Source organism: Microbacterium sp. (genome assembly GCF_047602155.1).
Classification (GTDB): domain Bacteria; phylum Actinomycetota; class Actinomycetes; order Actinomycetales; family Microbacteriaceae; genus Microbacterium.
This window is the reverse complement of the sequence record NZ_JASGHZ010000001.1, coordinates 1,133,924-1,191,594: the sequence shown is the minus strand read 5'-3', so window position 1 is coordinate 1,191,594 and position 57,671 is coordinate 1,133,924. Positions and strand designations below refer to the sequence as shown.

Sequence of the window (57,671 nt, the reverse complement as noted above, 5' to 3'; positions counted from 1 at the left end):
CGATCTGATCTCCCTCTTCTTCAACGTCTTCTTGTCGTACTCCACGAAGGGCGGCTCGGATCTCGGAATCGTCCTCACCCCGTCGCACGTGACCCGCCTGTTCAACGACATCGCAAACGTTGACATATCGTCCAAGATCCTCGACCCTTGCGCAGGCACTGGTGGATTCCTAACGGCGGCGTGGAGGCGGATCGCGCTCTCCGACGACTACACCGCAAGCGAGAAGGACGCGTTCCGTAAGAACAACCTGTACGGAGTTGAAATCGAGGCCTCTGTTTACTCGGTCGTCGCCCTGAACATGTTCCTGAACAAGGATGGCCAGTCTCACCTCAAGAACGCTGACTGCTTCTCGGCGAGAAGGAACCTGGCGTCCTACGAGTGCAACGTCGGTTTCATCAACCCGCCGTACTCGAACGCGACGTACTCGGAGATCTCCTTCGTTGAGCTGATGCTGGACAGTCTGTTGCCTGGGAGCATCGGTGTTGCGATCGTACCGGTAAACGCCGTTTCATCGCGCACGAAGAAGCACTCAGACAATGATGTTTACAAGCAGCGGATCCTTGCAAAGCACCGATTGCTTGCCTCGATCGAGATGCCAAAGAACCTGTTCTTCCCGAAGGGAACCGAGACGATCGTTCTTGTCTTCCAGACGGGAAGCAAAAACTCCGGTTCGACCTGGATGGCCAAGTTTGATGACGGCTTCGCACTCATCAAGCATCAGAAAACTCGCACCCCCACCAACCTGAGTGAGGCTGCGTACGCCAACTTCCTGGCTGCCTACCGAGAGCGGGCCGACACGGACTTCTCGTTCCACGTCGAGGTTGACTATAGGGACCAATGGGTCTACACGCTGTTCAATGACGAAGACTACGAGGTCACGGACGCTGACCTTCAACAATCGGTCAACGAGTACATCGCGTACTTGTTCTCTAATCAGTACCTGTGAGGTGAAGGACATGGACAAGTACCCGCTGGTGAAGTTCTTCGATATCGCAGCTGCACTGCAGGACGACAAGATCAACTTTCAGGGCGCGGAACTCAACGATGTCGACGCGCTTCCGTTTGTCTCGAGGACGGCGCGGAACAACGGAGTCACGGGCTACTGCGAGCCCAGGGACGGCAAAGTAAACGACGGCGGAGTAATCACGCTCGCGCTGGACGGAAGCACTGGTTCAACGTTCTACCAGCACCATCGATTTCTGAGTGGACAGAACATCTGGCTGCTGAAGCCCAAGCCTGAGATGGTGGGCGTCATGACGCCCACCATCGCGCTCTACCTCGTTGCGACGATTCGGAAAGCCGTCGTCGCGTATACGTACAACCTGAGCCTCACCAAGACGAGGCTGCAGAAGGTTCAGATTGCTCTCCCGGTCACCGAGGAGGGCGTGCTCGACCACGCGTTCATCAAAGATGCGATGTCGCGTGTGAGGCACCTCGACCTGCTGGACGGGTTGCCGGACGAGCGTTACCAGATCCTCACGTGAAGGTGGCCGCAAGGCTGCCAGCCCTGACGTGAATCTGCACCACCGCCTGGCACGTGCGGCAGATCGGCCCCCGGCATCCTGCAATGGCCCAGCCCCACCGGCCGCCACTACCTCGATCGACCACCCTCGGCCGTCAGATTCACGGGCGCGACGGCAACTGGGCGACGAGGGTATCGGCGAGCCATCGTTCGAACCGGGCCGGGCTCCAGCCGGAGTCCCCGACGAGCTCGCCATAGACGCCGCCCGCAGCGCACGCGCGGAAGATCGCGCGGGGCATCGGTGTCCTCGTCCATCGCCGCGTCGTGGAGCACCATCTTCACCTCGCCGGGATCGGGGCCGAGGCGATCGCGAAGATCAGGGGCGGCATGACGCTCGTGCACACCGCCTTTCCTTCGTGTTCACGGTCGAAGACTGGGCGGCCAGCGGCGACACCGCGTGGGTTCGCGCGGCGGCGGTGGCCACGAACACCGGTGCGTTCTCGATCCGCCCACGGGGCTGCCGGTGAGCTTCACCGTGTGCGACGTGGTAGGCGTGGTGGACGGTCGCATCGTCGAGCACTGCAGTGTGCCCACCCGATTCGAAAACCTCCCGCGCCTCGGTCGGGTCGGCCCTCAGCAGTTGTCGTAGACGTAGTCCGCGTCGCCCGGGACGCCGAGATACCGGTCGCGCAGGATCGTCAGCGGAGCCCGGTCGGCGAGCGCGCAGACCCCGGCAAAGGCCTCGGCGTCGAGCTGATCGGTGTACTCGATCTGCAGCACCTGGTCGCCGTAGACCTCGGCGTAGGCGCCGCACTCCTCCCACACACCGCACTCCTCGGCGATCGCGAAGTCGAAGCCCAGTTCTGCGTGCGCGACCTGGGCGAGCTCGGCCGCGTTCTTCTGCCCGATCGCCAGGCCGTGCTCGTGGGCGAGCTGGGCGTACGCGGTGGCGAGGGCGAGGCTACCGTCCCGGTCGATCGCCGGGAACCGGTCGAAGGTGTCGAGGTTGTCGACCTCGAGTGCGTCGAATCCGCGGTCTGCGCACTGGGCGACGAGGGGCGCGACGATCGCGAGGATGCCCTCGCGCTGGGCGTTCGTCGACGGGTCGAGGACGTACTCGCCCGGCCATCCCGGGTCGGTCGCGAAGCCGTCAGCGCCGTCCGAGAGCAGGAGGTCGGGGTGCTCGAGCCACAACTCCGCATCCTCGGGCTGCGTCTGGAATCCGTTGACGTAGCAGACGTTGTACGCGCCCGCGAGCGGTTCAGCGTCCGCATCGCGCACGACGACATCGATGCCGACCGGCCCGGACCCGGCATCCACTTCGTCGTATGTGCCGTCGAGCTGGTAGTCGAAGACGCCGCTCGTGGGCGGCAGTGCGACCCCCTCGGACCCGGCGACAGACTGCGCCGTAGCGCTGGATGTCGCCGAGCAGCCGGCGAGCGTGAGTGCGACGAGCGTGAGCAGGGAGAGGGAGACCGTCGTCGCTCGTGTCACCGGCACGCTGCCCTCCGCACTTCGAGTGGAGCCTAGGAGATTCGAACTCCTGACATCTTGCTTGCAAAGCAAGCGCTCTACCAACTGAGCTAAGGCCCCGTACCTATGAAGGTGTATGAGAGGTTGTGGTGGGGGTACCAGGACTTGAACCTGGGACCTCTTCATTATCAGTGAAGCGCTCTAACCGCCTGAGCTATACCCCCGCAACCTCGAAGACTTTACCGGATTCTCGAGGTTTCCAGAAATCGGCGTCAGTTCGAGGTGAAGCCGACGAGCAGGCCGCCGGTGACCTTGACCATGAGGTTGTAGATGCCGGCGACGACGGCGCCGAGCACGGTGAGGACGATGAGGTTCAGGATCGCGACGATCGACCCGAACGCCATCACCTGCGGCAGATTGACGTACGTGCTCAGCGTGAAGTTGTCGTCGAACGCCTTGAACAGCTCGTCGAGCTTGCCGATCAGACCCGTCGTCTGCAGCACCATGTAGACGAGGAACACCGTCACGATCGTCACGATCGCCAGGGCCACCGCCGCCAGGAACGACAGCTTCACCGCCGACCAGAAGTCCACGTACACGAGGCGCAGGCGCACCTGCTTCGCGCTGGTCTTGCTCGAGGATTTCTTGGCGAGCTTGTCGGCTACCGTGCTCATGCGTCTGGGTCACTTCCTTCGGGGCTCGCAGGATCGGTCTCGTCTGCGGCGGCGTCTGTGGGTTCGGCCGGATCCTGTCGCAGCGACCTCTCGCTGTTGCGGGCTATCGCGAGGATGCGGTCGTCGTCGTCGGGACGGGCGAACACGACTCCCATGGTGTCGCGGCCCTTGGCGGGCACCTCGGCCACGGCAGAGCGTACCACCTTGCCGCTGGCAAGAACCACCAAGACCTCGTCGTCCTCGCCCACGATCAGACCACCCGCGAGGTCGCCGCGATCCTCGTTGAGCTTGGCCACCTTGATGCCCAGCCCGCCGCGTCCCTGCAGCCGGTACTGGCTGACCTCGGTGCGCTTCGCGTAGCCGCCCTCGGTCACGACGAACACGAACGCGTCGTCGTTCGCGACGGATGCCGACAGCAGCGTGTCGTCCTCGCGGAACGCCATGCCCTTCACGCCCTCGGTCGACCGGCCCATCGGACGCAGCGACTCGTCGGTCGCGGTGAAGCGCAGCGACATCCCGTGACGGGAGATGAGCAGGATGTCGTCGGTCTCGTCGACGAGCAGCGCCGAGACGACCTCGTCGCCCCCTTCTTCCTCCTCCTGGCCGCGCAGGCGGATCGCGATGATGCCGCCCTGCCGGTTCGTGTCGTACTCGCTGAGGAAGGTCTTCTTGATCTTGCCGTCGCGGGTCGCGAGCACGAGGTACTGCGCCACCTTGTAGTCGCGGATGTCGAGGATCTGCGCGATCTCCTCACCGGGCTGCAGTGCGAGGAGGTTCGCGACGTGCTGACCCTTCGCGTCGCGCCCGGCCTCGGGCACCTCGTACGCCTTCGACCGGTAGACCCGGCCCTTCGTCGTGAAAAACAGCAGCCAATGGTGCGTCGTCGTGACGAAGAAATGCTCGACCACGTCGTCGGCACGCAGCTGCGCGCCCTTCACGCCCTTGCCGCCGCGGTGCTGCGAACGGTAGTTGTCGCTGCGCGTGCGCTTGATGTAGCCGTCGCGCGTGACGGTGACGACCATCTCCTCTTCGGGGATGAGGTCTTCCATCGACATGTCGCCGTCGAACCCGTGCAGGATGTGGGTGCGCCGCTCGTCGCCGAACTTGTCGACGATCTCGGTGAGCTCCTCGGAGATGATCGTGCGCTGGCGCTCGGGCGAGGCGAGGATCGCGTTGAAGTCGGCGATCTTCACCTCCAGCTCGGCGGCCTCGTCGATGATCTTCTGGCGCTCCATCGCGGCCAGGCGACGCAGCTGCAGGTCAAGGATGGCCTGGGCCTGGTCGGCGTCGATGTCCAGCAGCGTCTGCAGGCCCTCGTTCGCCTCCTGCGCGGTCGGCGACCGGCGGATCAGCGCGATGACCTCGTCCAGCGCGTCGAGCGCCTTGAGGTAGCCGCGCAGGATGTGCATGCGCTTCTCGGCCTCGCGCAACCGGTACTGCGTGCGCCGGACGATGACCTCGACCTGGTGCGCGAGCCACAGCGAGATGAACCCGTCGAGCGGCAGCGTGCGGGGCACGCCGTCGACGATCGCCAGCATGTTGGCGCCGAAGTTCTCCTGCAGCTGCGTGTGCTTGTACAGGTTGTTCAGCACGACCTTCGCGACGGCATCGCGCTTGAGCACGATGACCAGCCGCATGCCGGTACGGTCGCTCGTCTCGTCGCGGATGTCGGCGATGCCGCTGAGCTTGCCGTCGCGCGCCAGGTCGCGGATCTTCGCCGCGACGTTGTCGGGGTTGACCTGGTAGGGCAGCTCGGTGACCACGAGGCACGTGCGCCCCTGGATCTCCTCGACGCCGATGACCGCCCGCTGCGTGATCGAGCCGCGGCCGGTGCGGTAGGCATCCTTGATGCCCTTCGTCCCGAGGATCTGCGCGCCGGTCGGGAAGTCGGGGCCGGGGATGCGCTCCATGAGCGCCTGCAGCAGCTCTTCGCGGTCGGCATCCGGGTGCTGCAGCGCCCACAGCGCACCGGCAGCGACCTCGCGCAGGTTGTGCGGCGGGATGTTGGTCGCCATGCCGACCGCGATGCCGACCGAGCCGTTCACCAGCAGGTTCGGGAACCGTGCCGGCAGAACCGTCGGCTCCTGGGTCTTGCCGTCGTAGTTCTCCTCGAAATCGACGGTGTCCTCGCCGATGTCGCGGACCATCTCCATGGCCAGCTGCGCCATCTTCGTCTCGGTGTACCGCGGGGCGGCGGCGCCCATGTTGCCCGGAGACCCGAAGTTGCCCTGCCCGTCGGCCAGCGGATAGCGCAGCGACCACGGCTGCACGAGGCGCACGAGCGCGTCGTAGATCGCGCTGTCGCCGTGCGGGTGGAACTGGCCCATCACATCGCCGACGATGCGCGCGCACTTGTTGAAGCTCTTGTCGGGACGGTACCCGCCGTCGTACATGCCGTAGATCACGCGGCGGTGCACCGGCTTCAGGCCGTCGCGCACGTCGGGCAGCGCGCGCCCGACGATGACGCTCATGGCGTAGTCGAGGTAGCTGCGCTGCATCTCGGTCTGCAGATCGACCTGCTCGATGCGGCCGTGGTTGGGTTCGTCGACCTGCTCGATGCCGCCGTCGGTGATGATGTCGTCGCTCATGTGTCAGTCTCTGTCGTGCGGGTCAGATGTCCAGGAACCGGACGTCTTTGGCGTTGCGCTGGATGAAGTTGCGCCGGGACTCGACGTCTTCGCCCATCAGCACGGAGAAGATCTCGTCGGCGGCCGCGGCATCCTCGATCGTCACCTGCTTGAGCGTGCGGGTCTCGACGTCCATCGTCGTCTCCCACAGCTCCTTGGCGTTCATCTCACCGAGGCCCTTGTAGCGCTGCACGCCGCTGTCTTTGGGGATGCGCTTGCCCTCCGCGAGCCCCGCCGTCAGCAGGGCGTCGCGCTCGCGGTCGCTGTAGACGTACTCGTGCGGCGAGTTCGACCACTTCAGCCGGTACAGCGGCGGCTGCGCGAGATAGACGTAGCCGGCCTCGATGAGTCCGCGCATGTAGCGGAACAGCAGCGTGAGCAGGAGCGTCGTGATGTGCTGGCCGTCGACGTCGGCATCGGCCATGAGCACGATCTTGTGGTACCTCGCCTTGGCGACGTCGAAATCCTCGCCGATGCCGGTGCCGAACGCCTGGATCATCGCCTGGATCTCGTTGTTGCCGAGAGCCCGGTCGAGCCGCGCCTTCTCGACGTTGAGGATCTTGCCGCGCAGCGACAGGATCGCCTGCCGCTCGGGGTCGCGTCCCGACACGGCCGAGCCTCCGGCCGAGTCACCCTCGACGAGGAAGATCTCGCTGATCGAGGGATCCTTGCTCGTGCAGTCCTTGAGCTTCTCGGGCATGGATGCCGACTCGAACACGCTCTTGCGGCGCGCGGTCTCGCGCGCCTTGCGCGCCGCCATGCGGGCGGTCGCCGCCTCGATCGCCTTCGTGATGACGCGCTTGGCCTGGGCGGGGTTGCGGTCGAGCCAGTCGGCGAGCTGGTCGCCGACGATCTTCTGCACGAACGCCTTCGCCTCGGTGTTGCCGAGCTTGGTCTTCGTCTGGCCCTCGAACTGCGGCTCCGACAGCTTCACCGAGATGACGGCGGTCAGGCCCTCGCGCACGTCGTCGCCGGAGAGGTTGTCGTCCTTCTCCTTGAGCAGGTTGTTCGCGCGCGCGTACTTGTTCACGAGTGTCGTCAGCGCGGCGCGGAACCCCTCTTCGTGCGTGCCGCCCTCGTGCGTGTTGATCGTGTTCGCGAAGGTGAAGACGTTCTCGGTGTATCCCGTCGTCCACTGCATCGCCAGCTCGAGCGAGATGTGGCGGTCGGTGTCCTCCGACTCGACCTCGATGATGTCCTCGTTGACGACGTCGGCCTTGCGCACCCTGTTGAGGTATTCGACGTAGTCGACGAGGCCGCGCTCGTAGAGGAAGTCGTCGTGCGGCTGCGTGTCGACCGCGGTCCCGTCGGGGCCGTCGGCGACGTAGGCCGAGTCCGGGCGCTGGTCGCTGAGCATGATGCGCAGCCCCTTGTTGAGGAAGGCCTGCTGCTGGAAGCGGGTGCGCAGCGTGTCGTAGTCGAAGTGGACGGTCTCGAAGATCGAGTCGTCGGGCCAGAACGTCACGATCGTGCCGGTCTCGTCGCTCGCCTCGCCCTGGACGAGCGGGCCCTGCGGCTTGCCGCCGTCGGCGAACGACTGCCGCCAGACGAACCCCTGCCGGCGGATCTCGACGTCGAAGCGGGTCGACAGGGCGTTGACGACCGACGAGCCGACGCCGTGCAGACCGCCCGAGACGGCGTACCCGCCGCCGCCGAACTTGCCGCCCGCGTGCAGCACCGTGAGCACGACCTCCACGGTCGACTTGCTCGGGTCGGAGGCGTGCGGATCGACCGGGATGCCGCGGCCGTTGTCGACGATGCGGATGGCGCCGTCGTCGAGGATCGTCACGTCGATCGTGTCGCAGTACCCGGCGAGAGCTTCGTCGACCGCGTTGTCGACGATCTCGTAGACGAGGTGATGCAGCCCCCGCTCACCGGTGGACCCGATGTACATGCCGGGGCGCTTGCGCACCGCCTCGAGGCCTTCGAGCACCTGGATGGCGTCGGCCCCGTACTCGTTCTCGACCTTGGGTGAGTGCTTCGCGGGAGCCTCTTCGGGAACGAGGTCTGAGGTATCGGACGTCATTGGTTTCGTGTGCTCCGGAGGTGTGGTGTGCGGGAGCCTGAGGCGACGCTCAGGGGCCGCTCCAGTCTATCGCCTGCGGACGGCATCCTGCGCGTTCTGCGGCCCTGTGGCGCCGTGAAACCGTTTCGGATGCCACGGGAGCTCGGTTATCCGTAGGTATCGCGAGGACCGCGCCCTGGAACGGCTCTGGGGCCCATTTCCAGGAGGGGACGTCCGGCCCGATGAATCGGACGTTCTGGACCCCGGCATCCGGGAACCGGCGCATCAGCTGCGTGACGATCTCGGCCCGCATGAGCTGCAGGTTCTTCGCCCACGCCGTCGAGTCGCACTGCACCGTCAGCAATCCGTCGGAGAGCGCGACCGGATGCGCGTGCCGCGCCGTCTCCGCGCCGGTGACATCGGTCCACTGCAGCACGAGGTCTTCGCGCGCGAGCAGCGAGTCCCAGCCCGACTGCCGGGTGAGGTCGGCGAGCACGTCGCCGACGCCTCTCGGGTCGCGGCCCGGGGCGAACGGCTGCTTGTCCTCGTCGTCGGCCGACTGCCTCCGGCGCTTGCGCGCCGCGCGCGCCGACGGCTGCAGCCCGCGCAGCCGCAGGTAGGTGGCGACGGTCTCGGGCACGTGGTCAGTCATCGCGGGCCTCCGAAACCTGCGAGGTCGGCGCAGCGCCGACGATCGTGCCGGCGACGACCCGGACGGTGCGGGCGCGCAGCGCCGGCGGCACGTCTTGTTCCACCGCGGCCGTCACGATGACCTGCTCGAAGCCTGCGACCATCCCAGCCAGCCGCGCACGACGGTCGGCGTCGAGCTCGGCGAAGACGTCGTCGAGGATGAGCACCGGGTCGCCGAGCTGCGACTGCGCCCGCAGCAGCTCGGCCGACGCGAGCCGCAGCGCGAGCGCCGTCGACCAGGATTCGCCGTGCGACGCGTAGCCCTTGACCGGAAGACCCCGCACGCGCAGCAGCAGATCGTCGCGGTGGGGACCGACGAGGGTGAGTCCGCGCTCGAGCTCGGCCGTGCGCCTGGCCGCCAGCGCCTGCCGGAACTGCGCCGCGATGTCGGCCGCGGGAGGAGTCGTCTCGGCGACCTCGCCCTCTTCGGGGTCGCCACCGCCGATCGAGAGCATCCACTGCAGTTCGGGGCGGTGATCCTCGCCGGCGATCGCGGCGTACGCCTGTGCCACGGGACCGGCCAGGTCGTCGGCGAGGGCAAGCCGTGCGCGGATCACCTGGGTGCCGAGCTCGACGAGCTTGTCGTCCCAGACGTCGAGGGTCGTGAGCTCTTCGCCGCGGATGCCGCGCTGCCGCGCCGACTTCAGCAGGGTCGTGCGCTGCTTGAGCACGCGCTCGTAGTCGGCGAGCACCCCCGCCATGCGCGGCGCGCGCTGGATGAGCAGCTGATCGGCGAATCGGCGGCGCGCCGACGGGTCGGAGCGGACGATCTGTAGATCCTCCGGGGCGAACAGCACCACCTGGGCATAGCGCACAAGCTCGGCCGGCTTCACGGCCGCGCCGTTGACCCGCGCCTTGTTGCTGCCGGAGCGGTTGAGCTGGGTCTCCAGCAGCACCCGTCGCTCGCCGTAGGCCAGTCGCATGCGGATGACGGCGGCATCCCTCCCGTCGCGCACCATCGGCGCATCCTGCGAGACGCGATGCGAGCCGAGGGTCGCGAAGTAGCCGATCGCCTCGGCGAGGTTCGTCTTGCCCTGACCGTTGCGGCCGACGAACACGTTCGCGCCGGCACCCAGAGCCACGTCGGCGGCCGCATAGTTGCGGAAGTCGACGAGACTGAGCTGCTCCACGATCACCAGATCACCCTATTCGGGCACGGTGACATTGTTCAGTACAGGGACATCGCTCAGCGCAGGAGCAGGTTGGGCTGCAGCAGGTACTTGAAGCTCTCCGGCCCGCCCGAGGTCTGCGCGGTGATGAGCACGGGGCTCAGCTTGTTCGCGTTGTCGCTCGAGGTGAAGGTGATGCGCGCGAACTCGCTCTTGACGGCGCCGAGCGCCTCGAGCAGGTACTGCGGGTTCAGCCCGAGGGTGACGTCCTCGCCGGCGAGGGTCGCATCCACCGATTCGGTGGCGCGGGCCTGCTCGGTGCCGGAGGCATCCATCGAGACGCCGTCTTCGGTGAACGTGAAGCGCAGCGGCGCGGAACGGTCGAGCACGAGCGCGACACGACGCACGGCCTCGGTGAGGTCGGCCGTGTTCACGACGGCGTAGTGGTCGGTCTGTTCGGGGAACAGGCGCCGCACCGGCGGGAAGTTGCCCTTGATGAGCAGCGACGTGACGGTCTTGTTGCCGGCCGTGAACGCGATGATCTCGCGGTCGCCCGATCCCGAGAACGAGATCTGGATGTCGCCGGAGTGCGCGAAGGTCTTGCCCACCTCGGTGAGGGTGCGCGCGGGAACCAGGGCCGTGGTCGATTCCGTGCCGCCGACGGTGCCGCCGTCGAAGGCGACCTCGCGCAGTGCGACGCGGTAGCGGTCGGTCGCGACGAGACTGAGCTCGGTACCGGCGACTTCCAGCTGCACGCCGGTGAGCACGGGGGTGACGTCGTCGCGCGACGCGGCGAAGGCGACCTGCGCGATCGCGGTGGCGAACTCCTCGGCCGGGACGAGCCCGGAGTCGCCGGTGACCTCGGGGATGGCGGGATATTCCTGAACCGGCATCGACGCGAGGGTGAAGCGCGCCGAACCGCAGCTGAGCACGATGCCGTCGTCCTCGCCGACCTCGATCTGGATCGGGGCGTTCGGCAGCCGGCTGGCGATCTCGGACAGGAGGCGGCCGTGCACGAGGATCGTGCCGGGCTCGTCGACGGTCGCCTCGATCGTCGTGCGTGCCGACGCCTCGTAGTCGAACGCGGCCAGCGACAGTCCCTCGTCGGATGCCTCAATCAGCACACCGGCGAGAATCGGCTGCGGATTGCGCTGCGGCAGGAGCTTGACGACGAACGACACCGCCTCGCTGAACACATCGCGGTTCACGTGGAACTTCACTGTCGCTCCCTTGACGTCTGGCTGGGCTTTCCCATGTTAGTGCCCTCGGCCTCGTAGAGGTGATCGAACGGGTTCTGCAATGGAGAGGTCTCTGTCATGGTGTTAACCGCTGTGGAAACTGTGGACAGTTTCGGCGATGCCAGTCGGCGAGCCGAAACCACACGCGTGTAAGTTGTGAGCGGGCTGCGGATGCCGCCCCGACAACTCCCGGATCGCCACCCCGGTCGACGTGTGCCGGTCCACAGCATCCCTCGATCTGTTCACAGCACTCCCCGCAGCGGCATGTAGTTATCCACAGGCTGTCCACACTGTGCAGAACGCGCATATTGTCGTCGCGTGTGAAAACTGTCAAGAGACGGTGACGGCATATATCGCCGCCGTCTCGACCCGGGAGGGCCGGGTCAGCGGCCGGCGCGGCCGAGCTGCGTTGTGATCTCGGAGACCTGGTTGTAGATCGAGCGGCGCTCTTTCATGAGGTCGCTGATCTTGCGGTAGGCGTACATCACGGTGGTGTGATCGCGATTTCCGAACAGCTGACCGATCTTCGGCAGTGACAGGCTCGTGCGCTCGCGGCACAGATACATCGCGATCTGGCGGGCCGTGGCGACCGACTGCGACCGGCTCGATCCGTAGAGGTCGTCGACCGACAGCCGGAAGTACTGCGCGGTCGCCGTGATGATGTCGGTGGGCGAGACGGCGTTCGCGGCATCCGTGTCGACGATGTCGCGCAGCACCGTCTGGGCGAGGGCGGTGTCGAGGTTCGACCGGTTCAGGCTCGCGAACGCCGAGACGCGGATGAGGGCGCCCTCGAGCTCACGGATGTTGCTGGAGACCTTCGTCGCGATGAACTCGAGCACATCGTCGGGCACGAGCAGGCGCTCGGACTGCGCCTTCTTGCGCAGGATCGCGATGCGGGTCTCGAGGTCGGGAGCCTGGACGTCGGTGATGAGGCCCCACTCGAAGCGGCTGCGCATCCGGTCTTCGAAGCCGGTGAGGTGTCGCGGCGGCACATCACTCGTGATCACGACCTGCTTGTCGTGATCGTGCAGCGTGTTGAAGGTGTGGAAGAACGCCTCCTGCGTCTCGGCCTTGCCCTGCAGGAACTGGATGTCGTCGATGAGGAGGATGTCGACGTCGCGGTAGCGCGCCTGGAACGCCGAGCCGCGGTTGTTCGCGATCGAGTTGATGAAGTCGTTCGTGAACTCTTCGCTGGAGACGTACCGCACCCGGATGCCGGGGAACAGGTCGATCGCGTAATTGCCGATCGCGTGCAGCAGGTGGGTCTTGCCGAGGCCGGAGTCGCCGTAGATGAACAGCGGGTTGTAGGCCTTCGCGGGTGCCTCGGCGACGGCGACGGCCGCGGCGTGGGCGAAGCGGTTGGACTGCCCGATGACGAAGCTGTCGAAGTTGTACTTCGGGTTCAGGCGGGTGTCGTTGCGCCGGGTGTCGCTGTGCGTCGGCTGGACCGGCGGCGTCTCGGGGTACTCGTTGCCGGTCGGCCGGTTCGCGGTGCCCAGGTTCGCGGTGCCCAGGGATGGCTGCTGCTCCGGGATCGGTGCCGTCAGCTGCGCGTCGGCGAGCTCGGGGTTGACGACGACGCGGAAGGCCGATGCCGCCGGCTCGGCGTCCACGCGCGCGAGCGCTTCCATGATCGGCGCGCGCAGCCGCTTGTTCAGCTGTGCCGCGGTGAGGTCGTTCGGGACGTCGAGATAGAGCGTTCCGCCCATGACGCCCTGGGCGACGGCGAGGTTGAGGAATCCGTGCAGTTGCGGGGTGACGCGATCGTCGACGGCGAGCTCGCCCAGCACGGCGGTCCAGACGGGGACATCCGGAACTTCGTGATCGGACATGCTCTCCCCTGCTCGTGGTGGGTGCCGCGGCGCGCGCCGCGGCGGGCTCGCACCTGTGGATAACTTCCCGGGTCACGCTATCCAGCGACCCCGGTGAGAGCAAAATCCACTGTAGAACCGCCCCGCGTGTCTTCACCAGACGCGATCTTCGGTCGGTGGATAATGTCCCGTCGAACTCGCCCGGTTTGAGTTCTCTCTCGCGACGACGTAGCCTTAGTCGGTTGACTTATGCCCGTACGGGCAGTCCCACGTCCCCTGTGTCTCCGGTCCAGAGCCTTCCGGTGACCGCCGATCCGGAGTGATCTTCATGAGCAAGCGCACGTTCCAGCCCAACAACCGCCGCCGCGCCAAGAAGCACGGCTTCCGCGCCCGCATGCGCACGCGCGCCGGCCGCGGCATCCTCTCGGCGCGCCGCGCCAAGGGCCGCACCACGCTGTCCGCCTGATCCCTCCGGTGCTGGCGCGGGCTCAACGCATCACCCGCGGGGCGGAGTACAAGGCCGTCGTCCGCGGGGGTGGCCGCTGTGCCGGTGCGCACACCGTGACGTACGTCGTCACTACCTCCGAAGACCGTCCCGCACGGTTCGGATTCATCGTCAGCAAGCAAGTGGGAACCGCCGTGACCCGCAACACCGTGCGCCGCAGGCTCAAGGCCGTGTGCGCCGCGGCGCTGCCGGACGTGCGTCGCGGCGCCGATGTCGTCATCCGGGCGCTGCCGTCGGCGGCATCCGCCGACTACGCACAGCTGCGCATCGAGGTCACGCGCTGCCTCGAACGGCGGGCCGCCGCGTGAGCGCCACCGCCCTGCCGTCGTACGCCTACGGCACCGGTCGGATGTCGGCATCCGCGGTTCTCGCGGCTCTCCCCCTCCTGCCGCGCAACGCGGGGCTCGCGGTGCTGCACGGCTACCGCGCGACGATCTCGCACACCTACGGCGATGTCTGCAAGTTCTATCCGTCGTGCTCCGCCTACGCCGTCGGCGCCGTGCAGCAGCACGGACTGCTGAAGGGGTCGGCGCTGACCGCAGCCCGGCTGGGGCGCTGCCACCCGTGGGCGCGGGGCGGCATCGACGACGTGCCCGCCCATCGGGACTTCCGCCATGAACTCACCCGGCACGGGTTCGTCGTGCCTCCGAACGACGGCGCGGTTCTCCCGCGTCGCCCAGAAAGGACTGATCCGTGCCGGATCTCTTCACCGCGACGCTGAACCATCTCGCCGCGACCTCCACGCCCGCTGCCGGCGGTGGCTTCGACTTCTTCAGCACCATCATGTGGCCGTTCAAGTGGCTCGTCGAGGCGATCCTCGTCTTCTGGCACTGGCTGTTCACCTCGGTGGGCCTCGAGGCCGACGCCGGTCTCACGTGGGTGCTGTCGATCATCGGCCTCGTGATCGTCGTGCGCAGCGCCCTGATCCCGCTGTTCGTGCGGCAGATCAAGAGCCAGCGGAAGATGATGGAAATTGCTCCTGAACTGCGAAAAGTGCAGGAGAAGTACCGCGGCAAGAAGGATCAGCTGTCGCGCGAGGCCATGAGCCGCGAGACGATGGCGCTGTACAAGAAGCACGGCACGACGCCCGTGTCGAGCTGTCTTCCGCTTCTCGTGCAGATGCCCATCCTCCTCGGCATGTTCTACACGCTCAGCGACGTCAAGAAGCACGCCGAGGCCGGCACCGGCGGCGTGGGCCCGCTGAACGCCGACCTCACGAAGCAGTTCTACGACGCCCAGCTCTTCGGCGTGGCGCCGCTGCACACCGACATGATCTCGGCGATCAACGCGGGCCAGACGGCGACGGTCGTCATCCTCGTCATCCTCGTGGTCCTCATGATCGCGTCGCAGTTCTTCACCCAGCTGCAGATCATCTCGAAGAACCTCTCCCCCGAGGCCAAGACCGGCCAGGCGTACCAAATGCAGAAGATCATGCTGTACGTGCTGCCCTTCGCGTTCGTCTTCTCCGGCGTCTTCTTCCCGTTGGGCGTCGTGCTCTACTGGTTCACGAGCAACATCTGGACGATGGTGCAGCAGTTCCTCGTCATCCGGAACCTGCCCACGCCGGGCTCCGATGCGGCGAAGGCCCGCGAAGAGCGGCTGGCCCGCAAGGGTAAGGCGCTCGACTCGCACGGCAAGATCGTGCCGCTGGAGAAGTACCAGGCCGAGCAGCAGCGCCTGTACGAAGAGGCGCAGAAGGTCAAGGCGGAAGCCCCCAAGCGCCAGCAGCCGATGGGCAAGCAGCGCTCGAAGAAGCAGGCGCAGCAGAACAAGCCCGACGGCAACAATGCCGATGGTTCGAAGCCGGATGCCGGCAGCACCAAGCCCGGAGGAACATCATGAGCACCACTGACGAGCACGCGAGCGCACACACCCCGGCGACGGTGGAGCAGTTGGAGCAGGAAGGCGATGTCGCGGCCGACTACCTCGAGGGTCTGCTCGACATCGCCGACATCGACGGCGACCTCGCCCTCGACGTGCGCAGCGGCCGGGCGTACGTGTCGGTGGAGAACGAGGATGACGAGTCCCTGCGTCTGCTGGCCGACCCCGAGACGGTGCAGGCGCTGCAGGAGCTCACACGCATCGCGGTGCAGACGAAGACCGGTCGGTTCTCGCGGCTGATCCTGGATGTCGGTGGATCGCGCGACGCGCGCCAGCGGCAGTTGGAGAAGCTGGTGGACCGGGCGATCGCACGGCTGGACGAGGGTGGTTCGCAGGCATCGCTGCCGGCGATGTCGAGCTACGAGCGCAAGCTGGTGCACGACATCGTGGCCGAACGTGGCCTGGTCTCGGAGTCGTACGGCGATGGCGTCGACCGGCACACCGTCATCCGTCGCGCGTGACGCGCACGTTTCACGTGAAACATCGATGATCGAGATCGAACCGGAACCCGCGTCGGCGGCCGCCGTGTTCGGCGGCCGTCTCGAACTGGCGCGCCGGTTCGCGACCGCTCTGGGTGCACACGGTGAGGAGCGCGGGCTCATCGGGCCGCTGGAGGCGGCTCGGCTGTGGAACCGGCACATCCTCAATTCCGCGATCGCCGCTCCCCTCTTTCCGACGGGACGTGTCGGCGACGTCGGCTCCGGTGCGGGGCTTCCCGGGCTGGTGCTGGCGATCGCGCGGCCGGACGTGCACTGGGTGCTCATCGAGCCGATGGAGCGGCGGGTGGCGTGGCTGCGCGAGCAGCAGGATGCACTGGGCCTCGACAACGTCGAGGTCGTACGCGCGCGCGGCGAGGAGTGGAAGCAGGGGCGCGTGCTGGATGCCGTGACCGCCCGCGCCGTCAGCGCGCTGCGGACGCTGATTCCGCTGACCGCTCCCCTTGTGCGTCCCGGGGGAGCTGATCCTCCTCAAGGGCGCCAACGTCGAGAACGAGATCGCCCCGGCGGAGAAGGTGATCCGCAGGCACCGGCTCACCGACGTGCGGGTCCAGGTCGTCGGCGAGGGCATCATCGACGAGCCCACCCGCGTCTTCCGCGCCACCGTCGGTGGGTGAGTGTCCGTTTCACGTGAAACGCACCGCGGGGTGAGGGTGGGGAACCACCTCCGTTTCACGTGAAACGGAGGCGATGACGGACGGGCCCGCCGCGTCGACTACAGTGAAGAGGCCCGCGAAGACAGGAGTTGACGGTGACGGAATCGGACAATGCGACCGCACCGTCCTCCCTCTACGACAGCCCGATCGCGCGCGAACTGGCCGATCTGACCTCGCGGCGCAGGGCGCTCGAGGCCGTCCGGCTGCAGTTCCACGGCGGCACCCGCGTCCTGACGGTCTCGAACCAGAAGGGCGGAGTCGGCAAGACCACGACGACCGTCAACCTCGCCGCGGCGCTGGCGTCGGTGGGCGCCCGCGTCCTCGTGATCGACCTCGATCCGCAAGGAAACGCCTCGACGGCCCTGGGCGTGCCGCACACGGCCGACATCCCGAGCGTCTACGACGTCCTGATCGACGAGTTCCCGCTCGCCGACATCGTCCAGACGAGCCCCGAGTCGCCGAACCTGCTCTGCGCGCCCAGCACGATCCATCTCGCGGGCGCGGAGATCGAGCTCGTCTCGCAGGTCGCCCGCGAGCATCGCCTCCGCACAGCGCTGGACGACTACCTCGCCACCGTCGACGAACGTCCCGATTTCGTCCTCATCGACTGCCCGCCGTCGCTCGGCCTGCTCACGATCAACGCGTTCACGGCGGCCAGTGAGCTGCTCATCCCCATCCAGTGCGAGTATTACGCGCTGGAGGGTCTCAGCCAGCTGCTCGGCAGCATCCGGATGATCCAGAAGCACCTGAATCCCTCGCTGCACCTGTCGACCATCCTCCTGACGATGTACGACGGTCGCACGCGCCTCGCGCAGCAGGTCGCCGACGAAGTGCGCACGCACTTCCCGAACGAGGTGCTGCAGACCGTCATACCGCGCTCGGTGCGCGTGTCGGAGGCGCCGAGCTTCGGCCAGACCGTGATCGCGTACGACGGGAACTCGGTCGGCGCGGTGTCGTACCGCGAGGCGGCGGTGGAGATCGTGCGGCGCGAGCAGCAGAAGGCACAGAACGAGGGGACATCCTGATGGCGAAGCGGACTGGACTGGGGCGCGGCATCGGCGCGCTCATCCCGACGACCGAGAGCGCGCAGGCGCGTCCCGTCGACGTGTTCTTCCCGGGTGCGTCCTCGACGGCGGTCGTTCCCGAGCTCGCGACGGATGCCGGCGGCTCCCCAGACGAGGCCTCCGGGCTGCTGGCCATCCCGGGCACGCGCCTCGTCCACCTCGACCCGAACGAGATCGTCCCGAACCCGCGTCAGCCCCGCACCAACTTCGACCCGGACGACCTCGCAGAGCTGGTGCACAGCGTGCGCGAGTTCGGCGTGCTGCAACCGGTCGTCGTGCGCACCAACGAGGATGGTGCCTATGAGCTCGTCATGGGGGAGCGCCGCACGCGCGCCTCGCGCGAAGCGGGCCTCACCTCGATCCCGGCGATCGTGCGCGACACCGCCGACGAGAACCTGCTGCGCGACGCGCTCCTGGAGAACCTGCACCGCTCCCAGCTGAACCCCCTGGAAGAGGCGTCGGCGTACCTGCAGCTGCTGGAGGACTTCGGCATCACCCAGGAAGAGCTCGCCGGCCGGCTCGGTCGCTCCCGGCCGCAGATCAGCAACACGATCCGGCTGCTGAAGCTGCCCGTGCCGGTGCAGCAGCGGGTCGCGGCGGGCGTGCTGAGCGCCGGTCACGCCCGTGCGATCCTGTCCCTCGACGATGAGGCGGCGATGCAGCGGCTCGCCGACAAGATCGTCAACGAAGATCTCTCGGTGCGCGCGGCGGAGGCCGCGGCCAAGGGCGTCGCGGCTCCGATCCGGGTGGCGCCGAAGGCGGGCGCGCGCCGGGCGCACCTCGATGACGTCGCCGAGCGGCTCGGCGACCGCCTCAACACCAAGGTCCGCATCTCTCTGACGGCAAGAAAAGGCCAGATCAATATAGATTTCGCCACCATCCAGGATCTGAACCGCATCCTCGCGGAGCTCGGCGAGACCGAGTACGGCGCGCGCTGACCCGCGCGGCCTCCCGGGTGTGGCCTTCGGCATCCGGATGGCGTGATCGAAAACAGGAGATTCGGCGAGAACAGGACGAAACCGGCGGCATCCTTCCTGTTTTGGAACGATCTCCTGTTTTCGGTGAAGGGGATGCCGGGAGGATGCAGGGGCGCCGCGTCGTAGGCTGGACGGGTGACCGACCGTTCGCTCCCGCGCCGCGCCAGCCTCGAACTGCTGCGCGCCGAGGCGACCGACGAGCTGTCGGTGCTCATCGAGGAGCGCGTGCGCGACGGTGAAGACCCGTGGGACTTCATGGAAGACCTGCCGTCGGTCGATGAACTCGTGGTTCTGACCCTCCGCGCCGAGAACATCGCCGCCGACGGTGGCATCCGGCCCACGGCGGCACGGAACTACCGGGTGCTGCGGCAGATCGCGTTCGACTATCCGCCGCTCACGCGGGCCGTGTGGCGGCTGCTGGGCAGCGAGCCGCACCGCCGCTGGGACGCGTCGATCCGTGCCGAGGCGTCATAGCGTCGCCGGGACCGGTTCGGTCGCGGCGATCTGCGGGTCTTCGTCGCGCGCACCCGCAGAATGCCGCGACCGAACGGGGTGGCCGAGCGCGGTGGCCGAAGGAGGTGGCCGAACGCGGTGCCCAAACGGGGTCGCCGAAGGGGGCCGCGACCGAACGAGGCGCGACCGAAGCGGGTCAGCGAAGGTAGGCGGCGAGATCCTGCTCGAGCGCGAACTTGGGCTTCGCGCCGACGATCGTCGTCTCGACCTTGCCGCCCTGGAACACCTTCATCGCCGGGATCGACGTGATCTGGTACTCCATCGCGAGGTGCGGGTTCTCGTCGACGTTGAGCTTCAGCACGGTGAGCTTGTCGCCGTGCTCGGACTGGATCTCGTCGAGGATCGGTCCAACCATGCGGCACGGACCGCACCAGGCGGCCCAGAAGTCCACCAGCACGGGGCCTTCGGCGTCGATGACGTCCTGCTGCCAGGTGGCTTCGCTCGTGGCCTTGGCGGTCATGTCCTTCTCCTTCGTTCGCACCTCGGTGCGTGGTCACTGGGCATCAACGCGACGGATGCCGCCGTTGTTCCCCACCAGGCTGCTCAGGCGGCGGTACGCCCGTCGATCTCCCCGGCATCCGCGGTGGGAGCGCCGGCGTCGCCCCGTGCGGCCAGGTAGTGCTCGACGTCGAGGGCGGCGACGGTCCCCGAGCCGGCGGCGGTGACCGCCTGACGGTAGGTCGGGTCGACGACGTCGCCCGCGGCGAACACGCCGGATGCCGACGTGCGCGACGACCGGCCGTCGACCCACACGGTGCCCTGCGGCGTGAGGTCGAGCTGACCGTGCACGAGATGCGTACGCGGGTCGTTGCCGATCGCGACAAAAACACCGGTCAGCGGCAGTTCCCGGGTCGAGCCGTCGACCGTCGAGGTCAGCACGATGCCGGTCACGGCGTCGTCGCCGAGAATGTCGGCGACCTCGCTGTTCCACACGAACTCGATCTTCTCGTTCGCGAACGCGCGATCTTGCATGATCTTCGACGCGCGCAACTCGTCGCGGCGGTGGATGACGTACACCTTCGACGCGAACTTCGTGAGGAAGGTCGCCTCCTCCAGCGCCGAGTCGCCGCCGCCGACCACCGCGATGACCTGCTCGCGGAAGAAGAACCCGTCGCACGTGGCGCAGTACGACACTCCGTGGCCCGACAGCCGCGACTCGCCGGGCAGGCCCAGCTTGCGCGGCGCCGACCCGGTCGCGAACACGACGGCCTCGGCCTCGTGCACCGCGCCGCTGCCCATCGTCACGGTCTTGACGTCGCCCGACAGGTCGAGCCCGACGACATCGTCGTACAGCACCTCGGTGCCGAACCTCTCGGCCTGCTCCTGCATCTTCGTCATGAGGTCGGGCCCCATGATGCCCTCGGGGAACCCGGGGAAGTTCTCCACCTCGGTGGTGTTCATCAGCTCGCCGCCGGTCTCCACCGAGCTGGCCATCAGCAGCGGCTTCAGGTTCGCCCGCGCCGCGTAGATCGCGGCGGTGAACCCCGCCGGCCCCGACCCGATGATGATGACCTGTCGCACGTGCAATCCTTTCCGGCGTGGACCCGTTCGCGGGCTCCAGCGCATTCAACCCATGGTAGCCGCGGCGCATTCCGCGCCGCGGGAGGCAGCACGGCCGCACGGGTCGCCGGCATCCCGCGGAGAAGGGCGAGCGTGCGGCGTCAGCGCCCCAGCAGCCGCCGCACGGCGCGGGTCGCGACGCCCAGCTCGGGCGCGCGCAGCAGCGCCAGCACGGCGACGTAGACGACGAGGGCGACCCCGCCGACGAGCGCCCCGCCGACGGCGCCCAGCAGCCGGTCGGAGGCCGTCCACCCGCTCGCCCCGCCGAGCAGCAGGAACAGCACCCATCCCGCCGCAAAGGCGGGCACCGCCGCGATCCCGAACCGGCCGAGCGCCCGCCAGGTCGGACGCAGCGCCCGCGTGTCGGTGTGCCGCCGCAGCAGCCGCAGCGCGACGGGCAGCTGCACGAACGTCGACAGCGACTGCGCCAGCGCGACGGCGGCGGCCAGGAACGCGAGGGGCAGCAGCCCGGCGGCGACGGCCCCCGCCGCCAGGCCCGCGCCCGCCGCGGCCAGCGCCGCCTGCACGAACGAGAACACGAACGGCAGCCGCGTGTCCTGGAAGGCGAAGAACCCGCGCCGCACGATCACGAGAACCCCGAACGGCACGAGCGCGAGCAGGTACGCGCACAGCACCCACGCCATCGCGACGGCGCCGTCGGCGCTGTTCGTGAACACGCGCGACACCGGGACGGATGCCGCCGCCAGCGCCGCCGTGAACCCGAACGCGAACACGCTCAGCGCCCGGATCGACTCGTCGAGGTTGGGGCCGACGGCATCCATCCGCCCCGCGGCGACCTCTTCGGCCAGGCGCGTGAAGTACGTCGTCGAGATCGACATCGCCACGATCGAGTGCGGCAGCATGAACACGAGCCACGCGTAGACCATGACCGCCATGCCCGCCTCGCCGGATGCCGCCGACACCACCTGCGACTGCACGATCCCGGCGACCTGGCCCACGACGACGGCGAGGAACGTCCACCACGCGAGCGTGCCGATGTGCCGCAGTCCCATGCCGCGCCAGCCGAAGTCGGGGCGCACGTGCAGCCCCGTGCGCTTCCAGAAGAACAGCAGCAGCACCGACTGCAGCGCGATGCCCGCCGTCGCGGTGCCGCCGAGGAGCGCCACCATGCCGGCATCCCACGCGCCGACCGCGGTGTGCGGGCCGCCGAACACCGCGAGGAACACCCCGAACCCGGCGATCGAGACGAGGTTGTTGATCGTCGGCGCCCAACTGTACGGGCCGAACACCTTGCGGGCGTTGAGCACTTCGCCCAGCAGCGCGAACACGCCGTAGAAGAGCAGTTGCGGCAGCACCCAGTACGCGAACGCCAGCGTGAGGGCGCGCTGATCGGCCGTGAAGTTCGGCGCGTACAGCCAGATCAGCAGGGGTGCGATCGCGATGACGACGGCGGTCGCCACGACCAGCAGCACCGTGCCGAGCGTCAGCAGCTTCGACACGTAGCGCGAGCCGCCGTCGCTGTGCGCGGCGGCCTTCACGATCTGCGGCACGATGATGCCCGTGATCACTCCCGCCGCGAGCAGTTCGTAGACGTTGGTGGGCAGCATCGCCGCGACGGCGAACGCGTCGGCGGCGCGGCTCATGTACGAGCCGAGCACGGCGACCAGCACGATCGAGCGCAGCAGCCCGGTCAGCCGCGAGAACAGCGTGCCGGCGCCGATGAGGGCGCTCGCCCGGCCGAGGCTAGCCATCGGAGTGCTCCTCGTCGGCCTGCCCGGCATCCCTCCGTCTGCGGCGCCGGCGCAGCACGGTGCGCACGGCGCCGAGCACGATCATGCCGGCCAGGAGCACGACCACCACGATGATCCCGACCGACTCCCACTCCGCCCGCACGGCGACGTGCACGGGCGTCGAGGGGCCGATCGCGACCATCGTGGGGCTGCGCAGCTGCAGGCGCAGAGCCGACTCGCCGCTGCCGACGCGGGCCTCGACGGGAACCTGCACTCGCGTGTTCTGTGCCGCCCCGGCCTCGACCGGCGTCGTGTTCTGGACGATCAGGCGCGGGTCGCCGGGCGTCGTGATGAGCACGAGCGACACCGGCCAGGGCAGGTCGTTGCGGATGCTGAAGGTCAGCGGCGCGCTCGATGCCAGCAGCGTGATGCCGCTGGGGGGGACGAGGCCGACGGCGTCGAGGGTCGTCACCGTCGCGGCGCGGTGGTCGGAGACCGCCGTCGTGAAGCCCGTCGCGTCGTCGAGCCACGCGGCGCCGATCAGCTGCAGCACCTCGGCGCGCTCACGGGCGGTGAGCACGGCGGGGTCGTCGAGGATCGTGGCGAAGGCGGTGAGGGTCGACTCGTCGTCGAGCAGCGTCGTCAGCGCGGCCGCGCGTGCGGGGTCGGTGCTCGCGGCATCCGTCACGGTGACGGTGCTCGCCGTCGCCGCCAGGAGGGGGCCGAGGCCGGGTTCGGGGTGGCTGGCGAGAGCCGTGGCGGCGTCGATGGCGGCACGGATCGCCGAGGCCGACCGCCCCGTCCCGCGGTCGATCGTCACGAGCAGCGTCGAGGCGTTCGCCGAGGCGAGGGAGGTGTAGGCGGATGCCGCGGCCAGCGCGGCATCCTGCGTCACGGCGTCGGTCGCGGTCGAGGCGCGGCGCAGGGCCGCGGAGACCTCCGCGTCGTAGACGAGCAGCTGGGCGTCGCCCGCGGCGGCGCGGGGCGTCGTCGGGGTCGCGGGCGTGACGGTGCTGGAGGCGACGAGCGTCACCGACGGGGCGTCGTCGGTCGTCAGTGCGCCGAGAGCTGCGACCGTGGCCGCGTCGGAGCTGCCCGTCGCGGGCCACAGGATGCCGCCGGCGGCGGGGAATCCGCCGATGTCGGTCAGCTCTTCGAGCGTCGGCAGGGCCGCGTCGTCGCCGTCGGGGGCGTTCGTCGCCGACGCGAAGCCGGTGTCGGACAGCAACGGCGACAGCGTCGGCACGGTCAGCGGCGTGGTGAGGCCGGCCGCGACCTGCGTCGCGAGGTCGGCGTCGCCGAACTGCAGTGCGAAGCGCGAGTTCGGCAGGGCGAGCAGGTCGGCCAGCCACTGCTGGGCCGACGCCGGAGCGGTCGTGCCCAGCACCCGGATCGCCGCGGGGATCGCGGGGTCCACCGCGAGGATCGCGGGGGTTCCGGTGACGGCGTCGAGCTGCTCGCGCAGGTCGCCGCCGGGAGCGGTGAGCGTCGCGAGCTGGTCGGCGGTGAGCAGCCCCGCGGTCAGCGCCGGAGCCGTGATCGGGACGACGACGGCGACCGCGGTGGTGGCGGCATCCGGGACCACGAGCACGCTGCCGGTCACGGCGCCGGTCGGCGCGGAGGTCGCACTGAGCGGGTACACGCCGGGTGTCAGGTCGGCGAGAGAGGTCGTGTCAATCGTGGTGGTGGTCGTGCTCGCGCCGTGAGCCGCGATTCCCGCCAGGTCGAGCTGGGCCAGCTCCTGCTCGCCGGCCGTCGGGTTCTCCAGCCACGCGGCGACGGCGGCGTCGGAGGTGAGCGCGGTGCGCGAGAGGGCGAGGTGCACGGTGCCGCCGGCGACCGTCCAGTCGTTCGGGTTCGCGACGGCGATCGTGACGGTCAGCGGGGTTCCGGCCGTGAGGATGCCGCCTCCGCCCGGGCTCATCGCGAAGCTCAACGGCTGCGTCACGGGGGCGCCGTCGGTCGTGGCCGCTGCGGCCGCGGCGCCCGCCATCGCTGGCGTCGTCGCCAGCAGCCCGACGAGCAGCGCGACCGCGACGGTCAGGGCGCGCGCGGTGCGGGCGGCGGACGAACTCAAGGTCATGGCGGGAATCGACTCCTGTGCGATGCGTGCCGCACGTCAGGTGCGATTCTAGGGTCACGGCGCTGAACGCCCGCCGAGACGGGCCGCGCGCGCGTCGATTGCGGGCGGTTGGGCGAGGATGGATGCCGTGAATGCTCCCACCGCCACCCCCGATCCGGCGCGGGCCCGCGCGCTGCGCGCCGACCTGTCGAGCGCCGGGTACACCGCGGAGGGCGTGCGCGGCGCGTGGGGCGCGGTGGCCGACGACGCCGTCGGGCGGGGGCTGACCGGCCCCGCCCTCACGGCGCTCGCCGGCCGCAGCGACGCCCTCGCCGTGCTCGCCCGCGCGCTGTTCCTCGGCGCCCGCACCCCGCGCGCCGACCTGGATCGTGCGCTGCCGAGCCTCGGCGCGGCGGGCCTGGCGGCGCTCGGCCTGGCGGCCGTCGACGACGGCACCGTCACCCCGCTCGCGCTGCTGCGTCCGCAGGGCTTCGCGGGCGAGAACGGCAGCGGCTGCTGGTGGATCGCGAGCGACCTCGACGAGACCGCCCTGCGCCTGGGTGACCGCTCCGGCGCGCTGCCCACCGATCACGTGCTGGGAGTCGGCGGGGCGTCGCTGACCCTCGCCGGCCTGCAGCTGCCGACGCCCGCCGGCCGCGTGCTGGACGTCGGCTGCGGCTGCGGCATCCAGGCACTGCGGGCGCTCGCGAGCGGGTCGGCATCCGTCGTCGCGACCGACGTGTCGCAGCGCGCCCTCGCCTTCACCCGGCTGAACGCCCTGTTGAACGACGTCACCGTCGAGACGCGGCGCGGAAGCCTGTTCGAGCCGGTCGCGGGCGAGGAGTTCGACCGGGTCGTGTCGAATCCGCCGTTCGTCATCACGCCGCGGGCGGCGGGAGTGCCGGAGTACGAGTACCGCGACGCCGGATTCGCCGGCGACGACCTCGTCGCCGCGTTCGTGTCGGGGGTCGCAGCGGCACTGGCGCCCGGCGGCGTGGCGCAGCTGCTCGGCAACTGGGAGTACCGCGACGGGGCCGACGGGCTGGCGCGGGTGCGGTCGTGGGTGGAAGCATCGCCCGTGCCGATGGATGCCTGGGTCGTCGAGCGGGAGAACCTCGACCCGCTCGCCTACGCCGAGCTGTGGGTGCGCGACGGCGGCACGACGCCCGGATCCCCCGAGTACGCGGCGCTCATCGACGCGTGGCTCGCTGATTTCGCCGCTCGCGGGGTGACCGCGATCGGGTTCGGGTATCTGCTGCTGCGGCGGGTGGCGGGCGTGCCGGTGCTGTCGCGGTACGAGCGGGTGACGCAGCCGCTGCCGGGCGGGCCGGGAGCGCCGGGGTTGGGGGCGCACCTCGCGCGGGCGCTCGCCGTCGCGGATCGGCTCGCCGCGGTGGATGACGATGCGCTCGCCGCCGAGAGGTTCGTGGTCGCCGACGACGTCACCGAGGCCCGGCATCATCTGCCCGGCGCCGAGGGGCCGAGCGTTATCGAACTGCGTCAGGGCGGCGGGTTCGCCCGCACGATCGAGGTCGACCCGGCTCTGGCGGCGCTCGTCGGTGCCTCGGACGGCGAACTGACCGTCGGCCAGCTCGTCGCGGCCATCGCCGACCTGCTCGACGTGGATGCCGACGCCCTGCGCGCCGACCTGCTCCCGCGCGTGCGTGAGCTCGCCTTCACCGGGTTCCTCGGGTTCGCGCGCGCGGCGCGCTGATCCGGCGTCGCTCGAAGGGGTGGCGGTTGTTGTGGCTTCCGCGCGGGGACCCTGCAATGACTGCCATGCGAAGGGGATGCGGGCGCGTGTGCGCTCGAAGGGGTGGCGGTTGTTGTGGTTTCCGTGCGGGGGATCCCGCTACGACTGCCATGTGAAGGGGATGCCGGCCCCGCCCGGCGTCGGCGGGCACTACCCGCCAAGTAGGCTCGACGCATGCTCAACATGGCCGAAGGTCTCGATCGGCTGGGGACTCTCGCGACCTCGCCGATCATGGCGACCCTGGGCGCGGCGTTCGCGCGGGAGGGCTTCGAGCTGGCCATCGTCGGCGGCCCGGTGCGCGACGCGCTGCTGGGCCGGCCCACCAACGATCTCGACCTGACGACGAACGCGCGGCCCGACGACATCCTGCGCATCGTGAAGCCGCTCGCGAAGGCGACGTGGGACATCGGCCGCGCCTTCGGCACGATCGGGGCGAAGATCGCGGGGCCTTCCGGAACCTCCGAGCAGGTCGAGATCACGACCTATCGCGCCGACAGCTACGACGGCCGCACACGCAAGCCGACCGTCGAGTTCGGCGACAGCCTCGACGGCGACCTCGTCCGCCGCGACTTCACGGTCGGCGCGATGGCGCTGCGGCTGCCGATCCCGGCGCTGGTCGACCCGACCGGAGGGGTCGAAGACCTCGTCGCGGGGGTGCTGCGCACTCCCGGCGACCCCGACGTGAGCTTCGGCGACGATCCGTTGCGGATGCTGCGCGCCGCCCGCTTCGCCAGCCAGCTCGGCTTTCAGGTGGCGCCCGCGACGCTGGAGTCGATGGCGCGACTGCGCGAGACGATCCGCATCGTGAGCCCCGAGCGGGTGCAGGCCGAGCTCGTCAAGCTGCTGGCGACCGATGACCCGGGTTCCGGCATCCGGATCCTCGTCGACACCGGCCTCATGGGCGAGATCCTCCCCGAGGTTCCCGCGCTGCGGCTCGAAGTGGACGAGCACCATCACCACAAAGACGTCTACGAGCACTCGCTGACGGTGCTGCAGCAGGCGATCGAGCTGGAGCACCGGCGCCACCGGGGCGCGCCCCCCGACGTCACCCTGCGCCTGGCCGCGCTGCTGCACGACGTGGGCAAGCCCGCGACCCGCACGCTCGAGCCGGGCGGCGGCGTGAGCTTCCACCACCACGATGTCAAGGGCGCGCGTCTCGCGCGCAAGCGCCTGCAGGCCCTGCGCTTCGACTCCGCGACGACGGATGCCGTCTGCCAGCTCATCGAACAGCATCTGCGTTTCTTCGGCTACGCCGAGGGCGCGTGGACCGACTCTGCCGTGCGCCGGTACGTGCGGGATGCCGGCGACCAGCTCGAGCGACTGCACATCCTCACCCGGGCCGATGTGACGACCCGCAACCGCCGCAAGGCGGCGCGCCTGGCCGCCGCCTACGACGACATCGAGCGCCGCATCGCGGAGCTCGCGGCACAGGAGGAGCTCGACGCGATGCGCCCCGAGCTCGACGGCAACCGCATCCAGGAGGTGCTCGGCATCGGCCCGGGCCGTGAGGTGGGCGAGGCGTACCGGTTCCTCCTCGAGCTGCGCCTCGACGAGGGCGTCGTCGGCCCCGATGCGGCCGAGCAGCGCCTGCGCGACTGGTGGGCTGGCAGGATGGGCGCATGACCGACGAGGCGCCCACCCCCGAGCTCGCCCACCTGGCCGAGGCGTACGGCATCGCGACGCAGTACTGGTCGTTCTTCGGCGAGCAGGTGACGGTGCCCGCCTCGACCCTCCGGGCCGTGCTCGCGGCGATGCACGTCGACGCGACGACGGATGCCGCCGTCGGCGCCGCCCTGCACGAGGTCGACGAGCGCCCCTGGCGCGCGCTGCTGCCGCCGAGCTTCGTCACGCGCCCGGGCGCCCGGACGCTCCCGGTCACCGTCGCCGACGCGCACGACGTGCGACTGACGGTCGCGCTCGAAGACGGCGGGGCGCGCGAGCTGCCGATCCCCGAGCAGCGGCCCGCCGCCCGCACCGTCGACGGCGCGCTGTACTGGCGCGTCGAGGTGCCGATCCCGGCCGACTTCCCGCTCGGCTGGCACACGGTGCAGGCCACCCAGGTGCCGTTCGGCGGCGGAGCGCCCGACCGCACGGCATCCGCCCCTCTCGTCGTCACGCCCGAGCGCCTGCCGGCGCCCCGACCCGGGCCGGACGCGGCTGGGGACTCATGGCGCAGCTGTACTCGGTGCGCTCGCGGGCCTCGTGGGGCATGGGCGACTTCGCCGACCTCGGCGACCTCGCCGCCGTCGCGGGAGCCCGCGGGGCCGATTTCCTGCTCGTGAACCCGATCCACGCGGCGGACGTGGCGAGCCCCATCGAGGCCTCGCCCTACCGGCCCGCGACGCGCCGCTTCCTCGCGCCGCTGTACGTGCGGCCCGAGGACATCCGCGAGTGGGCGTATCTGGATGCCTCGAGCCGCGCCGCCCTCGACGCCATGCGCGCCCCGGTCGCCAAGAGCAACGACGACCCCTCGCGCATCGACCGCGACGCCGTGTGGGCCGCCAAGCGCCGCGCCCTCGACGTCGTCTTCATGATGCCGCGGTCGGCGGGGCGCGAGGCCGAGCTCGCCGCCTTCGCCGCCCGCGAGGGGCAGCCGCTGCAGGACTTCGCCCTGTGGTGCGCCCTCGAGGAGCACTATGCCGGCGCCGAGCGCCCCGCCGAGGCGTGGGACATCGACTCGGAGCTGGTCGCCGACCTGCGCGCGCGCCTGGCCCGCAGGGTCGCCTTCCACGTGTGGCTGCAGTGGGTCACCGACCAGCAGGTCGAGCGCGCTCAGGCCGAGGCGCGGGCCTCGGGCATGGCGATCGGCATCATGCACGACCTGGCGGTCGGCGTGCACCCGCTCGGGTCGGACGCCTGGTCGCTGCGCGCGCTGTACGCGCAGGGGGTGTCGGTGGGCGCGCCCGCGGACATGTACAACCAGCACGGTCAGAGCTGGAACCAGCCGCCGTGGCTGCCGGGCGCGCTCGCCGAGGCCGGCTACGCGCCGCTGCGCGACATGCTCCGCACGCTGCTGCGCCACGCGGGGGCGCTGCGCATCGACCACGTCATCGGGTTGTTCCGGCTGTGGTGGATCCCCGAGGGGCTCAGCCCCGCGGCCGGCACCTATGTGCGCTACGACCACGAGGCGATGATCGGCGTGCTCACGCTCGAGGCGCAGCGCGCCGGCGCCGTGCTGATCGGCGAGGATCTCGGCAACGTCGAGCCGTGGGTGCGCGACTATCTCGCCGACCGCGGCATCCTGGGGACGTCCGTGCTGTGGTTCGAGCGCGAGGGCGACGGATTCCGCCCGCCCGAGCACTACCGCGAGGCCCTGCTCGCGACGGTCAACACGCACGACCTGCCGCCCACGGCGGGATACCTCGCCGACGAGCACGTCGCCCTGCGCGCCCGGCTGGGCCTTTTGACCCGCCCCGTCGCGGACGAGCTGGCGGATGCCGCCGCCGAGCGCGCCGCCATGCTCGCCCTGCTGCGTCGGCGCGGCCTCATCGGCGAGGACCCGACCGAGGAGCAGGTCATCGCGGCGCTGAACGTGCTGATCGCGGCATCCCCCTCGCGCCTGCTCGGGGTCGCCCTCGTCGATGCCGTCGGTGAGCGCCGCACGCAGAACCAGCCGGGCACCGACCAGGAGTACCCGAACTGGCAGATCCCGCTCGCCGGCGCCGACGGCCGGGCCGTGCTGCTCGACGACCTCGCCGCGAACCCCCGTTTCGTGGCGCTGACCCACGCCGTCGACGCCGCCCTGTAGCGCACCGGTGGCAGTGTCCCGTGAGGGAGACTGTTGAGCGCGCGCGCCCGCCTCTACACTGGTCGCCGTGCCCTCGTCGTGGTCGACGCGCCGTGAAGTCTCGCCCGAGACCTCGCGGTTGCTGATCGAGCGCGCGCACGAAGAGCTGATCGGCGGGAACGATCGCGACCCGCGACTCAGCCAGATCCGTCCGCTCGTGCAGGATTCATGGCGACGATCGCTTGCACACCTCGTGGGCGCCGAGGCGTTGCCTCAGCCGGAGCTGACTGACGAGGAGCTCGAAGCGTACCGCAAGGCGCATCCGCTTGCGGAGGCGATGGGGATGATTCGCCAACTACTGACACCCGACGCCGAATCGGGTGTCGTCATCGCCGTCGGCGACGCCGTCGGGCGTCTGCTTTGGGTCGAAGGCGATCGCAGCATCCGCACGCTCGCCGGACGCATGGGGTTCATCGCGGGGACGAACTGGTCCGAGGCTGCCGTCGGCACCGCCGCACCCGGAACGGCTCTTGCCCTCGGCAGGTCGGTACAGATCCACGGCGCGGAGCACTTCAACCGGTTTGCGCAGCCGTGGTCGTGCACGGCGGCTCCGGTGCACGACCCCGAGACCCGCCGTGTGCTGGGCGTGATCGATGTGACCGGCGGGGCCGACGCGGCCACGCCCCAGGCGCAGCTGCTCGTGGACGCTACGGCGCGGGCCGTGGAGGGAGAGCTGCTGGTCGCCCGGTTGCGCGCGCGTGCCGCGGCACCGCCGGCGCCGCGGCGGGCGCGGCGGGCAGCCCCCGACGCCGCTGCGGCGGCCACGACGCTGCGGGTGCTCGGCCGCGATCGCGCCCTGCTGGAGGTCGCGGGGCCGGGCAGCGCGGCCGTCACCGAGCTGTCAGCCCGGCACGCCGAGCTCCTGCTGATGCTGGCGGTGCATCGCCAGGGGCTGTCGGCGCAGCGGCTCGGGCAGCTCGTCTATGGCGAGGATGCCGAAGGCACCCTGCGCGCGGAACTGGTTCGGCTGCGCAAGGTGCTCGAGCGGGTGGCGCCGCAACTGGTCCCCGCGACGCGCCCCTACCGGCTGAGCACGCCCTTGCATACCGATGCCCATCAGGTCGTGGCGCTTCTGGACCGCGGAGCGCACCGGGTCGCGCTGACCGCCTACCGCGGCCGGGTGCTGCCGGACTCCGTCGCGCCGGGGGTCGAGGAGTTCCGCGAATCGGTGCGCCAGGCACTGCGCGACGCCCTGCTGGCCGAGGGCTCGGTCGAGGTGTTGCTCGCATTCGCCGACACCGACGATGGCTCTGACGACACCCAGGTGCTGCGGTTGGCTCTGGAGATGCTGCCGCCGCGCTCGCCGCGGCGGGCGGGCCTGGTCGCGCGGATCGAGAAGCTCGAGGCCTGACAGGTCTCGCCGCGGGAACCCTTCGCAACCGGATGCAACGTTGCGCGGCGTAGTTTCTTCGTCACCACAGCGCGGCAGGGCCGTCGCGACTGATGCACTGTCGAAGGAGACAACATGACCATTGTCGAAGAGGGCGTCTCAACTGCTTACACCGCCCCCGGGCAGCCCGGCGCGATCGCCGACTATCGTCCCCGGTACGGCCACTACATCGGTGGTGAGTTCGTCGAACCGGTCAAGGGCCAGTACTTCGAGAACATCACCCCCGTCACCGGGAAGCCGTTCTGCGAGGTCGGGCGCGGCACCGTGGAAGACATCGACCGCGCCGTCGAGGTCGCCTGGAAGGCCTTTGCGTCGTGGAAGAAGACCACGGCCGCCGAGCGTTCGGTCATCCTCAACAAGATCGCCGACCGCATCGAGGCGAACCTCGAGCGCATCGCCATCGCCGAGACGTGGGAGAACGGCAAGCCGGTGCGCGAGACGCTGGCCGCCGACATCCCGCTTGCGATCGACCACTTCCGCTACTTCGCCGGGGTGCTGCGCGCGCAGGAGGGCTCGATCAGCCAGCTCGACGACGATACCGTCGCGTACCATTTCCATGAGCCGCTGGGCGTCGTCGGCCAGATCATCCCGTGGAACTTCCCGATCCTGATGGCGACGTGGAAGCTCGCGCCCGCCCTCGCCGCCGGCAACTGCGTCGTGATCAAGCCCGCCGAGCAGACTCCGGCATCCCTCCTGTTCCTGTTCGAGATCATCGGCGACCTGATCCCCCCCGGGGTCGTGAACATCGTCAACGGCTTCGGCATCGAGGCCGGTGCGCCGCTCGCATCGCACAAGCGCATCCGCAAGGTCGCGTTCACGGGCGAGACGACGACGGGGCGCCTGATCATGCAGTACGCGTCGCAGAATCTCATTCCGGTCACGCTCGAACTCGGCGGCAAGAGCCCGAACGTCTTCTTCGCCGACGTCGCATCGAGCCGAGACGCGTTCTACGACAAGGCTTTGGAAGGGTTCACGATGTTCGCCCTGAACCAGGGCGAGGTGTGCACGTGCCCGTCGCGCGCGCTCATCCAGCGGTCGATCTACGACTCGTTCCTGGCCGACGGCCTCGAGCGCGTTGGCAAGATCGTGCAGGGCAACCCGCTCGACCCCGCGACGATGATCGGCGCGCAGGCGTCCAACGATCAGCTGGAGAAGATCCTCAGCTACATCGAGATCGGCAAGGCGCAGGGTGCGAAGGTGCTCACCGGTGGTGAGCGCGTCGACCTCGGCGGCGACCTCAGCGAGGGCTACTACATCACCCCGACGGTGTTCGAGGGCACGAACGACATGCGGATCTTCCAGGAGGAGATCTTCGGGCCGGTCGTGTCAGTGACGGGCTTCGACGACTTCGACGATGCCATCTCGATCGCCAACGACACCCTCTATGGCCTGGGTGCCGGGGTGTGGAGCCGCAACCTCGATACCGCCTACCGCGCGGGCCGTCAGATCGAGGCGGGCCGCGTCTGGACCAACACGTACCATCAGTACCCCGCGCACGCGGCGTTCGGCGGATACAAGCAGTCGGGCATCGGGCGCGAGAACCACCTCAGGATGCTCGACCACTACCAGCAGACGAAGAACCTGCTGGTGTCGTACGCCGAAGGTGCGATGGGCTTCTTCTGAGATGACCTCTTCCACCAGCAGGGTCGCCGTGACGGATGCCGCGGCGGCCCTGCTGCGCCGGCTCACCGCACAGCACGGCAAGCTCATGTTCCACCAGTCGGGCGGATGCTGCGACGGCAGCGCGCCGATGTGCTACCCCGTCGGCATGTTCGTCACCGGCCCCAGCGACGTTCTGCTGGGGGCGATCGATGCGGGTCTGGACGATCCCATCGAGGTGTACATGTCCGAGGCGCAGTTCGAATACTGGAAGTACACGCATCTGACCATCGACGCGGTGCCCGGCCGTGGTGCCGGTTTCAGTGTCGAGGCCCCACCGGCATGCGCTTCCTGACCCGCTCCCGGATGCTCGACGACGTCGAGCTGCGTCATTTCGGCCTGGTCTGACCCGCCCGCGAGACTGCACTGGTGCACCGAGACAGCAGCCGGCACCCGCAGTCTCGGTGCACGGATGCTGTCTCGGGGACGGAGGGATCGCGGGCGGGGGTTGGTACGCACGTCGGCGTACGGCACGGGGCTGCGGGTGCCAGGCCTGCCGGCATCCCCTCACGCGCCCGTCACGACCTCGCCGTGACATTCGTCATGCGCGGCGCATCCTGAGTGTCGTGCCTGGTGTCGGTGGTCGCCCTCATACTCTGGTGATATGACCCTCGAACAGCTCCCCGGTGCTCCGGCCGAACTGAGAGAGAGTCGTAAGGCGCGCGGTGCGTTCTTCACGCCTGCAGGCATCACGAGGCACCTCGCCGACTGGGCCATTCGCGATCCCGGCGCCTTGGTTCTCGAACCTTCCGCGGGCGAGGCCGCGTTCCTGCTGGCGGCGACCGCACGGCTGCGTGCGCTCGGCGCCGCTTCGCCGCAGGTGCACGGAGTCGAACTCCACGAAGACTCGGCTCGTATCGCCCGTCGGCTGATCTCGGAGGCCGGCGGCGATGCCCGCATTCGCGTGGCGGACTTCTTCTGCACGGAGGCCCGGCCGGTCTTCGACGCGGTGATCGGCAATCCACCGTTCATCCGATACCAGGATTTCGCTGGCGAGGCCCGCGATCGTGCGCGCTTCGCGGCGCTGCAGCAGGGCGTCGCCCTCAGCGGCCTGGCATCGTCGTGGGCCGCGTTCGTCGTGCATTCGGCAGCTCATCTCAAGCCCGGCGGGCGGCTCGGCATGGTGCTGCCGGCCGAGTTGCTTTCGGTGAACTACGCGGCTCCCGTGCGTCGATTCCTGCTGGAGCGCTTCGCCAGCGTCGAACTCGTCGTCTTCGACGAACAGGTGTTCCCCGACGCGGAAGCCGACACCGTGCTCGTCAAGGCCGATGGATGGGGAGCGACACCGGCGGGCCAGGCGATACTGCACCAGACGCGCAACGCCGAGACGGTTCGCGACCTGGGATCCGGCACGCGCTGGTCGCCGACCGACCCGGGCGACAGGTGGCACGCGGACCCGCTGCGCCAGGGCAGCATCGACGCGCTCGCCGCACAGCTTCTCAGTGGCGGGTTCACACCGCTGCAGGAGTATGGCGAGACGTCGCTCGGAGCTGTCACGGGTTCCAATCGGTTCTTCGCACTGTCCCCGCGGCAAGTCGCTCAGTTCGGCATCCCGCGTCGGGATCTTGTACGCATCAGCCCGCCGGGGAGCGGTCATCTTCGCGGACTCGCGCTGACCGACTCGGCGATGACCAGACTGGGGCGGGCCGGACGTGCGACGTGGCTGCTCGCTCCGTCGGACAGGCCGGCAAACGAGACGCTCAGCTATCTCGAGTCCGGCGAATCGATGGACGTCCACACGGCGTACAAGTGCCGTGTCCGCCCACAGTGGTGGCGTGTGCCGCTGCTCGCCGCCCCCGACCTGTTCCTCACCTACATGAATGCCGACACGGCCAGGCTTTCGACCAACCGTGCGAGCGTGCGGCACCTCAACTCTGTGCACGGTGTGTATCTGTCAGAAGAGCACCGGGATCTCGCACGCGACCTCTTGCCGATCGCGTCCCTGAACTCGCTGACGCTACTCGCCGCCGAACTCGTCGGCCGTTCGTATGGCGGTGGCATCCTGAAGATCGAACCTCGAGAGGCGGATCGCTGGTGGATGCCGTCGGCGGCTCTGCTGGAAGAGAAGCGCGAGGCTCTTGCCGCGCTCGTGCCGAACGTGCGGAGCCTGCTGCGGGCACGGAATCTCGCGCGCGCCGTCGCGCTCATCGATGACGTGCTGTTGGCCGATCGTCTGTCGCCGGGGGAACTCGCGGCCGTTCGTGCTGATCACGGAGACCGCGTGGCGCGCCGAGTGTTGAGGGGAAGAAGTGGCTGACAGTGTCAAGCGCCGCGCGTGGGCGATCTTCGACCGGATCGTCTCGGACGCCGCGCCGAACGGTGAGTTTACGAGTCCCTGGCGGGAGGGTGTGTACGAACCCGACTGGGAGGTGCTGCAGAAGCTGCTCGGGGCCGCGCTGTACCTCAAGGCGAAGACCACGACTCAGGTACCCGCTCTCGCCCTGGATGTCTGGACGGCCTATGAGCTACGCCGAGCCGGTTTCGCGCCCGACGCCGTCTGGCCACGCGCGGAACACCCACGCGTGATGCCGAGGCCGATAGCCGCATTGATTCCCCAGGTGTACCGCGACGACAAGGCAGGGCTCCTCAAGAAGCTCGCTCAGCAGGCACCCATGACGAATGTCGTCGCGACGGATGCACGCATCCTCGGCAAGCACTACATGAAGCAGGTCGACGTCGTGATGTCGTCGTGGGAGACCGGCCCCGAGTTGTTGATCTCCACCAAACGCATGGACTCGTCGTTCGGCAAGAACGCGGCCAACCGCGTTGAGGAGTCGTATGGCGACGCGAAGAACCTGCGCTCCCGGCATCCGCTGGCCGCGCTGGGGTTCCTTTACGCGCTGCGCTCCACGATTCTGACGACGGAACCTGATAAGGCTCTCTGGCTCATCGATCTGCTCACCAAGCTCGGGCAGGAGGACGACGCCTACGACGCCGTCGGACTGATCATGCTGGACTACGAAGTGGACGGTCCTGAAGACTCCGACGGCGGGCTGGCCGACGAGGACGCGCTTGAGGGCGCCGGGATCGCAGACCTTCACACCGCGGACGCGGAGGACGACGCCCCTGATGTCGCTCTGAGCGAAGTCGATGATGCCCTGCGCAACCTCCCTGTCGTTCACCTTCGCCATGACGTCGTCCCCGATCGTCTGCAGGCCGGACGTTTCCTGGCTGAGATGGTGCTGCATGTCCTCGCCGCCACCCCGGTGAACTTCCACGCCGACGCGCGCTACCGCTACCTAAACGGCGGAGGGTCGTAGGAGTTGAACGTGGTATTGGAGACCACCGGACGTGACGCTCGGTTTCAGTCTCGTCACGATTCGGGTCGGTGAGGCGTTCGCGGCCGCACGCGGGGTGAATGATGGAGGTTCGGATCCCGCCCACCGACGGGATCGACCTTCACACAGCAGAGGTAATACCCATGACACTGCACTCCTTCTCCCGGCGCGGCCGTATCGGCCTCGCCATCGGGGCCTTCGGCGCATCCGCGCTGCTGCTGGCCGGCTGCGCCGGCGGCGGCGGCACGGGCGACAGCACCGATGCCGGCACCTCGAGCGAGCCGATCATGGTCGGCACCACAGACAAGATCACCTCGATCGACCCGGCCGGCTCGTACGACAACGGCTCGTTCGCCGTCATGAACCAGGTCTACCCGTTCCTGCTGAACAGCGTGTACGGCACCGCCGACGTCACCCCCGACATCGCCGCCACGGCCGAGTTCACCTCGCCCACCGAGTACACGGTCACGCTCAAGCCGGATCTGAAGTTCGCCAACGGCCACGACCTCACCTCGTCGGACGTGAAGTTCTCGTTCGACCGCCAGGTCGCCATCAACGACCCGAACGGCCCCGCGTCGCTGCTCGGCAACCTCGACAGCGTCGAGGCGCCCGACGACACGACGGTCGTCTTCCACCTGAAGAACGGCAACGACCAGGTCTGGCCGCAGATCCTGTCGAGCCCCGCCGCGCCCATCGTCGACGAAGAGGTCTTCGCCGCCGACGCGGTCACCCCCGACGACGACATCGTCACGGGCAACGCCTTCGCCGGCCAGTACGTCATCGACTCGTACAAGGTCAACGAGCTCATCTCCTACAAGCCGTACGACGGCTACCAGGGCAACCTCGGCGCGGCCGAGAACGCGGGCGTGACGGTCAAGTACTACGCCGACGCCTCCAACCTGAAGCTCGACATCTCCAGCGGCGGCATCGACGTGGCCTTCCGCAGCCTCAGCGCGACCGACTACGCCGACCTCGCGACCAACGACAAGGTGAAGCTCGTCAACGGCCCCGGCGGCGAGATCCGCTACATCGTCTTCAACTTCAACACGATGCCCTTCGGCGCCACCACCGCCGAGGCCGACGCCGCGAAGTCGCTGGCCGTGCGCCAGGCGGCGGCCGACCTGGTCGACCGTCAGGAGATCGCCACCGACGTCTACAAGGACACCTACTCGCCGCTGTACTCGTACGTGCCGCAGGGTCTGACGGGTGCCAACGAGGCGCTGAAGGATCTCTACGGCGACGGTGACGGCGGACCCGACCTCGACAAGGCCAAGGCCACGCTCGAGGCCGCCGGCGTCACGACGCCGGTCGAGCTGAACATCCAGTACAACGGCGACCACTACGGCCCCTCGTCGGGCGACGAGTACGCCGCCATCAAGTCGCAGCTGGAGGAGGGCGGCCTGTTCACGGTCAACCTGGCCCAGACCGAGTGGGTGCAGTACTCGAAGGACCGCTCGGCCGACGTGTACCCGATCTACCAGCTCGGGTGGTTCCCGGACTACTCCGACGCCAGCAACTACCTGGCGCCGTTCTTCGCGAAGGAAAACTTCCTGAACAACCACTACGACAACGCCGACGTCCAGGCCCTGATCACCCAGCAGGCGACCGAGACCGACGCGGATGCTCGTACCCAGCAGATCGAACAGATCCAGGACAAGGTGGCCGCCGACCTGTCCACGCTGCCCCTGCTGCAGGGCACGCAGATCGCGGTCGTGGGCGCCTCCGTCGAGGGCACCACGCTCGACGGGTCGTTCAAGTTCCGCTACGCGCCGCTGCACAAGTGACGCACCGCGCGGGCCGGGGGTCGTCCCCGGCCCGCGCTGTCTCCTAAGGTTCTCGTATGGTCACTGCTGTCGACGCGGCCGATGTCGTCGCAAAGCCCGTCTCCGCCCAGCGCGGCGGGCTGTGGCGCTACATCCTGGTCCGCCTCGTGCTGATCATCCCCACGGTGTTCATCCTCGTCACCGTCGTGTTCGTGCTCATGCGCATCACGGGCGACCCCATCACGGCGGCCCTCGGCGGGCGGCTGCCGGCCGACCAGCTGGCGCAGCGCATCCACGACGCCGGCTACGACCGTCCGCTGATCGTGCAGTACTTCGACTACCTCGCGGGCATCTTCCGCGGCGACTTCGGCACGACGCTGACCGACAACCGGCCTGTCACCGAGGTGCTGCTGCACTATGGTGCGGCGACCCTGGAGCTCGCGTTCTACGCCCTGATCGTCGCCTTCCTCATCGGCATCCCGTGCGGACTCGTCGCCGCCTACCGGCGCGATCGCTGGCAGGATGCCGTGCTGCGCACCGGTGCGATCCTCGCCTACGCGACCCCCATCTTCTTCGTCGGCCTGGTGCTCAAGCTCATCTTCTCCATCTGGCTGGGCTGGCTGCCCGCCAACGGCCGCGCGAGCACGCGCGTCGAACTGCAGCTCGGGTCGGTCGACCCGCCCACCGGCATCTTCCTCGTCGACGCGATCCGCCTGGGCAGCCCCGCGGCGGTCGGCGACGTGCTGCTGCACGCCGTGCTGCCCGGGCTCGCGCTGGGCCTGCTGACCGCCGGCATCTTCCTGCGGCTCGTGCGCACCAACGTCATCGGCACGCTCGGCGCGCAGTACGTCACCTCCGCCCGCTCGCGCGGCGTCAGGGAGTATCGCCTCGTCACCAAGCACGCCTACCGGCCGGCGCTGATCCCGATCATCACGGTCATCGGCCTGCAGATCGCGATGCTGCTGGCCGGCGCCGTGCTCACCGAGACGACCTTCGAGTGGAAGGGCATCGGCTTCATGCTGTCGGAGTATCTGAAGGCGCGCGACTTCGTCGCCGTGCAGGGCATCGTCGTGATGATCGCCGTCGTCGTGGCCGTGACCAACTTCGTCGTCGACATCATCGCGGCGTTCATCGACCCGCGCGTGCGGTATTGAGGTGAGGTACTGACATGACGGATGCCGCCTCCTCCCCCGGGGTCTCGCAGCCCGGGCCCGTCAAGCCCCCGCTGCGCGACCGGCTGCCGATCGTCTCGCACCTGCGGCGCAGCGTCGGGCTGCAGCGCACGATGCTGGTGATCGGGCTCGTGATCCTCGTCGTCTTCCTGCTGGCCGCCGTGTTCGCCCCGCTGCTCGCACCCTACGGATTCGCGCAGCAGTCCGCCGGCGGCGTCAAGTTCGGCACGCAGCAGCCGCCGAACGCGACCAACCTGCTCGGCACCACCGTGAGCGGGTTCGACGTGCTCTCGCGCACGATCTGGGGCGCCCAGACGGCGCTGCTGGCGATCGTCTGCGCCATCTTGTTCTCGATCTTCCTCGGGATCTTCCTCGGCCTGTTCAGCGGCTACTTCGGCGGGTGGCTCGACCGTACGCTCGTCGTGGTCTGCGACGCGATCTACGCGTTCCCCTCGCTGCTGCTGGCGATCGTCATGTCGATCGTGATCAGCCGCGGGCAGTCGACGCTGTGGGGCGGCATCCTCGCCACCGCGATCGCCATCACCGTCGTGTTCGTGCCGCAGTACTTCCGCGTCATCCGCGCCGAGGTCGTGCGCGTGAAGGCCGAGCCGTTCGTCGAGTCGGCGCGGGTGATCGGGGTGCCGACCGGCCGCATCCTCGTGCGGCACGTGCTGCGCAACTCGACGCGCTCGCTGCCGGTCGTGATCACCCTCAACGCCTCCGAGGCGCTGCTGACGATGGCGGGTCTGGGCTTCCTCGGCTTCGGCATCGAGGCGACCGCCGCGGCCGAGTGGGGCTACGACCTCAACCGCGCCGTCGCCGACGTCGCGAGCGGCATCTGGTGGACCGCCATCCCGCCGGGCGTCGCGATCGTGCTCGTCGTGCTGGGCGTGACGCTCGTGGGCGAGAGCCTGAACGACCTCAGCGACCCCCGGCTGCGCACGCGCCGCCGGGCACGGAGCGTGCCGGCATCCGTCACCCCTGCGCAGGTGCGCACGTCGGGCGAGGCCGCGAGCGAAGGGGGCATCTCGTGACCGACGTGGCGCGCATCGACGACCTCAGCGTGACCTTCGCGACCGACGGCGAGCCGGTCGCCGCCGTCAAGAGCATCTCGCTCGCGGCGCACGCCGGCGAGGTGCTCGCCATCGTCGGCGAGTCGGGATCGGGCAAGACCGTCACGGCGAACACCCTGCTCGGGCTGCTGCCCGAGACGGCCACGCTGTCGGGTGCCGTCGTCATCCGCGGCCGGTCGGGCGACGAGACCGACATCGTCCACGCGACGCACGCCGACCTGCGGCGGATGCGTGGACGCGACGCGGCGATGGTGTTCCAGGAGCCGTCGACGGCGTTGAACCCGGTGTACACGGTCGGCTGGCAGATCCAGGAGGGCTTGCGCGCGCACGAGAACCTCTCCAAGGCCCAGCTGCGCGAGAAGACCGTCGACATCCTGAGGCTCGTCGGCATCCCCGATCCGGAGACGCGGGTCGACGACTATCCGCACCAGTTCTCGGGCGGGCAGAAGCAGCGCATCGTCATCGCGATGGCGCTCGTGCTCGACGCCGGGCTCATCATCGCCGACGAGCCGACGACGGCGCTCGACGTCACGGTTCAGGCCGAGATCCTCGAGCTGCTGCGCACGTGCCGCGACCAGTTCGGCGCCACGATCGTCATCATCACGCACAACATGGGCGTCGTCGCCGACCTCGCCGACCGCGTGATCGTCATGTACCAGGGCGACATCGTCGAGCAGGCGGGCGTGCGCGAGCTGTTCGCCGACCCGCAGCAGGAGTACACGAAGCAGCTGCTCGCCGCCGTGCCGCGCGTCGGCCGGGGCAAGAGCAGCCGGCAGGATCCTTCGGTTTCGGCGCCTTCCGGACCGCCCGCGGATGCCCTCGTCGTCGCCCGCGGTGCCCAGATCGGCTACCCCGGCCGGTTCGGCTCGCCGGGCGTGATCGCCGTGAAGGGCGTCGACTTCTGGATCGGGCCGGGCGAAGTGCTGGGCCTCGTCGGCGAGTCGGGGTCGGGCAAGACGACGATCGGCCGGGCCATGGTGGGCCTGACCGACGTCGTCGGCGGGTCGCTGACCGTGCTCGGGCAGGAGCTGCGCGGCGCGAAGCCACGCCAGCTCGTGCGCCTGCGCCCCGACATCGGTTTCGTCTTCCAGGATCCCGCGACGAGCTTCAACCCGCTGCTGACGATCGCCGAGTGCATCGCCGAGCCGCTCGTCGTGCACGGGCGGTTCCGCGACCCGGCACGCGCGCGCGGGCGGGTGAACGAGCTGCTGGATGCCGTGAACCTCCCGGTCTTCTACGGCGACCGCTATCCGCACGAGCTGTCGGGAGGGCAGCGCCAGCGCGCGTCGCTGGCGCGAGCCCTCGCGCTGGCGCCCAAGCTGCTCATCGCCGACGAGCCCACGAGCGCGCTGGACGTGTCGGTGCAGGCCCGCGTGCTCGAGCTGTTCGCCCGGCTGCAGCGCGAGCTCGGCTTCGCGTCGCTGTTCATCAGCCACGACCTCGCCGTCATCGACGAGGTGGCCGACCGCGTCGTCGTGCTGCGCTACGGCGAGATCCGCGAGCAGGGCACGACCGTGCAGGTGCTCACCGACCCGCAGGACGACTACACCCGGCGCCTGCTCGCCTCGCTCCCCGTCCCCGACCCGGTCGCACAGGCCGCGCGCCGCGCCGCGTGGGTCGCCCAGGCGGGCTGACCCGCCGGCCGACCCCGGCTGTTGACCCCTGCGGTTGACCCCGGTGGGCCGACCCTGGCGGTTGACCCCGGCATCCGTCCCCGCCACAAACGGCGACATCTGTGAGGTTTCGCGAGACCTCGCAGATGTCCGCTTCTGCGGCGAAATGGGCCGTAGATCGAGACATTTGTGAGGTTTCGCGGGGCGTGAGGGCGGCGGCATCCATTCATCCGTCGCAAATCGCGCTGAAGGGCCGGCGTGGTCGTGGTTTGCGTCGGATGAGGTGGTGGGCTCGGCGGTCATCCGTCGCATATCGTGCCGAGGGGCCGGTGTGGCCGTGGTTTGCGTCGGATGAACAGGCGCGGTCAGCGGAAGAAGGCGCCGAGCACCGCGCCAGACATCGAACTGGCCGAGGATCACCGTGAGGACGATCACGCCGAACATGATGAGCGCGGCCGGCATCCGGAGCGCGGCCGGCATCCGTCACGTGCCCGAGCGCCGGACCACCGCCGCCGTCCACGAGACGGTCGTCTCGCCAGCGCTCCCACTGCGCGAACTCGTCGACCCGCGCCGCGATCGTGGCGACCAGCCACGCCCACATCTCCGGATCGAGGGTCACGATCTCGCGCGGGGCGTACAGGAACAGCCAGTCGTCGACGATCTCGACATCCCGCGCCGCGGCGTGGTCGACGAACCGCGCCATGATGTCGGGCGTGAACAGGTACAGCGCGTCGGTCCGGTACCCGCGCGGGCAGTGCAGCGCGAAAGAGCGGTCGAAGTCGCCCTCCGGGCGCAGCCGCGGGTCTTTGTCGAAGGATGCCGGCGGGTTCGGCCCGAACACGGAGTTGTTGCCGACGGCATCCAGCACGATGTTCGGCAGCGGCGGAGCCTTCACCTCGGGCACCGGGTCATCGCGTTCGCGGTGGCGAATCGGTCGAGGCGCCACCAGCGCTCGCGGTCGCTGCCGAACAGCCGTCGCCCGAGCATGACGGCCACCAAGACGACGAAGGCGACCATCGCAATCACCGCCATGGCCAGGACAGCCAGAACGTCGCCGGCACGGAGGAGCCGGCCGCGGCCATCGAGCGACCCACGGCCGACAGCACGGAGGTGCACGCGCCCGCCACACGGGACGGCGGTATTTCGGGGAGCGCAAATGGTTCCCGAAACACCGGTTCGGCGACCATTTGCGCTCCCCGAACGCGGCGGTCGGGTCGGGTGCCGGCATCCGGTAGACTGTCACGGTTGTGTGCCTACAGGGCATGCACGTGCATCAACCCTCCTGATGCCGGGAAATGCCCGGCATCCGTTCTAGTCCGAAGGAGGTGGGTTAGTGACGCACTCACACCAGTACGAGCTCATGGTCATCCTCGACCCCGAGATCGACGAGCGTCAGGTGGCCCCCAAGCTCGACGGGTTCCTCAAGGTGATCACCGGTGACGGTGGCACGATCGAGAACGTCGACATCTGGGGCAAGCGCCGCCTGGCGTACGAGATCCAGAAGAAGAACGAGGGCATCTACGCCGTCGTCAACTTCACCGCGACCAGCGCCGCGACGCAGGAGCTCGACCGTCAGTTGAAGCTGAACGAGCAGATCATGCGCACCAAGGTTCTGCGTGCCGAGGAGGCGATCGCCCAGGTCGCCGCCGAGAAGGAGCGCGCCGAGGCCAAGGCCGCCCGCAAGGCAGCGAAGGCGTAACGACGATGGCCGGCGAGACCGTCATCACCGTCGTGGGCAACCTCACGGCAGACCCCGAGCTGCGCTACACGCAGAACGGCCTGCCGGTCGCGAACTTCACGATCGCGTCGACGCCGCGCAACTTCGACCGTCAGGCGAACGAGTGGAAGGACGGCGAAGCGCTGTTCCTCCGCGCGAGCGTGTGGCGCGAGTTCGCCGAGCACGTCGCGGGCTCCCTCACCAAGGGCTCGCGCGTCATCGCGACCGGGCGGCTGAAGCAGCGGTCGTACCAGGACCGCGAGGGCAACAACCGCACCGCGATCGAGCTGGAGGTCGACGAGATTGGCCCCTCGCTGCGCTACGCGACCGCCCAGGTCACACGCGCGGCATCCGGCGGAGGCAACTTCGGCGGCGGCCAAGGTGGCGCAGGCTCCGGCGCACCGCAGGCGCGCCCGCAGGTGCAGCAGGACGAGCCGTGGGCGACCCCCGGTTCTTCCGCGCCCGACGCGTGGAGTGCCCCCGGCGCCTACGGCGACGACACCCCGTTCTGAATTTCGGATGCCGCGGCATCCATCACCACATTTAAGGAAACACAATGGCTGGAAAGGCTACCGGCGATCGCCGCAAGCCGCGGAAGGGCGCGAAGAACGCCGCTCCCGCGAAGGCGATCCGCGTCGGCGTCATCGACTACAAGGACGTCGCGACGCTTCGCAAGTTCATCTCGGAGCGCGGCAAGATCCGCGCCCGCCGTATCACCGGTGTCTCGGTGCAGGAGCAGCGTCTGATCGCCAAGGCGATCAAGAACGCGCGCGAAATGGCGCTCCTGCCTTACGCCGGCGCTGGCCGCTAAGGAGCACCTCATGGCAAAGCTGATTCTCACGAACGAGGTTGCCGGGCTCGGAAGCGCCGGCGACGTCATCGAGGTCAAGAACGGGTACGCCCGCAACTACCTCATCCCCCAGGGCTTCGCGGTGGCGTGGACCCGCGGCGGCGAGAAGCAGGTGGCATCCATCCGTGCCGCCCGCGACGCCCGCGCGATCCACGACCACGAGGAGGCCGTGGCCCTCAAGGACGCCCTCGAGTCGAACAAGGTCAAGCTGTCGGTCAAGGCCGGCAAGGAAGGCCGTCTGTTCGGTTCGGTCAAGACCGCCGATGTCGCCGACGCCGTCAAGGCTGCGGGGCTGGGCGAGCTCGACAAGCGCAAGATCCACATCACCGCGCCGATCAAGGCCGTGGGCGAGCACGAGGCGACCGTGCGCCTGCGCGACGACCTCACCGCCGTGATCACCCTGCAGGTGGTCGCCGCGAAGTAATTCGCCGCAACGACGGATGCCGTGGCCCTTTCGGGGTCGCGGCATCCGTGTTTTCCGGGCACTTTGTCCCCAACTGAAGGCCCTTCGGAGAACCTTCAATTCAGGGTTTACATAGGTTTCCCCTCCACAGGATGTGGAAGAAGAAAACCCAGGTCAGGGCATGAATAAATTTCGTCGCTCTCCGCGTGTCGCGGAGTTGTCCACAGGCGCTGTGCACAGGCATCCCGGCGTTTCTCGCACACTCTCCACAAAGTTATCCACAGGCGGGTTTGCGCGTGTCGGAGGTCGTCTCTAACGTGTCGTGTGGCCCGGGAATCATCCACCGGACCACGTGTGGAAAGAGGCTCACCTTGTCGATCGCGGACATCTCGGAAGAGCGGCTCGGTGGCTCACCCGCCGACCGTGGCGCCGAGCGCACGCCTCCGCACGACCTGCTCGCCGAGCAGAGCGCGCTGGGCGGCATGCTGCTGTCGAAGGATGCCGTCGCCGACGTCATCGAGACCCTGCGCGGCACTGACTTCTACGTGCCCAAGCACGAGCTGATCTTCGAGGCCATCCTCTCCCTGTACTCGCACGGAGAGCCGACGGACGTCGTCGCCGTCACCGACGAGCTCATCAAGACCGGCGAGCTGCAGCGCGCCGGCGGCGCCGACTACCTGCACACCCTGACCTCGATCGTGCCGACGGCGGCCAACGCCGGGTACTACGCATCCATCGTCAACGAGCGGGCGCTGCTGCGCCGCCTCGTCGAGGCCGGCACGCGCATCGTGCAGATGGGCTACAACGGTCAGGGCGAGGCGCTCGACCTCGTCAACAACGCACAGGCCGAGATCTACTCGGTCACCGGCGCCGAGCGCGCCGAGGACTACGTGCCGCTGCAGATCGCGGTGGATGCCGCGGTCGAGGAGATCGAGCTCGCTCGCGGGCGCGACGGTCAGATGACCGGCATCCCGACCGGGTTCCAGGGTCTGGACCAGCTGACCAACGGCCTGCACGCGGGGCAGATGATCATCATCGCCGCGCGGCCGGCTATGGGCAAGGCGCTCGCCCTCGACACCCCGCTGCCGACGCCGACCGGCTGGACCACGATGGGCGCCGTCCGCGTCGGTGACGAGCTGTTCGACGCCGACGGCCGCCCGACACGGGTCGTCGCGGCGACCGAGGTCATGACCGGTCGGCCGTGCTACGAGATCGAATTCTCCGACGGCTCGACGATCATCGCCGACGCCGAGCACCAGTGGCTCACCGAGACGCGCGCCAGCCGGCGGGGTGGGTCGGCGACGCCGGCGGTCGTCACGACCGAGCAGATGTTCGCGACCCTCACGGTGGGCGCCGAGGCGCGTGCGAATCATTCGGTGCGCAACGCCGGCGCGCTGCAGGCGCCCGAAGCGGACCTGCCTGTCGCACCCTACGCGCTCGGGGCGTGGCTGGGCGACGGACACAGCGCCGGTGCACGGATCACGAGCGAGTCCGACGAGATCCCTGCGCTGATCGCGCGCAGCGGCGGCCTGCGCGCCCAGGCTCACGGCGGCATGCTGTACTCGATCCAGCTGCTCGAGCGGGAGGCGCTCGTCCGCAACTGCGAGGTGTGCGGTGTCGAGTTCACCGCCCGGCACCCGCACGTGCGCACGTGCGGTCGCACCTGCGGCCCGAAGAACAAGGGCGCACATCCCGAACGCCTGTCGTGCTCCGACTGCGGCCGACCGTACTCGGGCGAGGCGCAGCGGTGCGCCGCCTGCCATCACGATCACGGTTCGTTCACGGCGCTGTTGCGCAAGGCCGGCGTGCTCGGCGACAAGCACGTGCCCGCAGCGTATCTGCGCGCGTCGGAGGCGCAGCGCCGCGAGCTGCTCGCAGGTCTCCTCGACACCGACGGCACGGTCGTGCGCGGTGTCGGCTCCTGCCAGTTCGCCGTGACGAGCAAGCGGCTCGCCGATTCGGTCTACGAGCTGATCGTGAGCCTCGGCTACCGCTGCGGCCGCACGACCAGGCGGGTGAACGGCCGCACCGAGGCATCGTCGACCTGCTACATCCTCAACTTCTCGACGACCGACGACGTCTTCTGGCTCGAGCGCAAGCGCGCGCTGCACGCTCAGGAGCGCCCGGCGAACACGCTGCGCACCGGCCGGCGGTACGTGAAGGCGATCCGCCCGATCGAGAGCGTGCCGGTGCGGTGCGTGCAGGTGGACAACGACGCCCACCTGTACCTGGCGGGCGAGTCGATGATCCCGACGCATAACTCGACGCTGGCTCTCGATTTCGCCCGCGCCGCGGCGATCAAGAACGACATGCCGACGATCTTCTTCTCCCTCGAAATGGGTAAGAGTGAGATTGCGATGCGTCTGCTGAGCGCCGAGGGTGCCGTGCCGCTGCAGAGCATGCGCAAGGGCATGCTCGACTCGCGCGACTGGACGACGATCGCCTCGGTCCGAGGGAAGATCAACGAAGCGCCGCTGTACATCGACGACAGCCCGAACATGACGCTGGTGGAGATCCGTGCGAAGTGCCGCCGGCTCAAGCAGCGCGTGGGGCTGAAGATGGTCGTGATCGACTACCTGCAGCTGATGACCTCGGGCAAGAGGGTCGAGAGCCGCCAGCAAGAGGTCTCGGAGTTCTCGCGCGCCCTGAAGCTGCTGGCGAAGGAGCTTCAGGTGCCGGTGATCGCGCTGTCGCAGCTGAACCGCGGCCCCGAGCAGCGCGCCGACAAGAAGCCCGCGCTGTCCGACCTGCGTGAGTCGGGCTCGATCGAGCAGGATGCCGACATGGTCGTGCTCCTCCACCGTGAGGCCGCCTACGAGAAGGACTCCCCCCGCGCCGGCGAGGCCGACCTCATCGTCGCCAAGCACCGCAACGGCCCCACCGACACGATCACCGTCGCCTTCCAGGGCCACTTCTCGCGATTCACAGACATGGCCGCGGGGGACTTCGGGTAGGTGTAGGTTCCGCGTGAAGATGGCGGATTCCACGGGCGCATGGCGGACAAGTGGCCGATCCGTCACTTCATCGAGGTTTCGTACGCGGTGACGAAAGCCCCAGCGCATCACACTGGGGCCGAGGCGTTGCAGGGTTCGCTGTTACATGTAACAATGTCGGCATGGCTGTGCGTGAGCGGGTGAGTGAGTACCGGCGCCGGATGCGGGAGCGCGGATTCCGCCCGGTGCAGGTCTGGGTGCCCGATGTGCGAACTCCGGCGTTCGCGACGGAGGCGCGTCGTCAGGCGGCGCTCGTGGCCGCCGCCGACCGACGCAGCGATGACCAGGCATTCATCGAAGCGATCTCCGCGCCCTGGGACGAGGAGTGATCCGGGGCGAGCTGTGGACCGTCGCGGGCGGTGTCTACGCATCAAAGCCACGCCCGGCTTTGATCTTCCAGGATGACGCCTTCGAGAGCACGGACTCCGTGACGGTGATGCCGCTGACGAGCGTGCTCATCGACGCTCCGCTCTTGCGGGTGCGGGTGTTCCGCGGCGATCTTTCCGGCCTCGAACGAGATAGCGACATCATGATCGACAAGCTGAGGACCGTCCGACGGATCAATGTCATCACTCGCGTCGGCCGGCTGCCGGCCGAACAGTTGGCCGAGGTCGAACGCGCCGTCATGGCGTTCCTCGGCCTCGCACGGTGACGTCTTCGCGGGAGTCCGCCATCTCGCGTGGACTCCCGCGCCTGAAACCACCGCCAACCACCGTGGAATGCCCGAGCTTCCCCGCCATTTCGAGCGGGAACGTACAGGAGGTGTCGGGATCTTTCTGAAGTCTCCGCTTCGCGGGTGAAATGTCCACGCGATGTCCATTCGGATATTTCGGCTCCGGTTCAGGGGAGCTTCGCTGTGCACAGCCATGACCGGTACCCGCCAGCGACGGGGAGCGACCACCGGCAATCGTTGCTGTGTGAGTATCGAGACTTTCGCGGCGCTGGTGGTGTTCCTGTTTCCGCTCGCGTACAGCCCTGGACCGGGCAACGCCTTTTTCGCAGGTATCGGGGTGTCGAAAGGGTTGCGAGCGGCGGTCCCCGCACTCATCGGCTATCACGTCGCGACGTTTGTGGTCACGGCAGCGATCGGGTTGGGCATGGGCGTGACGATCCTCAACCATCCCGTTGTGGCGCGGACTCTCGCCGCGGTCGGCGGGCTCTACGTGCTGTGGCTTGCCTTCCAGTTCATCCGCTCGGCGCGCTCAAAATCGGGCGCGCACCGCGATGCGCCGCCCGAGGAGATGCGGATCGGCTTGTGGACTGGTGCCGTCGTGCTTGTGCTGAACCCGAAGGCGTACTACATCATCGCGGTGATGTTCACCCAATTCCTCCGACCGCCCGTCAACGATGACGCCGCCGCGGTCCTCCTGATCACTACGGTCTTCACGCTGAACAACCTGATCGCGTTCATCGCGTGGACACTCGGTGGGAGCGCACTGGCGATGCTGTTCCGCAACGAACGATCCAAGCGCTGGATCGACTACTTCTTCGCGGCGACCCTCATCGCCGGCGGCATCTGGATGGCATTGCCTCTCTTGACGCCCATGTGAGACAACAGCCGCCTCACTCTTGGCTGCACCACCGATGTCGGAGGTATCGCCTAGAAAAGGGAGACGAAGTCGACTGCACACGGCGATCGACGGATTTCCGAGATTGAGGCGTCATGTTCATTGCTATCGGTGCCGTGTTGGTCGTCGGCGGCATCTGGCGACTATCGAAGCTGGTGGGGCTCGCGAGTCGCGAGAACGTGCGATGGCTGGCGATCACCGTCGCTGGTGCAGAGTTCATCGTCTGGTGCGCGGCCGGGTTGTGTTTCGTTCAGCTCGACGTCGAGGGCCATCAGTCAGCATCCATCGTTGCGTTCGGAGTCGGCGTGGCGGCGCTCGGCCTGCGCTGGATCAGCGACCGGCTCCTGCGGGGCATCAGGGCATCAGGAGCGTCGACGCTGCGGGAATTCCTCGTGGCGTGGTCGCATGACCAGCTTCGCAAGTTCCGCTTCGCGATGAGCCACGCATATCGGATCATCCGTCCGAGAGGCTGCCGGGAGCTTCGGTTCGGCTTCCATGCCATCGATCGACTGCTGGAGCCCGGCACGTTGGTGCGCGGCTACCTGCTGGCCCTGATCCTGTCTCCACTGCTGCTAGCGCTAACGCTGGCCTGGGTCATGACCACGGGCAACGGTGCGGGACGGGCAGTCATGAATGCCGTCATCGGATACAACGCGCTGACGATCACATCCACCCTGACGGCGGCGCTCATCACTTGTGTCGCGCTTCTGATTCTGCTGACATACGGGCGCATTCTCGCGGTGCGCCTTGATCTGCGTCGAGCTCTTGCAACGATCGCGGCCTGGATTGGAGGGGCATCGGCGGTCGGCGCGCTCACGGCGGCACTCCTTCCCCTTCTCAGCGTCCTCGGGTTGACCGTGGCGACCGGGACCGAGGGAGTCCTCACGCCCGCAGTACTTATCGACGTCCCGGCCGGATTTGCCGTGATCGGCTACGCCATCGGAGTCGTGTGCGCCACGCTCAAGATCTGCCACTCGGCGCGCGACTTGCTGGTCCGTCGGTTCTTCGCGCCCGCCCTGCTGGCGCTGATCGTCGCGGGTCTTGTCTACGTCGGTGCGGGTCCATCGGTCATCCTGGATTCGCTCCTCGCCCCGACACGGGCGGTGGCGGTTCCGGGTTGCGGGGAGCCTGTCGTGCGGTCGCACGTCGATGATCAGGCCTGGCTGCTGCGTGCTGCCCAAGCTTGTGGAGACGGACGTGTTGCGGTCGACGACCAGGTGTTCTTGGGGTGTGTGGTTGCGGTCATCGCTGCGTTCGCCTCCGCAGTTTTCGTCCGCGATTTCCGCCGGAGCGCTCGTGTCTTGAGCGAAGGCGCACGATGAATGAGCTTGTGGGAATCCGCCACATCGTGCGGACTCGGTGAGTTTCCGGGAGTCGCTGGCCAAGGTGCGAGAACATCTGTGACAGAAAATGGGAGCGCATCGGTGACCTCCACGGATGGCAGGCACTTTGTACTCTCTTGCCATGAGCCCTCTGCGTCATGAGATCGATGTGCGGCCGGCTCAGGCCGTCGCGGCGCTGCTGGATGCGACGGGGGAACGAGTCACGTCGGTGATCCCTCCCGGCTACGAGGCGTACATTCGTGTTCTGAATCCGATTCAGTTCCGAGATGGCTCCGTTGTTTCCTGGACGGATGCCGTCCTACGAAGCGGAGTCGAGCCTCGAGCGTGGATGCAGTGGCCAGAGCTTGTCGCAGTGGACGACGTCGTCCTTCCCGACGGCGGCGTGGAGCCGGATATGGGCGGTCCGCCGGTTGCACGGGCGACGCATCTCATCGAGGCGCTTCGCCCGGATTCTGGCGTGCACTACTTCGCGTCCTGGGCTGGATATGCAACGGAGATCTCGGAACCGTATGTCGCGTTCTCCCCGTATCAACACGAGATGGTGCTCTATTCAGGGCGCCTGATCGATGATGGAGGGGCGCCACTCGTGCCGACCACGGCGACTGGACGTGTGCCCATGTACTGGTGGCCGAGTGACCATCGCTGGCTCGTCGGTCAGGACATCCACGCGCGCAGCCTCATCGTCGGATGCACCCAGACCGTGGCCCGGACGATCCTCGAATCTGAGCACCTCGACGCGTATCCCATCAGTTCTTCTGACAACGTCCGGGGCGAAGAGTTCTAGCAGGGCCTCAGGCGATGTCGTTGATTCGGTGGGCGTCATCGCTTGTCTCGATGCCGTTCTCGGTCACCGGCAGCGGTCGGGGGCGGATGCGGCACGATCCACTCGAGGTCGTACCTGCCCAGGCCCCGCGCGCGGCGCCTCGGTTGAGCGGCATCCGTCGCCCCGCCCGAGAACAGGAGATTCACCGAGAACAGGACGAAACCGGCGGCATCCGTCCTGTTTTGGCACGATCTCCTGTTTTCGATGGCGGATGACGGATGCCGGATGCCGGCGGATGACGGATGCCGGCGGGCGAGGGGTGCCGGCGGGACGGATGCCGTGCTACCCGGCCAGCTCCGCCGCCACCCCGGCGATATCCGCGGGGGTCGTGCGGCAGCATCCGCCGACCAGGCGCGCGCCGGCATCCACCCACGCGCGCACGTCGTGCGCCGACAAGCCGGCCGCGCCCGACCATGACCGGGTCGCCGCGTCCCAGCGCTCGCCGCTGTTCGGATAGGCGACCCCGGCGACGGATGCCGGCACCTGCGCCAGCGCCGGCAGCACCGCCTCGGGCGGGCAGCAGTTGACCCCGACGGCGAATACCCCCGGGGTCGCGGCGGCGAGGGCGAAGGCGGTGGCGAGATCGTCGCCCTGCCACGCCGTGCTCGACGCCGACAGGCTGACCCACGCGGCCGCGCCCAAGGTGGCGAGCTCGGCGCACAGTGCCTCCACCTCGACGAGGCTCGGGATCGTCTCGATCGCGAGGGCATCGGCGCCCGCCTCGGCGAGCGCGTGCAGACGCCGGCGATGCCAGTCGCGCAACTGCGGGGCCGTCAGTGCGTAGTCGCCGGTGTACTCGCTGCCGTCGGCGCGCACCGCTCCGTACGGGCCGACGGATGCCGCCACGAACCGTCCGCCGGCATCCCGCGCGATGGTCACGCTCAGCGCGAGCAGCCGCTCGACCTGAGCGTCGGGCACGGCGCCGCCGAACCCCAGCTGATACGACGAGCCGATCAGCACGTCGGCGCCGGCCGCGACGAACTCCGCATGCGCCGCGCGCACCTCGCCGGGGTCGTCGCGCAGCAGCCGCGCCGACCACAGACTGCTGCTGAGGTCGTTGCGTCGCGCCTCGAGCAGGGTGCCGAGTCCGCCGTCGAGCACGAGCGGGCGTTCGGCGATCGCGGCACGGATGTCGGGCATGCCCCGACGCTACCGTGCCCGGCGCCTCGGCCGGCCGGCATCCGTCGCGGCGCGTGCTCGAAGCCCCGCCCGAGAACAGGAGATTCACCGAGAACAGGACGAAACCGTCGCCATCCGTCCTGTTTTCGCACGATCTCCTGTTTTCGATGATGGGTACCAGCGGACGAGGGATGCATCCGACGGTCGTGCCCGGCGCCCAAACGTCGGATACTCGGAGTATGAGCACACCGGAATGGATCACCAATGACGCGCTGAAGACCTGGGTCGACGAGATGGCAGCGCTGTGCGAGCCCGACGACATCCAGTGGTGCGACGGATCGGATGCCGAGTACGAGGCGCTGTGCGCGCAGCTCGTCGCATCCGGCACCTTCATCAGGCTCAACGAGCAGAAGCGTCCGCGCAGCTACCTCGCCCGCAGCGACGCGAGCGACGTCGCCCGCGTCGAGGAGCGCACGTTCATCTGCGCGCGCAGCGAAGAGGATGCCGGGCCCACCAACAACTGGATGGAGCCGCGGGAGATGATGGCGATTCTCCGGCCGCTCTTCCAGGGGTGCATGAAGGGCCGCACGATGTACGTCGTGCCGTTCAGCATGGGTCCGCTCGGGTCGCCCATCGCGCAGCTCGGCGTGCAGATCACCGACTCGCCATATGCCGTCGTGAGCATGAAGATCATGACCCGCATGGGCAGGCCCGCGGCCGAGCAGCTCGGCAGCGACGGCGAGTTCGTCCCCTGCATGCACAGCGTCGGCGCGCCGCTCGCGCCGGGCGAGGCCGACGTGCCCTGGCCGTGCAACGACGAGCAGAAGTACATCGTGCACTTCCCCGAGACCCGCGAGATCTGGTCGTACGGCTCGGGCTACGGCGGCAACGCCCTGCTCGGCAAGAAGTGCCTCGCGCTGCGCATCGCCTCGACGATGGCGCGCGACGACCGCTGGCTCGCCGAGCACATGCTCATCCTCGGCGTCACCGACCCGCACGGCGAGAAGACGTACGTCGCGGCCGCCTTCCCGAGCGCCTGCGGCAAGACCAACTTCGCCATGCTCGTGCCGCCGAAGCACTTCACCGACGAGGGCTGGAAGGTCACGACGGTCGGCGACGACATCGCCTGGATCAAGCCCGGCGACGACGGCAAGCTGTACGCCATCAACCCCGAGGCCGGCTACTTCGGCGTCGCCCCGGGCACCTCGTACGGCACCAACCCGAGCGCCATGGAGTCGATCCGCAGCGACACGATCTTCACGAACGTCGCCCTCACCGACGACGGCGACGTGTGGTGGGAGGGCATGAGCGAGCCGCCGGCGCACCTCATCGACTGGCAGGGACGCGACTGGACGCCGGCATCCGGCACGAAGGCCGCGCACCCCAATTCGCGCTTCACGTCGCCCGCGACGCTCAACCCGGCGCTCGACGAGGCGTGGGACGACCCGAGGGGCGTGCCGCTGAACGCGTTCGTCTTCGGCGGACGCCGCGCCGGCACGATCCCGCTCATCACGCAGAGCTTCAACTGGGCGTTCGGCGTGTACATGGCGGCGACCATGGGCTCGGAGACGACGGCCGCCGCGGCCGGCCAGATGGGCGTCGTGCGCCGCGACCCCTTCGCGATGCTCCCCTTCGCCGGGTACCACATGGGCGACTACATCAACCACTGGCTCGCGTTCGGCCGCAGCATCCGCAACCCTCCGCGCATCTTCCAGGTCAACTGGTTCCGCCGCGACGAGGACGGCAGCTTCCTCTGGCCCGGCTTCGGCGAGAACATGCGCGTGCTGCAGTGGATCGTCGCCCGCTCGCGCGGCCGTGCGATCGGCATCGAGAGCCCGCTGGGATGGATGCCGACGTACCAGGACCTCGACTGGACCGACCTCGACTTCTCCGAAGAGGACTTCTTCAAGTGCATGGCGATCAACCGCCGCGACTGGACGGCAGAGCTCCTCGAGGTCGAAGAGCTGTTCATGAAGCTCTACACGCGCCTGCCCAAGGAGATGGAGATGATCCGCTCGCTCACCACGAGCGCCCTGTGGCGGTCGCCGAAGAACTGGGAGATGAACTCCGACCCGACCTGAGCGGATGCCTTCAGTCGCGGACGCGGACCGACAGGCAGGTGACGCAGCCCTCGAGCTTCTCGAACTCGGTGATGGGGGTCGTGATCACCTCGAGTCCGCGTGCGCGGTAGAGCGCGGCGGTCTCGGGGGCGTCGGCCGACATCAGCACGGTGTCGTCGTCGAGCACGACGACGGCGGTGCCGTGCTCCTCGGGCACGGGCAGGAACCGCGGGTAGGCGCCCGGGTCGTCGACCTGCGGCGCGAACCCGACGATCGTGCCGTCGGGCAGTGCCGTGACGCCGCTCTTCAGGTGCAGCACCCTGGTCACCGGCACCGCCACGACCTGCCAGCCGCGGGGTTCGAGCGCGCCGCGCAGCTGCGCGATCGCCGCCTCGTTCGTGCGCAGCGTCGAGCCCACATAGACCGTGCGGCCGACCTTCAGTACGTCGCCGCCGTCGAGGGTGCCCGGCGCCTCGATCGACACGTGCGGGATGCCGGCGCGCTCCAGCGCGGCGCGCGTCGAGTCGATCTCGCCGCGCCGTGAGTCGGCGCCGGGCCGGGTCACGACGGCGAGGTCGTCGAACATCACGACGGTGTCCTCGATGAAGACCCCGTCGGCGTGATCGTCGGCCGGGTCGACGTCGACGATGTCCCAGCCGCGCCCGCGGAAGACGTCGACGTAGGCCTCCCACTGCCGCAGCGCGAGGTCGGGGTCGACCGCGACGCGCTCGAGATGCGTGAGCTCGCCCTCGGCGAGACGGGGTGACGGGCGGCGGACGAGCAGTCGTGGCATGGCGTCAGACTACCCTTCCGATTCCCCTCAGCGTGCCTCGGCATGTCTCGGCGTCGCTCGCGGCTGTCTGTGTTCCCAGATATCTCGTCGGCGACAACACTTGTCGGTCGGGGGCCCGGCACACCAAACTAGGGGTCACCTCGGGATTCGGGCCCGGGCACACCCCTCGGGAGGCCGACATGACGACACAGGGCCAATTGACACTCGGCCAGCAATTGCTGCGGCGCAAGCCGATCGTTTTCCAGCGCAACCACCACCCGGGCGAAGAGCTCAAGCGCAACCTCGGGACGTTCCAGCTGATGATGTTCGGCGTCGGCGCGACGATCGGCACCGGCATCTTCTTCGTCCTCAGCGAGGCGATCCCGATCGCGGGGCCCGCCGTCGTCCTGTCGTTCCTGCTCGCCGCCCTCGCGGCGGGGCTCTCGGCCCTGTGCTACGCCGAGCTCTCGTCTTCGATCCCGGTGAGCGGGTCGAGCTACTCGTTCTCGTATCACGCGCTGGGCGAAGGCCCCGCTGTGCTCGTCGGCGGGTGCGTGCTGCTCGAGTACGGCCTGGCCGTCTCGGCGGTGGCGGTCGGATGGAGCGGCTACTTCAACGAACTGCTCTACCACCTGTTCGCCTTCCGGCTGCCGACCGAGATCTCGACGTCGTTCATCCCGGGCGATGACGGCGTGGCCACCGGTGGCGGCATCAACCTCCCCGCCGTCGTGCTCGTGGGGCTGTGCATGCTGCTGCTCATCCGCGGCGCCTCCGAGTCGGCGACGATCAACGCCATCATGGTCGGCATCAAGCTCGCCGTGCTCACGCTGTTCATCGTCATCGGGTTCACCGCCTTCAACGCCGACCACTTCTCGAACTTCTTCGCGCAGGCCTCGGGCATCAGCGGCGCGGCCGGCATCATCTTCTTCTCGTTCATCGGGCTCGACGCGGTCGCGACGGCCAGCGAGGAGGTGCGCAATCCGCAGAAGGCGATTCCGCGCGCGATCCTCGGGGCGCTCGCGATCGTCACGCTGTTCTACGTCCTGGTGTGCCTCGCGGGGCTCGCGGCCATGCCCGCCGATTGGTTCGGCACGAAGGAGGCCGGTGAGGCCGGACTCGCCAAGATCATGGAGAACGTGACCGGCACCCCGATCTGGGCGACGATCCTCGCGGCCGGCGCCGTCATCTCGGTCTTCTCGGTGACCCTCGTGACGCTGTACGGGCAGACCCGCATCCTGTTCTCGATCTCGCGCGACGGCATGGTCTCCAAGCGCTTCCTCGATGTCAGCCCGAAGTACGGCACGCCCGTGTTCAACACCGTCGTGGTGTCGATCCTCGTCGCGATCGTCGCCGGATTCGTCCCCTCCGACTATCTGTGGGACAGCGTCTCGTTCGGCACGCTCGTCGCCTTCACCGTGGTCGCGATCTCGCTCATGGTGCTGCGCCGCCGCCGCCCCGACCTCGAGCGGCCGTTCAAGGTGCCGCTGTTCCCCGTGGTGCCGATCCTCACGGTCGTCGTGTGCGTCTACGTGCTCACGAGCCTGCGGCCGATCACCTGGATCATCTGCGTCAGCTGGCTCGTCGTCGTCTTCGTCTTCTACCTGTTCTACGGGCGCCGGCACGCCACCCTGAGCACGTACACCTCGGAAGAGGAGATCGCCGAGCCCATCCACCCCGAGGACGAACGATGACGTACCTGGTGGGCTACGGGCCCCGCAACGACGACCGCAGCGCGATCGAGCTCGCCGCGCAGTTCGCGCGCGCCCACCCCGCGCCGGTGGTCGCCGTCGCCGTCGTCCCCCGCGGCTGGGGCACGCCGGCCGCGGCCGGCACCGACCGCGAGTACGAGGAGTGGGCCGCCAGCGAAGGCCAGAGCACGGCCGAGCTCGCCCGCGCCGACTTCGCCCGGCATCCGGGTCTCGTCGGCGACGCGATCTGGACGCCGGGCCGCTCGGTGCCGGCCACCCTGCTCGAGCAGGCCGACGAGCGCGACGCCTCGATGATCGTCGTGGGGTCGGCGGCGGAGGCCGATCCCGGCCG

General features: G+C 68.8%; 51 protein-coding genes, 2 tRNA genes and 3 pseudogenes (2 of these 56 running past the window's edge). 37 read left to right on the top strand and 19 right to left on the bottom strand.

The features are described 5' to 3' along the window. Together QM720_RS05675 and QM720_RS05670 are read left to right on the top strand one after the other, a co-directional pair. Positions 1-946, top strand: the 3' portion of a protein-coding gene (locus QM720_RS05675; RefSeq protein ID WP_415125172.1) for an HsdM family class I SAM-dependent methyltransferase. It extends 893 nt beyond the left edge of the window; only the last 946 of its 1,839 coding nucleotides appear in the window; its start codon lies off the left edge, out of view; its stop codon occupies positions 944-946. A 10-nt stretch (positions 947-956) separates the two neighbouring features. Further along, positions 957-1,484, top strand: coding sequence for a restriction endonuclease subunit S (locus QM720_RS05670; RefSeq protein ID WP_415125171.1), 528 nt, complete (start codon positions 957-959; stop codon positions 1,482-1,484). Positions 1,485-1,623: 139 nt separating this feature from the next. Here the strand turns inward: QM720_RS05670 and QM720_RS05665 are convergent, their stop codons facing one another. From QM720_RS05665 to dnaA, 11 genes and pseudogenes are all read right to left on the bottom strand, one after another. Then, a complete protein-coding gene (locus QM720_RS05665) occupies positions 1,624-1,761 on the bottom strand; it encodes a hypothetical protein (protein WP_415125170.1) in 138 nt (45 codons plus the stop codon). A gap of 334 nt (positions 1,762-2,095) precedes the next feature. After that, positions 2,096-2,962, bottom strand: a complete 867-nt coding sequence (locus tag QM720_RS05660; protein ID WP_415125169.1) for an endo alpha-1,4 polygalactosaminidase — start codon at positions 2,960-2,962, stop codon at positions 2,096-2,098. A gap of 20 nt (positions 2,963-2,982) precedes the next feature. Continuing rightward, a tRNA-Ala gene (locus tag QM720_RS05655) sits at positions 2,983-3,055 on the bottom strand. A 27-nt stretch (positions 3,056-3,082) separates the two neighbouring features. After that, positions 3,083-3,159, bottom strand: a tRNA-Ile gene (locus tag QM720_RS05650). A 48-nt stretch (positions 3,160-3,207) separates the two neighbouring features. Next, on the bottom strand, positions 3,208-3,609 hold the full coding sequence (locus QM720_RS05645) for a DUF3566 domain-containing protein (protein ID WP_415125168.1): 402 nt from the start codon (positions 3,607-3,609) through the stop codon (positions 3,208-3,210). Further along, positions 3,606-6,197, bottom strand: coding sequence for a DNA gyrase subunit A (gyrA, locus tag QM720_RS05640; RefSeq protein WP_415125167.1), 2,592 nt, complete (start codon positions 6,195-6,197; stop codon positions 3,606-3,608). The genes QM720_RS05645 and gyrA overlap by 4 nt, the downstream gene beginning before the upstream one ends. 22 nt (positions 6,198-6,219) lie before the next feature. Further along, positions 6,220-8,262, bottom strand: coding sequence for a DNA topoisomerase (ATP-hydrolyzing) subunit B (gene gyrB, locus QM720_RS05635; protein ID WP_415125166.1), 2,043 nt, complete (start codon positions 8,260-8,262; stop codon positions 6,220-6,222). Between the two features lie 146 nt (positions 8,263-8,408). Beyond that, positions 8,409-8,893 (bottom strand): annotated as a pseudogene (locus tag QM720_RS05630) (DUF721 domain-containing protein). Continuing rightward, on the bottom strand, positions 8,886-10,067 hold the full coding sequence (gene recF, locus QM720_RS05625; protein WP_415125165.1) for a DNA replication/repair protein RecF: 1,182 nt from the start codon (positions 10,065-10,067) through the stop codon (positions 8,886-8,888). Before recF ends, QM720_RS05630 begins: the two are co-directional and overlap by 8 nt. 50 nt (positions 10,068-10,117) lie before the next feature. After that, positions 10,118-11,260, bottom strand: a complete 1,143-nt coding sequence (gene dnaN, locus QM720_RS05620) for a DNA polymerase III subunit beta (protein ID WP_415125164.1) — start codon at positions 11,258-11,260, stop codon at positions 10,118-10,120. Between the two features lie 401 nt (positions 11,261-11,661). After that, the gene (gene dnaA / locus QM720_RS05615) at positions 11,662-13,110 is read right to left on the bottom strand and encodes a chromosomal replication initiator protein DnaA (RefSeq protein WP_415125163.1); all 1,449 of its coding nucleotides are present in this window, start codon (positions 13,108-13,110) and stop codon (positions 11,662-11,664) included. 307 nt (positions 13,111-13,417) lie between these two features. On the opposite strand from dnaA, the gene rpmH reads away from it, so the two are divergent. From rpmH to QM720_RS05570, 9 genes and pseudogenes are all read left to right on the top strand, one after another. Then, on the top strand, positions 13,418-13,555 hold the full coding sequence (gene rpmH / locus QM720_RS05610; protein ID WP_415125162.1) for a 50S ribosomal protein L34: 138 nt from the start codon (positions 13,418-13,420) through the stop codon (positions 13,553-13,555). 8 nt (positions 13,556-13,563) lie between these two features. Further along, entirely contained in the window at positions 13,564-13,902 is a 339-nt protein-coding gene (gene rnpA, locus QM720_RS05605; protein ID WP_415125161.1) for a ribonuclease P protein component, read from the top strand. 41 nt (positions 13,903-13,943) lie between these two features. Beyond that, positions 13,944-14,315, top strand: a complete 372-nt coding sequence (gene yidD / locus QM720_RS05600; RefSeq protein WP_415127827.1) for a membrane protein insertion efficiency factor YidD — start codon at positions 13,944-13,946, stop codon at positions 14,313-14,315. Next, on the top strand, positions 14,312-15,436 hold the full coding sequence (gene yidC / locus QM720_RS05595; RefSeq protein WP_415127825.1) for a membrane protein insertase YidC: 1,125 nt from the start codon (positions 14,312-14,314) through the stop codon (positions 15,434-15,436). Before yidD ends, yidC begins: the two co-directional genes overlap by 4 nt. After that, the gene (locus QM720_RS05590; protein WP_415125160.1) at positions 15,433-15,936 is read left to right on the top strand and encodes a protein jag; all 504 of its coding nucleotides are present in this window, start codon (positions 15,433-15,435) and stop codon (positions 15,934-15,936) included. The genes yidC and QM720_RS05590 overlap by 4 nt, the downstream gene beginning before the upstream one ends. Before the next feature lie 25 nt (positions 15,937-15,961). After that, positions 15,962-16,589, top strand: a pseudogene (gene rsmG, locus QM720_RS05585) (16S rRNA (guanine(527)-N(7))-methyltransferase RsmG). 134 nt (positions 16,590-16,723) lie between these two features. Further along, positions 16,724-17,653: a ParA family protein gene (locus QM720_RS05580; RefSeq protein WP_415125159.1), complete on the top strand. Its 930-nt coding sequence runs from the start codon at positions 16,724-16,726 to the stop codon at positions 17,651-17,653. Then, a complete protein-coding gene (locus tag QM720_RS05575) occupies positions 17,653-18,630 on the top strand; it encodes a ParB/RepB/Spo0J family partition protein (RefSeq protein WP_415125158.1) in 978 nt (325 codons plus the stop codon). The genes QM720_RS05580 and QM720_RS05575 overlap by 1 nt, the downstream gene beginning before the upstream one ends. A 174-nt stretch (positions 18,631-18,804) precedes the next feature. Beyond that, positions 18,805-19,143: a tryptophan synthase subunit alpha gene (locus QM720_RS05570; RefSeq protein ID WP_415125157.1), complete on the top strand. Its 339-nt coding sequence runs from the start codon at positions 18,805-18,807 to the stop codon at positions 19,141-19,143. A gap of 175 nt (positions 19,144-19,318) precedes the next feature. On the opposite strand, the gene trxA is transcribed toward QM720_RS05570, so the two are convergent. The 4 genes from trxA to QM720_RS05550 all read right to left on the bottom strand — a co-directional run bounded on the left by trxA (position 19,319) and on the right by QM720_RS05550 (position 24,516). Beyond that, entirely contained in the window at positions 19,319-19,642 is a 324-nt protein-coding gene (trxA, locus tag QM720_RS05565; protein ID WP_415125156.1) for a thioredoxin, read from the bottom strand. Positions 19,643-19,725: 83 nt separating this feature from the next. Then, a complete protein-coding gene (gene trxB / locus QM720_RS05560) occupies positions 19,726-20,703 on the bottom strand; it encodes a thioredoxin-disulfide reductase (protein WP_415125155.1) in 978 nt (325 codons plus the stop codon). Positions 20,704-20,843: 140 nt separating this feature from the next. Further along, positions 20,844-22,454, bottom strand: coding sequence for a murein biosynthesis integral membrane protein MurJ (murJ, locus tag QM720_RS05555; RefSeq protein ID WP_415125154.1), 1,611 nt, complete (start codon positions 22,452-22,454; stop codon positions 20,844-20,846). Then, positions 22,447-24,516 (bottom strand): DUF6049 family protein, encoded by a 2,070-nt coding sequence (locus QM720_RS05550; RefSeq protein WP_415125153.1) that lies wholly within the window; start codon positions 24,514-24,516, stop codon positions 22,447-22,449. The genes murJ and QM720_RS05550 overlap by 8 nt, the downstream gene beginning before the upstream one ends. A gap of 118 nt (positions 24,517-24,634) precedes the next feature. Between QM720_RS05550 and QM720_RS05545 the strand changes: the two genes are divergently transcribed. The 13 genes and pseudogenes from QM720_RS05545 (at position 24,635) to QM720_RS05485 (ending at position 42,004) form a co-directional block, all read left to right on the top strand. Beyond that, positions 24,635-26,209 carry a methyltransferase gene (locus QM720_RS05545; RefSeq protein ID WP_415125152.1) on the top strand — a complete coding sequence of 525 codons (1,575 nt, stop codon included), beginning with the start codon at positions 24,635-24,637 and terminating at the stop codon, positions 26,207-26,209. Between the two features lie 213 nt (positions 26,210-26,422). Next, positions 26,423-27,871, top strand: a complete 1,449-nt coding sequence (locus QM720_RS05540; protein ID WP_415125151.1) for a CCA tRNA nucleotidyltransferase — start codon at positions 26,423-26,425, stop codon at positions 27,869-27,871. Continuing rightward, positions 27,868-28,530 carry a hypothetical protein gene (locus QM720_RS05535; RefSeq protein WP_415125150.1) on the top strand — a complete coding sequence of 221 codons (663 nt, stop codon included), beginning with the start codon at positions 27,868-27,870 and terminating at the stop codon, positions 28,528-28,530. The genes QM720_RS05540 and QM720_RS05535 overlap by 4 nt, the downstream gene beginning before the upstream one ends. Further along, entirely contained in the window at positions 28,416-29,996 is a 1,581-nt protein-coding gene (malQ, locus tag QM720_RS05530; RefSeq protein ID WP_415125149.1) for a 4-alpha-glucanotransferase, read from the top strand. The genes QM720_RS05535 and malQ overlap by 115 nt, the downstream gene beginning before the upstream one ends. Before the next feature lie 67 nt (positions 29,997-30,063). Continuing rightward, a complete protein-coding gene (locus tag QM720_RS05525) occupies positions 30,064-31,386 on the top strand; it encodes a GAF domain-containing protein (protein WP_415125148.1) in 1,323 nt (440 codons plus the stop codon). 114 nt (positions 31,387-31,500) lie between these two features. Next, positions 31,501-33,048: an aldehyde dehydrogenase family protein gene (locus QM720_RS05520; protein WP_415125147.1), complete on the top strand. Its 1,548-nt coding sequence runs from the start codon at positions 31,501-31,503 to the stop codon at positions 33,046-33,048. Between the two features lies 1 nt (position 33,049). After that, positions 33,050-33,432: pseudogene (locus tag QM720_RS05515) on the top strand (DUF779 domain-containing protein). A 256-nt stretch (positions 33,433-33,688) separates the two neighbouring features. Then, the gene (locus QM720_RS05510; protein WP_415125146.1) at positions 33,689-35,341 is read left to right on the top strand and encodes an HsdM family class I SAM-dependent methyltransferase; all 1,653 of its coding nucleotides are present in this window, start codon (positions 33,689-33,691) and stop codon (positions 35,339-35,341) included. Further along, entirely contained in the window at positions 35,334-36,344 is a 1,011-nt protein-coding gene (locus QM720_RS05505; protein ID WP_415125145.1) for a hypothetical protein, read from the top strand. The genes QM720_RS05510 and QM720_RS05505 overlap by 8 nt, the downstream gene beginning before the upstream one ends. A 161-nt stretch (positions 36,345-36,505) precedes the next feature. After that, positions 36,506-38,146 carry an ABC transporter substrate-binding protein gene (locus QM720_RS05500; RefSeq protein ID WP_415125144.1) on the top strand — a complete coding sequence of 547 codons (1,641 nt, stop codon included), beginning with the start codon at positions 36,506-36,508 and terminating at the stop codon, positions 38,144-38,146. A 56-nt stretch (positions 38,147-38,202) separates the two neighbouring features. After that, positions 38,203-39,279: an ABC transporter permease gene (locus QM720_RS05495; protein WP_415125143.1), complete on the top strand. Its 1,077-nt coding sequence runs from the start codon at positions 38,203-38,205 to the stop codon at positions 39,277-39,279. A gap of 14 nt (positions 39,280-39,293) precedes the next feature. Further along, positions 39,294-40,331: an ABC transporter permease gene (locus tag QM720_RS05490; protein ID WP_415125142.1), complete on the top strand. Its 1,038-nt coding sequence runs from the start codon at positions 39,294-39,296 to the stop codon at positions 40,329-40,331. Beyond that, positions 40,328-42,004, top strand: a complete 1,677-nt coding sequence (locus QM720_RS05485) for a dipeptide ABC transporter ATP-binding protein (protein WP_415125141.1) — start codon at positions 40,328-40,330, stop codon at positions 42,002-42,004. Before QM720_RS05490 ends, QM720_RS05485 begins: the two co-directional genes overlap by 4 nt. A 205-nt stretch (positions 42,005-42,209) precedes the next feature. Here QM720_RS05485 and QM720_RS05480 read toward each other — a convergent pair whose 3' ends face one another. Then, on the bottom strand, positions 42,210-42,887 hold the full coding sequence (locus tag QM720_RS05480) for a hypothetical protein (protein ID WP_415125140.1): 678 nt from the start codon (positions 42,885-42,887) through the stop codon (positions 42,210-42,212). Further along, positions 42,875-43,015, bottom strand: a complete 141-nt coding sequence (locus QM720_RS05475; RefSeq protein WP_415125139.1) for a hypothetical protein — start codon at positions 43,013-43,015, stop codon at positions 42,875-42,877. Before QM720_RS05475 ends, QM720_RS05480 begins: the two co-directional genes overlap by 13 nt. A gap of 328 nt (positions 43,016-43,343) precedes the next feature. Here QM720_RS05475 and rpsF point away from each other — a divergent pair, with 328 nt between their 5' ends. The 10 genes from rpsF (at position 43,344) to QM720_RS05425 (ending at position 51,641) form a co-directional block, all read left to right on the top strand. Further along, on the top strand, positions 43,344-43,682 hold the full coding sequence (rpsF, locus tag QM720_RS05470; RefSeq protein WP_415127823.1) for a 30S ribosomal protein S6: 339 nt from the start codon (positions 43,344-43,346) through the stop codon (positions 43,680-43,682). A 5-nt stretch (positions 43,683-43,687) separates the two neighbouring features. After that, entirely contained in the window at positions 43,688-44,212 is a 525-nt protein-coding gene (locus QM720_RS05465; RefSeq protein ID WP_415125138.1) for a single-stranded DNA-binding protein, read from the top strand. A 44-nt stretch (positions 44,213-44,256) separates the two neighbouring features. After that, positions 44,257-44,511: a 30S ribosomal protein S18 gene (gene rpsR, locus QM720_RS05460; RefSeq protein WP_005054609.1), complete on the top strand. Its 255-nt coding sequence runs from the start codon at positions 44,257-44,259 to the stop codon at positions 44,509-44,511. Between the two features lie 10 nt (positions 44,512-44,521). After that, a complete protein-coding gene (gene rplI / locus QM720_RS05455) occupies positions 44,522-44,974 on the top strand; it encodes a 50S ribosomal protein L9 (protein WP_415125137.1) in 453 nt (150 codons plus the stop codon). A gap of 350 nt (positions 44,975-45,324) precedes the next feature. Beyond that, on the top strand, positions 45,325-47,907 hold the full coding sequence (gene dnaB, locus QM720_RS05450) for a replicative DNA helicase (RefSeq protein ID WP_415125136.1): 2,583 nt from the start codon (positions 45,325-45,327) through the stop codon (positions 47,905-47,907). 161 nt (positions 47,908-48,068) lie between these two features. Then, complete coding sequence (locus QM720_RS05445; RefSeq protein WP_415125135.1) at positions 48,069-48,275, top strand: antitoxin MazE-like protein; 207 nt, start codon at positions 48,069-48,071, stop codon at positions 48,273-48,275. Then, a complete protein-coding gene (locus tag QM720_RS05440) occupies positions 48,272-48,598 on the top strand; it encodes a type II toxin-antitoxin system PemK/MazF family toxin (RefSeq protein WP_415125134.1) in 327 nt (108 codons plus the stop codon). Before QM720_RS05445 ends, QM720_RS05440 begins: the two co-directional genes overlap by 4 nt. Before the next feature lie 265 nt (positions 48,599-48,863). Further along, positions 48,864-49,496 (top strand): LysE family translocator, encoded by a 633-nt coding sequence (locus QM720_RS05435; protein WP_415125133.1) that lies wholly within the window; start codon positions 48,864-48,866, stop codon positions 49,494-49,496. A gap of 113 nt (positions 49,497-49,609) precedes the next feature. Then, positions 49,610-50,836 (top strand): hypothetical protein, encoded by a 1,227-nt coding sequence (locus QM720_RS05430; protein WP_415125132.1) that lies wholly within the window; start codon positions 49,610-49,612, stop codon positions 50,834-50,836. Positions 50,837-50,978: 142 nt separating this feature from the next. Continuing rightward, entirely contained in the window at positions 50,979-51,641 is a 663-nt protein-coding gene (locus tag QM720_RS05425) for a hypothetical protein (RefSeq protein ID WP_415125131.1), read from the top strand. Between the two features lie 321 nt (positions 51,642-51,962). Here the strand turns inward: QM720_RS05425 and mmuM are convergent, their stop codons facing one another. Next, complete coding sequence (gene mmuM, locus QM720_RS05420; RefSeq protein ID WP_415125130.1) at positions 51,963-52,820, bottom strand: homocysteine S-methyltransferase; 858 nt, start codon at positions 52,818-52,820, stop codon at positions 51,963-51,965. A gap of 170 nt (positions 52,821-52,990) precedes the next feature. Between mmuM and QM720_RS05415 the strand changes: the two genes are divergently transcribed. After that, on the top strand, positions 52,991-54,880 hold the full coding sequence (locus tag QM720_RS05415; RefSeq protein WP_415125129.1) for a phosphoenolpyruvate carboxykinase (GTP): 1,890 nt from the start codon (positions 52,991-52,993) through the stop codon (positions 54,878-54,880). Positions 54,881-54,890: 10 nt separating this feature from the next. On the opposite strand, the gene ddaH is transcribed toward QM720_RS05415, so the two are convergent. Beyond that, positions 54,891-55,652 carry a dimethylargininase gene (ddaH, locus tag QM720_RS05410; RefSeq protein ID WP_415125128.1) on the bottom strand — a complete coding sequence of 254 codons (762 nt, stop codon included), beginning with the start codon at positions 55,650-55,652 and terminating at the stop codon, positions 54,891-54,893. Positions 55,653-55,831: 179 nt separating this feature from the next. Between ddaH and QM720_RS05405 the strand changes: the two genes are divergently transcribed. Together QM720_RS05405 and QM720_RS05400 are read left to right on the top strand one after the other, a co-directional pair. Continuing rightward, on the top strand, positions 55,832-57,322 hold the full coding sequence (locus QM720_RS05405; RefSeq protein WP_415125127.1) for an APC family permease: 1,491 nt from the start codon (positions 55,832-55,834) through the stop codon (positions 57,320-57,322). Then, on the top strand, positions 57,319-57,671 hold the 5' portion of the coding sequence (locus QM720_RS05400) for a universal stress protein (RefSeq protein WP_415125126.1). Its footprint extends 538 nt past the window's final position; the window shows 353 of its 891 coding nt (coding positions 1-353); the start codon lies at positions 57,319-57,321; its stop codon lies off the right edge, out of view. The genes QM720_RS05405 and QM720_RS05400 overlap by 4 nt, the downstream gene beginning before the upstream one ends.

Coding starts and splice junctions, on each gene's coding strand:
- QM720_RS05670 (WP_415125171.1), top strand. CDS start 957: ATGGACAAGTACCCGCTGGTGAAGTTCTTCGATATCGCAGCTGCACTG.
- QM720_RS05665 (WP_415125170.1), bottom strand. CDS start 1,761: ATGCCCCGCGCGATCTTCCGCGCGTGCGCTGCGGGCGGCGTCTATGGC.
- QM720_RS05645 (WP_415125168.1), bottom strand. CDS start 3,609: ATGAGCACGGTAGCCGACAAGCTCGCCAAGAAATCCTCGAGCAAGACC.
- gyrA (WP_415125167.1), bottom strand. CDS start 6,197: ATGAGCGACGACATCATCACCGACGGCGGCATCGAGCAGGTCGACGAA.
- gyrB (WP_415125166.1), bottom strand. CDS start 8,262: ATGACGTCCGATACCTCAGACCTCGTTCCCGAAGAGGCTCCCGCGAAG.
- dnaA (WP_415125163.1), bottom strand. CDS start 13,110: ATGTCCGATCACGAAGTTCCGGATGTCCCCGTCTGGACCGCCGTGCTG.
- rpmH (WP_415125162.1), top strand. CDS start 13,418: ATGAGCAAGCGCACGTTCCAGCCCAACAACCGCCGCCGCGCCAAGAAG.
- yidD (WP_415127827.1), top strand. CDS start 13,944: ATGTCGGCATCCGCGGTTCTCGCGGCTCTCCCCCTCCTGCCGCGCAAC.
- QM720_RS05590 (WP_415125160.1), top strand. CDS start 15,433: ATGAGCACCACTGACGAGCACGCGAGCGCACACACCCCGGCGACGGTG.
- QM720_RS05575 (WP_415125158.1), top strand. CDS start 17,653: ATGGCGAAGCGGACTGGACTGGGGCGCGGCATCGGCGCGCTCATCCCG.
- trxA (WP_415125156.1), bottom strand. CDS start 19,642: ATGACCGCCAAGGCCACGAGCGAAGCCACCTGGCAGCAGGACGTCATC.
- murJ (WP_415125154.1), bottom strand. CDS start 22,454: ATGGCTAGCCTCGGCCGGGCGAGCGCCCTCATCGGCGCCGGCACGCTG.
- QM720_RS05550 (WP_415125153.1), bottom strand. CDS start 24,516: ATGACCTTGAGTTCGTCCGCCGCCCGCACCGCGCGCGCCCTGACCGTC.
- QM720_RS05545 (WP_415125152.1), top strand. CDS start 24,635: ATGGATGCCGTGAATGCTCCCACCGCCACCCCCGATCCGGCGCGGGCC.
- QM720_RS05540 (WP_415125151.1), top strand. CDS start 26,423: ATGCTCAACATGGCCGAAGGTCTCGATCGGCTGGGGACTCTCGCGACC.
- QM720_RS05535 (WP_415125150.1), top strand. CDS start 27,868: ATGACCGACGAGGCGCCCACCCCCGAGCTCGCCCACCTGGCCGAGGCG.
- malQ (WP_415125149.1), top strand. CDS start 28,416: ATGGCGCAGCTGTACTCGGTGCGCTCGCGGGCCTCGTGGGGCATGGGC.
- QM720_RS05520 (WP_415125147.1), top strand. CDS start 31,501: ATGACCATTGTCGAAGAGGGCGTCTCAACTGCTTACACCGCCCCCGGG.
- QM720_RS05510 (WP_415125146.1), top strand. CDS start 33,689: ATGACCCTCGAACAGCTCCCCGGTGCTCCGGCCGAACTGAGAGAGAGT.
- QM720_RS05500 (WP_415125144.1), top strand. CDS start 36,506: ATGACACTGCACTCCTTCTCCCGGCGCGGCCGTATCGGCCTCGCCATC.
- QM720_RS05495 (WP_415125143.1), top strand. CDS start 38,203: ATGGTCACTGCTGTCGACGCGGCCGATGTCGTCGCAAAGCCCGTCTCC.
- QM720_RS05490 (WP_415125142.1), top strand. CDS start 39,294: ATGACGGATGCCGCCTCCTCCCCCGGGGTCTCGCAGCCCGGGCCCGTC.
- QM720_RS05475 (WP_415125139.1), bottom strand. CDS start 43,015: ATGGCGGTGATTGCGATGGTCGCCTTCGTCGTCTTGGTGGCCGTCATG.
- rpsF (WP_415127823.1), top strand. CDS start 43,344: ATGGTCATCCTCGACCCCGAGATCGACGAGCGTCAGGTGGCCCCCAAG.
- QM720_RS05465 (WP_415125138.1), top strand. CDS start 43,688: ATGGCCGGCGAGACCGTCATCACCGTCGTGGGCAACCTCACGGCAGAC.
- rpsR (WP_005054609.1), top strand. CDS start 44,257: ATGGCTGGAAAGGCTACCGGCGATCGCCGCAAGCCGCGGAAGGGCGCG.
- rplI (WP_415125137.1), top strand. CDS start 44,522: ATGGCAAAGCTGATTCTCACGAACGAGGTTGCCGGGCTCGGAAGCGCC.
- QM720_RS05445 (WP_415125135.1), top strand. CDS start 48,069: ATGGCTGTGCGTGAGCGGGTGAGTGAGTACCGGCGCCGGATGCGGGAG.
- QM720_RS05430 (WP_415125132.1), top strand. CDS start 49,610: ATGTTCATTGCTATCGGTGCCGTGTTGGTCGTCGGCGGCATCTGGCGA.
- QM720_RS05425 (WP_415125131.1), top strand. CDS start 50,979: ATGAGCCCTCTGCGTCATGAGATCGATGTGCGGCCGGCTCAGGCCGTC.
- mmuM (WP_415125130.1), bottom strand. CDS start 52,820: ATGCCCGACATCCGTGCCGCGATCGCCGAACGCCCGCTCGTGCTCGAC.
- QM720_RS05415 (WP_415125129.1), top strand. CDS start 52,991: ATGCATCCGACGGTCGTGCCCGGCGCCCAAACGTCGGATACTCGGAGT.
- ddaH (WP_415125128.1), bottom strand. CDS start 55,652: ATGCCACGACTGCTCGTCCGCCGCCCGTCACCCCGTCTCGCCGAGGGC.
- QM720_RS05405 (WP_415125127.1), top strand. CDS start 55,832: ATGACGACACAGGGCCAATTGACACTCGGCCAGCAATTGCTGCGGCGC.